The 55,917-nt window shown below is 58.3% G+C and carries 60 protein-coding genes (2 of these 60 running past the window's edge); 12 read left to right on the top strand and 48 right to left on the bottom strand.

The genetic code is table 11. The features are described 5' to 3' along the window. From SOP97_RS09075 to SOP97_RS09060, 4 genes are all read right to left on the bottom strand, one after another. On the bottom strand, nt 1-326 hold the 5' portion of the coding sequence (locus SOP97_RS09075) for a DUF4823 domain-containing protein (RefSeq protein WP_322948996.1). The gene continues 277 nt to the left of window position 1, outside the view; the window shows 326 of its 603 coding nt (coding positions 1-326); it begins with the start codon at nt 324-326; its stop codon lies beyond the left edge, outside the window. Between the two features lie 75 nt (nt 327-401). Further along, on the bottom strand, nt 402-1,292 hold the full coding sequence (locus tag SOP97_RS09070) for a radical SAM protein (RefSeq protein WP_322948995.1): 891 nt from the start codon (nt 1,290-1,292) through the stop codon (nt 402-404). A 27-nt stretch (nt 1,293-1,319) separates the two neighbouring features. Beyond that, nucleotides 1,320-2,288 carry a GTP 3',8-cyclase MoaA gene (locus SOP97_RS09065; protein WP_322948994.1) on the bottom strand — a complete coding sequence of 323 codons (969 nt, stop codon included), beginning with the start codon at nt 2,286-2,288 and terminating at the stop codon, nt 1,320-1,322. A gap of 79 nt (nt 2,289-2,367) precedes the next feature. After that, nucleotides 2,368-3,006: a TetR/AcrR family transcriptional regulator gene (locus SOP97_RS09060; protein WP_322948993.1), complete on the bottom strand. Its 639-nt coding sequence runs from the start codon at nt 3,004-3,006 to the stop codon at nt 2,368-2,370. Between the two features lie 76 nt (nt 3,007-3,082). Here SOP97_RS09060 and SOP97_RS09055 point away from each other — a divergent pair, with 76 nt between their 5' ends. After that, nucleotides 3,083-4,216, top strand: a complete 1,134-nt coding sequence (locus tag SOP97_RS09055) for an aminotransferase class V-fold PLP-dependent enzyme (RefSeq protein WP_322948992.1) — start codon at nt 3,083-3,085, stop codon at nt 4,214-4,216. Between the two features lie 270 nt (nt 4,217-4,486). Here SOP97_RS09055 and SOP97_RS09050 read toward each other — a convergent pair whose 3' ends face one another. The 13 genes from SOP97_RS09050 to SOP97_RS08990 all read right to left on the bottom strand — a co-directional run bounded on the left by SOP97_RS09050 (nt 4,487) and on the right by SOP97_RS08990 (nt 14,541). Next, on the bottom strand, nt 4,487-5,269 hold the full coding sequence (locus SOP97_RS09050) for a TatD family hydrolase (RefSeq protein ID WP_322948991.1): 783 nt from the start codon (nt 5,267-5,269) through the stop codon (nt 4,487-4,489). A gap of 66 nt (nt 5,270-5,335) precedes the next feature. After that, nucleotides 5,336-5,692 (bottom strand): PilZ domain-containing protein, encoded by a 357-nt coding sequence (locus tag SOP97_RS09045; RefSeq protein ID WP_090238100.1) that lies wholly within the window; start codon nt 5,690-5,692, stop codon nt 5,336-5,338. A 36-nt stretch (nt 5,693-5,728) separates the two neighbouring features. Next, on the bottom strand, nt 5,729-6,715 hold the full coding sequence (locus SOP97_RS09040) for a DNA polymerase III subunit delta' (RefSeq protein ID WP_322948990.1): 987 nt from the start codon (nt 6,713-6,715) through the stop codon (nt 5,729-5,731). Further along, nucleotides 6,708-7,340 (bottom strand): dTMP kinase, encoded by a 633-nt coding sequence (gene tmk / locus SOP97_RS09035; RefSeq protein WP_322948989.1) that lies wholly within the window; start codon nt 7,338-7,340, stop codon nt 6,708-6,710. Before tmk ends, SOP97_RS09040 begins: the two co-directional genes overlap by 8 nt. Nucleotides 7,341-7,349: 9 nt before the next feature. Further along, nucleotides 7,350-8,402, bottom strand: coding sequence for an endolytic transglycosylase MltG (gene mltG, locus SOP97_RS09030; RefSeq protein WP_322948988.1), 1,053 nt, complete (start codon nt 8,400-8,402; stop codon nt 7,350-7,352). 3 nt (nt 8,403-8,405) lie between these two features. Beyond that, on the bottom strand, nt 8,406-9,221 hold the full coding sequence (gene pabC / locus SOP97_RS09025; RefSeq protein WP_322948987.1) for an aminodeoxychorismate lyase: 816 nt from the start codon (nt 9,219-9,221) through the stop codon (nt 8,406-8,408). Continuing rightward, nucleotides 9,221-10,465 carry a beta-ketoacyl-ACP synthase II gene (gene fabF, locus SOP97_RS09020; protein ID WP_274089109.1) on the bottom strand — a complete coding sequence of 415 codons (1,245 nt, stop codon included), beginning with the start codon at nt 10,463-10,465 and terminating at the stop codon, nt 9,221-9,223. Before fabF ends, pabC begins: the two co-directional genes overlap by 1 nt. A 107-nt stretch (nt 10,466-10,572) precedes the next feature. Further along, the gene (gene acpP, locus SOP97_RS09015) at nt 10,573-10,806 is read right to left on the bottom strand and encodes an acyl carrier protein (RefSeq protein ID WP_058066290.1); all 234 of its coding nucleotides are present in this window, start codon (nt 10,804-10,806) and stop codon (nt 10,573-10,575) included. Between the two features lie 195 nt (nt 10,807-11,001). Continuing rightward, complete coding sequence (fabG, locus tag SOP97_RS09010; protein WP_274089110.1) at nt 11,002-11,745, bottom strand: 3-oxoacyl-ACP reductase FabG; 744 nt, start codon at nt 11,743-11,745, stop codon at nt 11,002-11,004. A gap of 15 nt (nt 11,746-11,760) precedes the next feature. Beyond that, nucleotides 11,761-12,699, bottom strand: a complete 939-nt coding sequence (gene fabD, locus SOP97_RS09005) for an ACP S-malonyltransferase (protein ID WP_322948985.1) — start codon at nt 12,697-12,699, stop codon at nt 11,761-11,763. 104 nt (nt 12,700-12,803) lie between these two features. Continuing rightward, entirely contained in the window at nt 12,804-13,814 is a 1,011-nt protein-coding gene (gene plsX / locus SOP97_RS09000) for a phosphate acyltransferase PlsX (RefSeq protein WP_322948984.1), read from the bottom strand. 3 nt (nt 13,815-13,817) lie between these two features. After that, a complete protein-coding gene (rpmF, locus tag SOP97_RS08995; RefSeq protein ID WP_090238127.1) occupies nt 13,818-14,000 on the bottom strand; it encodes a 50S ribosomal protein L32 in 183 nt (60 codons plus the stop codon). A 13-nt stretch (nt 14,001-14,013) separates the two neighbouring features. Beyond that, on the bottom strand, nt 14,014-14,541 hold the full coding sequence (locus tag SOP97_RS08990; RefSeq protein ID WP_274089113.1) for a YceD family protein: 528 nt from the start codon (nt 14,539-14,541) through the stop codon (nt 14,014-14,016). A 69-nt stretch (nt 14,542-14,610) separates the two neighbouring features. Between SOP97_RS08990 and SOP97_RS08985 the strand changes: the two genes are divergently transcribed. After that, nucleotides 14,611-15,237, top strand: coding sequence for a Maf family protein (locus SOP97_RS08985; protein WP_411912045.1), 627 nt, complete (start codon nt 14,611-14,613; stop codon nt 15,235-15,237). 49 nt (nt 15,238-15,286) lie between these two features. Here SOP97_RS08985 and SOP97_RS08980 read toward each other — a convergent pair whose 3' ends face one another. From SOP97_RS08980 to rluC, 3 genes are read right to left on the bottom strand one after another with little or no spacing between them, the layout of a single operon-like run. Then, complete coding sequence (locus SOP97_RS08980; protein WP_322948983.1) at nt 15,287-16,264, bottom strand: S49 family peptidase; 978 nt, start codon at nt 16,262-16,264, stop codon at nt 15,287-15,289. Beyond that, nucleotides 16,254-16,949, bottom strand: coding sequence for an HAD-IA family hydrolase (locus SOP97_RS08975; protein WP_322948982.1), 696 nt, complete (start codon nt 16,947-16,949; stop codon nt 16,254-16,256). Before SOP97_RS08975 ends, SOP97_RS08980 begins: the two co-directional genes overlap by 11 nt. Continuing rightward, the gene (gene rluC / locus SOP97_RS08970; RefSeq protein WP_322948981.1) at nt 16,942-17,895 is read right to left on the bottom strand and encodes a 23S rRNA pseudouridine(955/2504/2580) synthase RluC; all 954 of its coding nucleotides are present in this window, start codon (nt 17,893-17,895) and stop codon (nt 16,942-16,944) included. Before rluC ends, SOP97_RS08975 begins: the two co-directional genes overlap by 8 nt. Before the next feature lie 580 nt (nt 17,896-18,475). Between rluC and rne the strand changes: the two genes are divergently transcribed. Next, nucleotides 18,476-21,550 carry a ribonuclease E gene (rne, locus tag SOP97_RS08965; RefSeq protein WP_322948980.1) on the top strand — a complete coding sequence of 1,025 codons (3,075 nt, stop codon included), beginning with the start codon at nt 18,476-18,478 and terminating at the stop codon, nt 21,548-21,550. A gap of 92 nt (nt 21,551-21,642) precedes the next feature. On the opposite strand, the gene murB is transcribed toward rne, so the two are convergent. The 8 genes from murB to SOP97_RS08925 all read right to left on the bottom strand — a co-directional run bounded on the left by murB (nt 21,643) and on the right by SOP97_RS08925 (nt 28,502). Beyond that, complete coding sequence (gene murB / locus SOP97_RS08960) at nt 21,643-22,662, bottom strand: UDP-N-acetylmuramate dehydrogenase (protein WP_322948979.1); 1,020 nt, start codon at nt 22,660-22,662, stop codon at nt 21,643-21,645. Next, nucleotides 22,659-23,123 (bottom strand): low molecular weight protein-tyrosine-phosphatase, encoded by a 465-nt coding sequence (locus tag SOP97_RS08955; RefSeq protein WP_322948978.1) that lies wholly within the window; start codon nt 23,121-23,123, stop codon nt 22,659-22,661. Before SOP97_RS08955 ends, murB begins: the two co-directional genes overlap by 4 nt. Further along, nucleotides 23,123-23,887, bottom strand: a complete 765-nt coding sequence (gene kdsB, locus SOP97_RS08950) for a 3-deoxy-manno-octulosonate cytidylyltransferase (RefSeq protein WP_322948977.1) — start codon at nt 23,885-23,887, stop codon at nt 23,123-23,125. Before kdsB ends, SOP97_RS08955 begins: the two co-directional genes overlap by 1 nt. Continuing rightward, entirely contained in the window at nt 23,888-24,073 is a 186-nt protein-coding gene (locus SOP97_RS08945) for a Trm112 family protein (RefSeq protein ID WP_322948976.1), read from the bottom strand. A 61-nt stretch (nt 24,074-24,134) separates the two neighbouring features. After that, complete coding sequence (gene lpxK, locus SOP97_RS08940) at nt 24,135-25,136, bottom strand: tetraacyldisaccharide 4'-kinase (RefSeq protein WP_322948975.1); 1,002 nt, start codon at nt 25,134-25,136, stop codon at nt 24,135-24,137. A 13-nt stretch (nt 25,137-25,149) separates the two neighbouring features. Beyond that, nucleotides 25,150-25,578, bottom strand: a complete 429-nt coding sequence (locus tag SOP97_RS08935; protein WP_322948974.1) for an ExbD/TolR family protein — start codon at nt 25,576-25,578, stop codon at nt 25,150-25,152. Beyond that, the gene (locus SOP97_RS08930; protein ID WP_274089123.1) at nt 25,575-26,207 is read right to left on the bottom strand and encodes a MotA/TolQ/ExbB proton channel family protein; all 633 of its coding nucleotides are present in this window, start codon (nt 26,205-26,207) and stop codon (nt 25,575-25,577) included. Before SOP97_RS08930 ends, SOP97_RS08935 begins: the two co-directional genes overlap by 4 nt. Nucleotides 26,208-26,279: 72 nt before the next feature. Next, nucleotides 26,280-28,502 (bottom strand): DNA internalization-related competence protein ComEC/Rec2, encoded by a 2,223-nt coding sequence (locus SOP97_RS08925; RefSeq protein WP_322948973.1) that lies wholly within the window; start codon nt 28,500-28,502, stop codon nt 26,280-26,282. A gap of 134 nt (nt 28,503-28,636) precedes the next feature. Between SOP97_RS08925 and SOP97_RS08920 the strand changes: the two genes are divergently transcribed. Further along, entirely contained in the window at nt 28,637-29,158 is a 522-nt protein-coding gene (locus tag SOP97_RS08920) for a DUF2062 domain-containing protein (RefSeq protein WP_274089125.1), read from the top strand. Between the two features lie 51 nt (nt 29,159-29,209). Here the strand turns inward: SOP97_RS08920 and SOP97_RS08915 are convergent, their stop codons facing one another. Genes SOP97_RS08915 through SOP97_RS08905 form a run of 3 tightly spaced genes read right to left on the bottom strand, consistent with a single transcriptional unit; the run spans nt 29,210 to nt 32,410 of the window. Then, a complete protein-coding gene (locus SOP97_RS08915; protein WP_322948972.1) occupies nt 29,210-30,454 on the bottom strand; it encodes a lipoprotein-releasing ABC transporter permease subunit in 1,245 nt (414 codons plus the stop codon). Beyond that, on the bottom strand, nt 30,454-31,137 hold the full coding sequence (gene lolD, locus SOP97_RS08910) for a lipoprotein-releasing ABC transporter ATP-binding protein LolD (protein ID WP_322949002.1): 684 nt from the start codon (nt 31,135-31,137) through the stop codon (nt 30,454-30,456). The genes SOP97_RS08915 and lolD overlap by 1 nt, the downstream gene beginning before the upstream one ends. Nucleotides 31,138-31,159: 22 nt before the next feature. Then, a complete protein-coding gene (locus SOP97_RS08905; RefSeq protein ID WP_322948971.1) occupies nt 31,160-32,410 on the bottom strand; it encodes a lipoprotein-releasing ABC transporter permease subunit in 1,251 nt (416 codons plus the stop codon). 94 nt (nt 32,411-32,504) lie between these two features. Here SOP97_RS08905 and SOP97_RS08900 point away from each other — a divergent pair, with 94 nt between their 5' ends. From SOP97_RS08900 to SOP97_RS08890, 3 genes are read left to right on the top strand one after another with little or no spacing between them, the layout of a single operon-like run. Next, on the top strand, nt 32,505-33,086 hold the full coding sequence (locus SOP97_RS08900) for a PilZ domain-containing protein (protein WP_274089128.1): 582 nt from the start codon (nt 32,505-32,507) through the stop codon (nt 33,084-33,086). 12 nt (nt 33,087-33,098) lie between these two features. Beyond that, the gene (locus SOP97_RS08895; RefSeq protein ID WP_322948970.1) at nt 33,099-33,401 is read left to right on the top strand and encodes a phosphodiesterase; all 303 of its coding nucleotides are present in this window, start codon (nt 33,099-33,101) and stop codon (nt 33,399-33,401) included. Beyond that, the gene (locus tag SOP97_RS08890; RefSeq protein WP_322948969.1) at nt 33,398-34,114 is read left to right on the top strand and encodes a glycerophosphodiester phosphodiesterase; all 717 of its coding nucleotides are present in this window, start codon (nt 33,398-33,400) and stop codon (nt 34,112-34,114) included. The genes SOP97_RS08895 and SOP97_RS08890 overlap by 4 nt, the downstream gene beginning before the upstream one ends. A 154-nt stretch (nt 34,115-34,268) precedes the next feature. Here SOP97_RS08890 and sthA read toward each other — a convergent pair whose 3' ends face one another. From sthA to SOP97_RS08845, 9 genes are all read right to left on the bottom strand, one after another. Then, the gene (gene sthA / locus SOP97_RS08885) at nt 34,269-35,663 is read right to left on the bottom strand and encodes a Si-specific NAD(P)(+) transhydrogenase (RefSeq protein ID WP_274089551.1); all 1,395 of its coding nucleotides are present in this window, start codon (nt 35,661-35,663) and stop codon (nt 34,269-34,271) included. A 126-nt stretch (nt 35,664-35,789) separates the two neighbouring features. Next, a complete protein-coding gene (nqrM, locus tag SOP97_RS08880) occupies nt 35,790-36,017 on the bottom strand; it encodes a (Na+)-NQR maturation NqrM (protein ID WP_274089552.1) in 228 nt (75 codons plus the stop codon). Continuing rightward, the gene (locus SOP97_RS08875; RefSeq protein WP_322948968.1) at nt 36,014-36,937 is read right to left on the bottom strand and encodes an FAD:protein FMN transferase; all 924 of its coding nucleotides are present in this window, start codon (nt 36,935-36,937) and stop codon (nt 36,014-36,016) included. Before SOP97_RS08875 ends, nqrM begins: the two co-directional genes overlap by 4 nt. Nucleotides 36,938-37,041: 104 nt before the next feature. Further along, nucleotides 37,042-38,268: an NADH:ubiquinone reductase (Na(+)-transporting) subunit F gene (nqrF, locus tag SOP97_RS08870; RefSeq protein ID WP_322948967.1), complete on the bottom strand. Its 1,227-nt coding sequence runs from the start codon at nt 38,266-38,268 to the stop codon at nt 37,042-37,044. A gap of 15 nt (nt 38,269-38,283) precedes the next feature. Continuing rightward, nucleotides 38,284-38,892, bottom strand: a complete 609-nt coding sequence (nqrE, locus tag SOP97_RS08865) for an NADH:ubiquinone reductase (Na(+)-transporting) subunit E (protein WP_090238197.1) — start codon at nt 38,890-38,892, stop codon at nt 38,284-38,286. After that, the gene (locus SOP97_RS08860) at nt 38,892-39,560 is read right to left on the bottom strand and encodes an NADH:ubiquinone reductase (Na(+)-transporting) subunit D (RefSeq protein ID WP_274089555.1); all 669 of its coding nucleotides are present in this window, start codon (nt 39,558-39,560) and stop codon (nt 38,892-38,894) included. Before SOP97_RS08860 ends, nqrE begins: the two co-directional genes overlap by 1 nt. Before the next feature lie 2 nt (nt 39,561-39,562). After that, entirely contained in the window at nt 39,563-40,351 is a 789-nt protein-coding gene (locus SOP97_RS08855) for a Na(+)-translocating NADH-quinone reductase subunit C (protein WP_322948966.1), read from the bottom strand. Further along, the gene (locus SOP97_RS08850) at nt 40,344-41,555 is read right to left on the bottom strand and encodes an NADH:ubiquinone reductase (Na(+)-transporting) subunit B (RefSeq protein WP_274089557.1); all 1,212 of its coding nucleotides are present in this window, start codon (nt 41,553-41,555) and stop codon (nt 40,344-40,346) included. The genes SOP97_RS08855 and SOP97_RS08850 overlap by 8 nt, the downstream gene beginning before the upstream one ends. A 3-nt stretch (nt 41,556-41,558) precedes the next feature. Further along, a complete protein-coding gene (locus SOP97_RS08845) occupies nt 41,559-42,896 on the bottom strand; it encodes a Na(+)-translocating NADH-quinone reductase subunit A (RefSeq protein WP_322948965.1) in 1,338 nt (445 codons plus the stop codon). Between the two features lie 270 nt (nt 42,897-43,166). Here SOP97_RS08845 and SOP97_RS08840 point away from each other — a divergent pair, with 270 nt between their 5' ends. Continuing rightward, nucleotides 43,167-43,730, top strand: coding sequence for a chalcone isomerase family protein (locus tag SOP97_RS08840; protein ID WP_322948964.1), 564 nt, complete (start codon nt 43,167-43,169; stop codon nt 43,728-43,730). 84 nt (nt 43,731-43,814) lie between these two features. Here SOP97_RS08840 and SOP97_RS08835 read toward each other — a convergent pair whose 3' ends face one another. Beyond that, on the bottom strand, nt 43,815-45,281 hold the full coding sequence (locus SOP97_RS08835; protein ID WP_322948963.1) for a glyceraldehyde-3-phosphate dehydrogenase: 1,467 nt from the start codon (nt 45,279-45,281) through the stop codon (nt 43,815-43,817). A 131-nt stretch (nt 45,282-45,412) separates the two neighbouring features. Here SOP97_RS08835 and mfd point away from each other — a divergent pair, with 131 nt between their 5' ends. Beyond that, nucleotides 45,413-48,859: a transcription-repair coupling factor gene (gene mfd, locus SOP97_RS08830; protein ID WP_411912044.1), complete on the top strand. Its 3,447-nt coding sequence runs from the start codon at nt 45,413-45,415 to the stop codon at nt 48,857-48,859. 11 nt (nt 48,860-48,870) lie between these two features. Beyond that, nucleotides 48,871-49,410: a CsiV family protein gene (locus tag SOP97_RS08825; RefSeq protein WP_274089561.1), complete on the top strand. Its 540-nt coding sequence runs from the start codon at nt 48,871-48,873 to the stop codon at nt 49,408-49,410. 58 nt (nt 49,411-49,468) lie between these two features. On the opposite strand, the gene SOP97_RS08820 is transcribed toward SOP97_RS08825, so the two are convergent. From SOP97_RS08820 to SOP97_RS08805, 4 genes are read right to left on the bottom strand one after another with little or no spacing between them, the layout of a single operon-like run. Further along, complete coding sequence (locus SOP97_RS08820) at nt 49,469-50,206, bottom strand: S-methyl-5'-thioinosine phosphorylase (protein ID WP_274088618.1); 738 nt, start codon at nt 50,204-50,206, stop codon at nt 49,469-49,471. A gap of 10 nt (nt 50,207-50,216) precedes the next feature. Next, nucleotides 50,217-51,215: a beta-N-acetylhexosaminidase gene (gene nagZ, locus SOP97_RS08815; RefSeq protein ID WP_274088619.1), complete on the bottom strand. Its 999-nt coding sequence runs from the start codon at nt 51,213-51,215 to the stop codon at nt 50,217-50,219. 21 nt (nt 51,216-51,236) lie between these two features. After that, nucleotides 51,237-51,761 (bottom strand): L,D-transpeptidase, encoded by a 525-nt coding sequence (locus SOP97_RS08810; RefSeq protein WP_274088620.1) that lies wholly within the window; start codon nt 51,759-51,761, stop codon nt 51,237-51,239. Nucleotides 51,762-51,808: 47 nt separating this feature from the next. Next, complete coding sequence (locus tag SOP97_RS08805; RefSeq protein ID WP_274088667.1) at nt 51,809-52,516, bottom strand: TetR/AcrR family transcriptional regulator; 708 nt, start codon at nt 52,514-52,516, stop codon at nt 51,809-51,811. A 271-nt stretch (nt 52,517-52,787) separates the two neighbouring features. Between SOP97_RS08805 and lexA the strand changes: the two genes are divergently transcribed. Next, the gene (gene lexA, locus SOP97_RS08800) at nt 52,788-53,399 is read left to right on the top strand and encodes a transcriptional repressor LexA (protein ID WP_322948962.1); all 612 of its coding nucleotides are present in this window, start codon (nt 52,788-52,790) and stop codon (nt 53,397-53,399) included. Between the two features lie 74 nt (nt 53,400-53,473). Further along, a complete protein-coding gene (sulA, locus tag SOP97_RS08795) occupies nt 53,474-53,950 on the top strand; it encodes an SOS-induced cell division inhibitor SulA (RefSeq protein WP_274088622.1) in 477 nt (158 codons plus the stop codon). 111 nt (nt 53,951-54,061) lie between these two features. Here sulA and SOP97_RS08790 read toward each other — a convergent pair whose 3' ends face one another. The 3 genes from SOP97_RS08790 to topA all read right to left on the bottom strand — a co-directional run. After that, the gene (locus SOP97_RS08790) at nt 54,062-54,295 is read right to left on the bottom strand and encodes a hypothetical protein (RefSeq protein ID WP_090238248.1); all 234 of its coding nucleotides are present in this window, start codon (nt 54,293-54,295) and stop codon (nt 54,062-54,064) included. 78 nt (nt 54,296-54,373) lie between these two features. Beyond that, nucleotides 54,374-54,892 carry a DUF6586 family protein gene (locus tag SOP97_RS08785; RefSeq protein WP_274088668.1) on the bottom strand — a complete coding sequence of 173 codons (519 nt, stop codon included), beginning with the start codon at nt 54,890-54,892 and terminating at the stop codon, nt 54,374-54,376. A gap of 71 nt (nt 54,893-54,963) precedes the next feature. Beyond that, nucleotides 54,964-55,917, bottom strand: the final stretch of a protein-coding gene (gene topA, locus SOP97_RS08780) for a type I DNA topoisomerase (protein ID WP_274088623.1). The gene runs 1,656 nt beyond the window's last position; only the last 954 of its 2,610 coding nucleotides appear in the window; its start codon lies off the right edge, out of view — the gene reads right to left on this strand; its stop codon occupies nt 54,964-54,966.

Raw genomic sequence — 55,917 nt, 5'->3', positions numbered from 1 at the left:
GCCTCGCGCGCCTCGGCCATCGCCTCCTCAAGCCCACGCGGCGACTTGGCGCGACGCACCATCGGGAAATATTCAACGAAGCCTTTATAGGCCTCCTCAGCCACCACATTAGGCCGCGGATAAGCACCGCCCGGCGGCACAAAGTGGCCCTGAGCAATGTAGATGAACGAGTCCGCTTGCAAGCGCCAGGGGCTGGCACGGCGGGTCTGGCTGTGGTCGAGCACACCGACATCGCGCAGCTGATAAATCGCGCCATCGGCCAGATCACTGACCTTCATGCAACCGCCCAGCAGCAACACACCCACAATTAAGAACAGGCTACGCATCACACTTCTCCTGCAGCCGGCGACAGAAAACCAGCAGATAGGGCCTAGATGCAGGTTTCACGCCAGCCCTGCCGCTTAAAGACCGCGCTGCCACACCTGACGCAAATGGGCCTGCTGCGGCTTTTCTATGGCTTCTCGCACTTGCGCCAGCAAGCGCTGCTTATCTGCACCGAGCGCGCCCTTGAGCACCAGATAGTTAGAGGCATGGTCACTGCGAAAGACCGTATCGCGCAGTTCAAGTCCCTGCAGCAAGCGCTCCACCTCGACAAACAGCTGCTGCTGATTCAGCGCTTGGAAATCAGCAAAGTTTTCTCGGAAGCGCGCCTCACCCTGAGGGAAGCTCACCACCAGGGTCGACAGAAACTCTGGCTGAGCCTCGTTCATCAAGCGCGCCGAATTATCAGCATGCTGATCACTCAACACCGTGCCGCCCAAACCGTTGAGGATCATCACCGAGCGGGTGATACCCGCCTGGCCGAGCTTATCCAATGCACTTAGGCTGGACGCATAGGTCTCGCCTTTGTTCACCCGCGCCAGCACTTCGTCATCGCCCGACTCACAGCCGACATACGCCATACCCAGCCCGGCATCAGCCAGCTCCTTGAGCTCTTCCACCGATTTCTTGCGCAAGTTGCGCGGCAGGCAGTAGCTCGACACCCGCGAAACCTCGGGCATGTGCTCACGAATTGCCGCCAGGATGGTCAGCAAGCGGCGCGTAGGCATGACCAGCGCATCACCGTCCGCTAGGAATACCCGCCGGACGATCATTCGCTCGCCGGTCAGGCGAATTTCTTCAAGCACCTGAGCCTCGTCACGGGCGCGAAATTTCTTCTGCTCCTGGGTGTACATTTCGCAAAACGTACACTGATTCCAAGAGCAGCCATTGGTCACCGGCAAGATCAACGAATGGGCTTCGCTGGGCGGCCGGAATACCGGTTCGATGTAGCTGATGGGGAAATCTTGCATGGTCTTTACTCAATGCTGGCGGCCATTTCAGCCGCCAATAATCTTCATCACGGTGGCACCGCCGGTGAACGCGACGTCTTGTTTGTCAGCCAACGCCTTGACCAACATGCCTTGTAGCGCGGGTAACGCTTGATGGCGTGGCTTGTCGAGCAAATCCCCTACATAGTGGCGATTGCTCGATGACAGGCAACCGTGCAGCCAGCCACTCGATGACAAGCGCAGCCGCGAGCAGGTGCGACAGAACGGTACGCTTTCATTGGCGATTACGCCAAAAAAACCCAGCCCTGGGATTTCATAACGCAGTGCCGTGGCATCTAAGGGCGCGACGGCCTGACTGTAGGCATAACGCTGACCAATCATCGCCAGCAACTCAGGCATGCCGACAAACTGGCGCTGAAACGCGTTGGGGTCGCGCGCCAGATGCCCCATACGCATCAATTCGATAAAGCGCAGCTCAAAGCCATTGGCCAAGCAGTAATCGAGCATCGGTAGCACTTGGTCGAGGTTCTGCCCGCGCAGCGGCACCATGTTGATCTTGAGCTGCAACCCCGCCGCACTGGCCTGCTGCAAGCCGTCGAGCACAGTGGCCAGGTCACCACTACGGGCGATGCCGCGAAATGCCGCCGCATCCAGGGTGTCGAGGGAAATATTCAAACGGTGGATACCGCACTCAAGCAGCAACGGCAATTTACGCGTCAGCAACTGAGCGTTGCTGGTCAGGCTGATATCGGCCAAACCCAATTGGCTAACACCGCGTAAAAAGGCGTCTAGTTTGGGGCTGACCAGCGGCTCGCCACCGGTAATGCGTACACGTTCAATGCCGGCCGCCTCAATCAAATAGGCCACGCCACGCAGCATGGCATCAGCAGACAACTCGTCCTGCGCGGCCACCAAACGCTTGCCGTCGGGTACACAGTAGGTACAGGCATAGTTGCAGGCGGCGGTCAGGCTGACACGCAAATTGCGAAAACGTCTGCCCTGGCGGTCAACGATCATGCTCGACTCCAGCAAAGTGAGGCGTCGAGTATAGGGGCGCCGCCCTCGCAGCTGAGCGTTTATCGACGCGCTGAATACCTCAGCTAGCCGGCGCGTCACCCTCGCGCTTGCGCTTGTTGCCCATGCGCACGCCAATATCCATAAGGAATTGGAAGAAGCCTTCCTGATCTTCCAGCACATTGCTCCAGAACGGCGAGTGATACAGCGCCACAGCGCCATGCACCAGCGCCCAGGCGGCGCAATAATGGAAGTACGGCGGCACGTCTTCCAGCTTGCCTTCGGCGATGCGACCTTTAATCAACTGGGTCAGGCGCTCGAAGTTGGAGGCGCGAATTTTGTGCAGCTGCTCAACCATCTCTGGCACCTGATTGCCCTTGACCACCTTCTCTTCCAGGCGGTCAAACAAACGGTAGCGCTGCGGGTCACGCATGCGGAATTCAAAATAGGCACGCGAGAGGGCTTCTTTATCGCGGTCAACGTCAGCCGAATGCAGCAACTCATTCAAGTCTCGCTCGTAATCGAGCATCAGGCGCAGGTAAATTTCGGCCTTGGACTTAAAGTGCTTATAGATGGTGCCTTTACCGATACCAACCGTGTCGGCAATCATCTCCACAGTCACGCTGTCTTCGCCCTGTTCAAGGAAAAGCTTCAGTGCTGTGTCGAGAATTTCCTGTTCGCGGCGGCGAAACTCACGGACCTTGCGGGGTTCTTTATGCATAAAAGGACTAAGGGGTCAAAAAATCGAAGGCGCGTATTATGCCTAACTAACGGCAAATTGCACGGATCATCCGACCATGTACGCAGTTCATGACGAGTTTCCGCAACTTCCCGGCCTGCGCTATTTGAACCACGCAGCCGTCTCACCCTGGCCACAACGGACCGTTGATGCAGTCAGCCGTTTCGCCGTCGAGAACGCCAGAACCGGCGCCCGCGACTATGCGGCCTGGCTACAAGTTGAGCGGCGTTTGCGTGAACGCTTGCAGCGCCTGCTCAACGCACCGACCTGCGCTGATATCGCCTTGCTCAAGAACACCTCCGAGGCATTGTCCTTTGTCGCCTTCGGCATGGATTGGCGGCCAGGCGATCAGGTGGTGATCAGCGATGAAGAATTCCCCTCCAACCGGATTGTCTGGGAAGCCCTCGCCCCGCAGGGCGTCGAGGTGGTGCAGGTCAACCTGCATGCCGGTGATCCGGAGGCAGCCTTGCTGGCCGCCTGTGGCCCGCGCACCCGCCTGATGGCGATCAGCGCCGTGCAATATGCCAGCGGCTTGCGCCTAGACCTGCCACGCCTGGGTCACGGCTGCCAAATACGTGGCGTGCTGCTGTGCATCGATGCTATCCAACAACTCGGCGCCCTGCCCTTCGACGTACAGGCCAGCCAATGCGCGTTCGCCATGGCCGATGGTCACAAGTGGCTGCTTGGCCCGGAAGGGCTCGGGGTGTTCTATTGCCGCAGCGACCTGCGTACGCAGCTGAAACTGCATGAATACGGCTGGCATATGCTGGAGCATGCCGGTGACTACCAACGCCATGACTGGGAGCCGGCACGCAGCGCCCGCCGCTTTGAATGCGGCAGCCCCAACATGCTCGGTGCCATGGCACTGGAGGCCAGCCTGTCACTGCTGGAAGACGTCGGTATGGCGCAGGTCGAACAAGCTCTGCAGGAGCGCATGCAATGGTTGATCGACGACCTGCAAAAGCTCTCAGGCATACGATTTCACAGCCCATTGGCCCGCCAGCAGCGCGCCGGCATTGTGAACTTCAGTCTTGATGGTTGGCAGCAGCCAGTCTTGTTCGAGCGCTTAAAACAGCAACAGGTGATCTGCGCGCAACGCGGTGCTGGGATCCGCTTGTCGCCGCACTTCTACACCAAACCGCAAGTAATCGAGGAAACGCTGCAACTGTTACAGCAGCTGGCTACTGGTTAAGCGCTCAACAGCGCAACCTGTATTCCAAATACGTTTAAGAATGGCGGCGAACGGCCTGGACGATCGGCAATCTTCATCAATACTGATGGTTACTGGTGTGCGGCGTACCCCCCAAGCGCTCCACCAGGCAAGGTACCGTGGACCGCGTACCTTGATTTACTCCTAATGGTCTTAACCCGGCTTCCCCCCAGAGTCCGGGTTTTTTTTATTACCGCCATACATGGTTGTTACGCGACGCTAAGAATTGCTGCGGGCATTTTTACCCAGGGCTCAATTGACTCGGGCCAAAGGAAACAGGCGTTTGAAGTTTGCCGTGGTTTGTTCAGCCAGCTGCTCGAAGCTGACGCCACGCAGTACTGCCAGGTACTCGGCCACATCCCGCACATACTCAGGCAGATTCGGTTTGCCGCGGTGCGGGATGGGCGCCAGGTAAGGCGAGTCAGTTTCCACCAGCAGGCGATCAGCCGGCACCTGACGCGCCACTTCACGCAGCGCGTCAGCATTACGGAAGGTGACAATGCCAGACAGCGAGATATAGAAACCGATATCCAGCGCCGCCTTGGCCATTCCCCAATCTTCGGTAAAGCAGTGCAGCACGCCGGCTTGCGGCAGCGCCGCTTCGCGCAGCAGCGCCAGGGTGTCGGCACGCGCCTCGCGGGTATGCACAATTACCGGCTTGCCGGTAATTCGCGCCGCATCGAGGTGCAGGCGGAAAGATGTTTGCTGCAGCGCAGCGGATTCTGGCTCGTAGTGATAATCCAGTCCCGTTTCGCCAATGGCTACCACCTGCGGATGGTTCAACTCGCCGAGCAACCAGTCCAGCGCTGGCGCGGCGCCTGGCTCAAGGTCGAGCGGGTGTACACCGACCGAGCAATCGACATCGGCATAACACTCGGCCAGGCCTTTGACTGCCGCCGCATTGTCAGCACTGACGCCGATGCAGAGAAAATGACCGACACCGCGCGCACGCGCAGCATCCAGCGCCGCATCCAGTGAACCGTCATAGGCGGCCAAGTCGAGACGATCAAGGTGGCAGTGGGAATCAACTAGCATGGGGAACAATCACTTGAGCATCGGTGCCGCTAAATACGGCACAGGGAGGTACGGAGGAGAGAACACTTACATGGTGTGTGTCGGACGATCTGAGGTGAGCGCACCAGCCAGGTAGGTTTCGATTTTGTTACGCGCAGTGTTGTCACCATCATTGAACTGCACGCCCACACCGGCCGCGCGATTGCCCTGGGCGCCTTTGGGTGTGATCCAAACCACTTTGCCGGCCACCGGAATTTTCTCCGGCTCATCCATCAGGTTTAGCAGCATGAATACTTCATCGCCGAGCTTGTAGCTTTTATTGGTTGGAATAAACAGGCCGCCATTCTTGATAAAGGGCATATAAGCGGCATAAAGCACGGATTTGTCTTTGATTGTCAGCGACAAAATTCCGTTACGCGGGCCCAAGTTAGGAGGCAGACTCATGCGGCATTCCTGATTTTATTCACTTAATGGCCGATTCTAGCCCGGCCCGGGCAAGCTTGCCCACTGCACCAGCAAGGCTTCGAGAAGCAAGACACGGTTAAGGTTAGCCTTACCGATAACTTTTTGACGCTGCGCCAGCACCCAATCCTGCATATTCAGCACTTTCGGTTGCGGGGCTTTCTCCGCCAAGTATTGCACCACTTTGCGCATATCGGCCTGCCCCAGCCCGCCTTCATCGCGCGTCAGCTGGTAACGCAACATCAACTGCGACCACTGACAGAACCAATCGAACAACAACTGCAGGGATACGGTATTCCAGCTTTCGGCCAGCTGGCTGGGTGAAATCTGCTGCTTGAGTAGTTTCTTTACGCCATCCACCACCTGAGCACGCTGAGCGATGACGCCCTGCTCATGCATCTTGGCCGCCACCAGAGGTGAACCCGCAGCAAGGAACAACAACTCGTGATGCTCTTCGGCACTGCAGTCCGGCAATGCCTGCTGTAACCATGCCAAACTCATCGCCTCACTCGGCAATGGACATGCCTGCTGCACGCAGCGGCTTTTAACCGTAGGCAGAAGACGGCTGGGTTGGTGGCTGATCAGCAGCAGCACGGTGTTGCCGGAGGGTTCTTCCAGACTTTTCAGCAATGCGTTGGCGGCATTGATGTTCATCGACTCGGCCGGCTCAACCAGCACCACCTTGCGCCCAGCCAACTGTGCGGTCTGCACGACAAAGCTGACCAGCTCTCGCACCTGATCAACCTTGATCGCCTTGTCGGCTTCTTCCGGCTCAAGAATATAATTATCCGGGTGGGTACCGGCGGCTAACAGGTAACAGGACTTGCACTGACCACAGGCGTTCAACCCGCGGGGCTGCTGGCACAACAGGCTCGCCATCAAGCGCTCTGCCAGGGCGCGCTTACCAATACCGGCTGGCCCATGCAGCAAATAAGCATGGGCATGCTGACTGCGCCCAGCTAACTGCTGCCAGAGCGAGTCTTGCCAAGGATAGGCATCAGCCACGCTGCAGCTCCAACAACTGCGGCACGAGCTTATCCAACACCCGCTGAACGTCACTCAAGGATAGCCCAGCATCGAGAACGCGATAACGCTGCGGTTGCTCGGCCGCACGCCTTAGGTAGGTATGGCGTACCGCATCAAAAAACTGCCGCCCTTCCTGTTCAAAACGATCCAATCTGCCACGTGCTGCTGCGCGAGCCAGGCCCACCTCAATCGGCAAATCGAATATCAGGGTCAAATCCGGGCGTAACGAACCTTGCACAAACTCTTCCAGCAACGCGATGCGCGCTTCAGATAAGCCACGTCCACCGCCCTGGTAGGCATACGTCGCGTCGGTAAAGCGATCACACAGCACAACACAGCCACGCGCCAAGGCTGGACGAATGACCTGCGCCAGGTGCTGGGCACGCGCGGCAAACACCAATAGCAACTCGGTATCAGCGGCCATCGGCTCATCACTGGGCGCCAGCAACAACTCACGCACGCGCTCGGCCAAGGGCGTGCCACCCGGCTCACGGGTCAACAACACATCAACACCCTGCTCACGCAAGCGCTCGGCCAGGTAGTCACGATTGGTGCTTTTACCGGCACCCTCTGGGCCTTCCAAGGTGATAAACAAACCGCTCACAGGTTGTCCTTACTGATTATTGGGTGTGGCAGGCGCTGGGCTTGATCGGTAATCCGCACGGCGCTTGAGCTGATACTCGCGCACTGCGCGGTTGTGTTGCTCAAGGCTATTGGAGAACACGTGGCTGCCATCACCTCGCGCAACAAAATACAGACTTTTGCCCGCCACCGGGTTCAACGCGGCATGAATCGCCTCACGCCCGACTAGTGCGATGGGCGTCGGCGGCATGCCGTCGATGGTGTAGGTGTTGTAGGGCGTGGGCTGACGCAGATCGTTACGGGTAATGCGGCCATTGTAACGCTCACCCATACCGTAGATGACGGTCGGGTCAGTCTGCAGGCGCATACCGATACGCAAACGCCGCACGAACACCCCGGCAATTTCGCCACGCTCTTGCGGCACGCCGGTTTCCTTCTCGATCATCGAAGCCATGATCAGCGCTTCGTAGGGCTCTTTGTAAGGCAAATCCTTGGCGCGCTGCGCCCACTCTTCGGCCAGTACTTTTTCCAGCCGCGCATGCGCATGCTTGAGTAACTCAAGGTCACTCATGCCGCGAACAAAACTGTAAGTGTCAGGAAAGAAACGGCCTTCTGGATTAAGACCCGGCAAGCCAAGCTTCTTCATTAATTCGGCATCACTGAGCCCACTCAGGGTCAGCTCAAGGCGTTTCTCGCGCTCCAGCGCGGCACGCACCTGACGAAAATTCCAGCCTTCAACCAGCGTCAAGCTGTACTGCAACACCTCACCGCGACGCCAAAGGTCGAGCATATCGCTAGCAGTGCTACCCGGCACCAGGCGGTATTCACCACTGTGCAGCGGTTGATCGCGCAAGTTAAAGCGCCAGTACAGGCGCAACCAAAAGGCCTGATCGAGGACGCCATCCGCTTCAAGACGATTAAGCACGCCACCTGGCGTGGCGCCAACGGGCACATCAACCAGGTATTCATCAGTAAGTTTCAGGGGCTGGTGCAACGCGGCGTGTTGTTGCCAGGCAGCAAACGCAACCAGCAAGCCAACCAGCAGCACGCCCCCTTCTAGCAGCAGCAAAATTTTGCGTATCACAAATCAGCAGTCCAGTAGATCGCGGGTAATGGCCTGCAGTTTACGGGTGAGCGGCCCGACGGGCCAGCCGTGCGCAAGCAAAGCGCGCACAGGCCAGATGCCATAGACACTGTTACACAGCATCACTTCGTCAGCAGCCAGCAACTCGGCGTAACTGATATCACGCACCTGGCACTCGATACCCTGCGCATCAGCTTGGGCCAGCAGCTCCGCGCGCATCACCCCGGCCACACCGCAGCGCGATAGATCGGCGGTCATCAGCACACCTGCACTGACAAGCAGAAGGTTGCTGTATACCCCCTCAATCACCCGACCGCTGGTATCCAGCATCAAGCCCTCAGCATGCTCGGCGTCGTGCCACTCACTGCGCGCCAGCACTTGCTCAAGCCGATTGAGATGCTTCAAGCCCGCCAACACAGGCTGCTCGGCTAGGCGGGTAACGCAGGGAAAAAGACGCACGCCGTGCTCGGCATGAGCAGCCGGGTAAGCGGGCTTAGCGCTCGCCTGCAAAATCAACCGAGGCTTTGCAGGCTGCGGCACTGCATAGCCGCGCTGCCCGTCACCACGTGTGAGGATCAGCTTGACCACGCCCTCGCCCAGCTGCTGACTGAACGCCAGTACCTGGGCCCGCACAACAGGCAACTCGACAGGCATTCTCAGCCGCGCACAACCTTCGGCTAAACGTGCCAGATGACGCTCCAGCAAGGTCGGCTGTCCGGCCTTTACCGCGATGGTCTCAAACAGCCCATCGCCGTAGGCCAAGCCGCGATCCTTGACGGACAGCAGCTCGGCCGGCTGGCCATCGACCCAGCTCAGCATCAACCGGCGAACCGGCGGAACACCAGCGAGCCGTTGGTACCACCAAAACCAAAGGAGTTGGACAGCACGACGTCCAGGGCCATGGCCTTGGCCTGGTGCGCGACGAAGTCCAGATCACACCCTTCGTCCGGGTTATCCAGGTTGATGGTCGGCGGCGCCACCTGATCACGCAGCGCGAGGATGCTGAAGATCGCCTCCACAGCACCGGCAGCACCCAGCAGGTGACCGGTCATGGACTTGGTCGAACTGACTGCCAGCTTGTAGGCGTGGTCGCCAAACACCGATTTCACCGCCGCCACTTCGGCCTTATCGCCCGCCGAAGTCGAGGTGCCATGGGCATTGATGTATTGCACCTGCTCAGGATTCACACCCGCATCGCGTAGCGCATTGGCCATGCAACGCGCCGCGCCTGCACCGTCTTCCGGTGGCGAGGTCATGTGGTAGGCATCGCCGCTCATACCAAAGCCGATTAGCTCGGCGTGGATGGTCGCCCCACGCGCCTTAGCGTGCTCCAACTCTTCAAGCACCAACGCACCGGCACCATCGGACAACACAAAGCCATCACGGTCTTTGTCCCACGGACGACTGGCCTTGGCAGGATCATCATTTCGGGTAGACAACGCACGCGCAGCACCAAAGCCGCCCATGCCCAGGCCACAGGCGGCCATCTCGGCACCGCCGGCAACCATCACGTCGGCTTCGCCGTAGACAATATTGCGGGCCGCCATGCCGATGCAGTGAGTGCCCGTGGTACAGGCCGTGGCAATGGCGTAGTTAGGCCCCTGCAGCCCCCAGTGGATCGACAGGAAGCCGGAAATCATATTGATAATCGAGCCGGGCACGAAGAACGGCGAAATGCGCCGCGGCCCTTGCTCATGCAACGATTTACAGTTGTTCTCGATATTGGTCAGGCCGCCGATACCGGAGCCCATGGCCACACCAATGCGCTCACGGTTGGCATCGGTGACTTCCAGACCGGAGTTGCGCATCGCCTGGAAACTGGCGCCGAGGCCGTACTGGATAAACAAATCGAGTTTGCGCGCCTCTTTGGCGGACAAATACTCTTCAACATTAAAATTCTTAACCGCCCCACCAAAACGAGTGGAGTAAGCGGAAAGGTCCATATGCTCAAGCAGACCGATGCCACTGCGCCCGGCCAAAATGCCCTGCCAGCTACTCGGCACATCGTTACCCAATGGCGACAGCATGCCCATACCGGTAACCACGACGCGTCTACGCGACACAGCAATCTCCTTTTCTAGTTTTCAACGCTTGGAATGCGCTTAAAGAAAAGCCGCACGCCTGATCAAGGGCGTGCGGCTTTTCCGAGTCGGGAACCGACGATTACGTTTTACGCGTGAGCGGTAACGTAGTCGATCGCTTCCTGAACGGTGGTGATCTTCTCGGCTTGCTCGTCCGGGATCTCGGTCTCGAATTCTTCCTCGAGAGCCATCACCAGCTCAACGGTGTCAAGAGAGTCGGCACCCAGGTCTTCGACGAAGGAAGCGCTGTTGGTTACTTCCTCTTCTTTAACGCCCAGTTGCTCAGCAACGATTTTCTTGACGCGCTCTTCGATGGTGCTCATACGTTGTTCTCACTCCTAATGGGACAATCCAGGCCACTGTTCAGCAGCCAAGTGTATAGAAAGGGTTTTTAGCATTTCAAGCTGAATGCCGGGGAGCCCCACGAACACTTCAACGATCTGCCTATAAATCTATTACAGCTTTATAACGGATTTTAGACAGCATCTATGACAGTTTTCTGAAGCCATCCGTCACATTCAGCTCATGTACATTCCACCGTTCACAGGGATAGTAGCGCCTGTGACGTAAGCTGCGCCATCAGAAGCGAGGAAAGCGACCACTTTTGCGATCTCTTCAGCCTGCCCCAAACGGCCCAGCGGAATCTGAGTAAGCAGCGCATCACGCTGCGCTTCAGGCAATTCACGGGTCATATCGGTGTCGATAAAACCAGGCGCCACCGCATTCACGGTAATCGCCCGCGAGCCCACTTCACGTGCCAGCGCACGGCCAAAACCTTCAAGGCCGGCCTTGGAAGCCGCGTAGTTAACCTGCCCGCCATTGCCCATGGCACCCACCACCGAACCGATGTTGATGATGCGCCCGTAGCGTGCCTTGGTCATACCGCGCAGCACGGCCTTGGTCAGCCGATACAGGCTGCTCAAGTTCGTGTTGATCACATCAAACCATTCGTCGTCTTTCATCCGCAGCATCAGGTTATCGCGGGTGATGCCGGCGTTATTGACCAAGATCAACGGCTGACCAAGGTGTTGCTGAATATGTTCGAGGGTACTGGCAACCGACTCACTGTCACTGACATCCAGTACCAAACCGGCACCTTCAATGCCATTAGCCTTCAGGGTTTCCGCGATACGCTCAGCACCCGAGGCCGACGTAGCAGTGCCAATCACCACCGCGCCTTGACGACCCAACTCCAGGGCAATCGCCTGACCAATGCCACGGCTCGCGCCGGTGACTAATGCAACCTTACCTTGCAGGCTCATAACGTTTCTCCTTAATCAGACCAGAGCCGCAAGCGCCGCAGCGAAGGCGTCTGGGGTGTCTAGGTTGTGGGTATTGATGCCTTTAACGCAGCGCTTGTTCAAACCAGACAACACTTTGCCCGGCCCACACTCAACCAAATCAGTCACGCCCTGCGCGGACAGACAAACGATTGACTCAACCCAGCGCACTGGGCTGTAGAGCTGAGCCAGCAAATCACGCTTGAGCCCGTCCAGATCAGTCACTGCTGCAGCACTGACGTTCTGCACCAAAGCAATTTGCGGCGCCTGCCAGTCAATCGCCGCCACCGCCTCAGCAAAGCGCTCAGCCGCTGGGTGCATAAGCGCGCAGTGCGATGGCACGCTGACCGGCAATGGCATGGCGCGCTTTGCACCACGAGCCTTGCAGGCCTCAATGGCCCGCTCGACAGCAGCCTTACCGCCCGCAATCACCACCTGACCCGGCGCGTTGAAATTTACTGCGCTGACCACCTCACCCTGCGCCGCTTCGGCGCAAGCAGCCAGCACGCCAGCATCTTCCAAACCAAGAATCGCCGCCATCCCGCCCTGCCCGGCCGGAACAGCCTGCTGCATCAGCTGCCCACGATGCTCGACCAACTTGACCGCAGCGCCCAACGACAGGCTACCGGCGGCAACCAGAGCCGAATACTCACCCAGGCTATGGCCGGCGACGAACGCCGGACGCGCTGCACTCTCAGCCAGCCACGCACGCCACAACGCCACAGAGGCGGTCAGAATTGCCGGCTGGGTTTTATCGGTTTGATTGAGTTGCTCTTCAGGGCCCTGCTGAGTAAGCGCCCAGAGGTCATAGCCAAGGGCTTCGGAAGCCTCGGCGAACGTATCAAGAATCAGCGGCCGCTGTGTACCATGCTCGGCAAGCATGGACAAAGACTGGGAACCCTGACCTGGAAAGACGAATGCGAGAGATGCAGACATGGAAACCTGTTCCTAATGTTCGTGATCGTCGGTAATGCGCGCTCAGCTTAGCCAAGCGCAAGAAACTGACAGTTGGATGACAGGCTGCCCGTTGCGGTCACATTCTAAAGCAGGTGCTTGTCCAGTCGCCCCTGCAAGCGCCGCGGCAAATCTTCCTCAATCTCCCGCAAGGCTCGGCGAATGGCGCTTTTAAAGCCCTCTTGGCCGGCTGCACCATGGCTTTTCAGCACAATACCCTGCAGCCCAACCAAGCTCGCACCATTGTGTTTAGCGGGGGTCAACTCACCCCGCAAACGCCGCAACAGCGGTAACGCCAACAGCCCAACCATTCGCGCAACCAGGCTGGAGTTGAACAACGCTTCAATCCGCCCAGCAATCATCACCGCCAGGCCTTCACTCGACTTGAGCAGGACATTACCGACAAAGCCATCACACACCACCACGTCAGCCTCGCCCCGGTAAAGCCCGTCCCCCTCCACAAAGCCGATGTAATTCAAACCCTCGGCCTGCTGCAGCAAGCTGGCCGCCAACTTAACCTGCTGGTTGCCTTTGATGTCCTCGGTACCCACATTCAACAACGCCACACGCGGGCGCGCCGCACCTAACACCTCAGCCGCCACCGAACCCATCACCGCAAATTGATAGAGGTGCTCGGCACTGCAATCGACATTCGCACCCAGGTCAAGCAAATGACAAAACCCCGCCTGCGTCGGAACAGCCGCGATCATGGCCGGACGATCAATGCCGGGCAGAGTTTTCAGCACATGACGCGACAAAGCCATCAGCGCCCCGGTATTACCGGCACTGACACAGGCTTGCGCCACACCATCGCGAACCAACTCCAGACTGACACGCATCGACGAACCGGGCTTACTGCGCAAGGCCTGAGCAGGCTGATCACTCATGCCAATGATTTCATCAGCATGCTCAACACGCAGGCGCGCGCGATCCACACCAGAATGGCGTGCAATCAACGATTCAATAAGTTCAGATTGGCCGACAAGGACCAGGTGCAACGAAGGGTATTCAGCCAAGCAGGAGATGCAGGCTGGAACAATGCAGTGGGGACCGAAATCCCCACCCATTGCATCAATCGCGATGATTGGAACGGACAAGATTTACTCGTCAGCGCCCTTATCAATCACTTTGCGGCCACGGTAAACGCCTTCTGGCGATACGTGGTGACGCAGATGCATTTCACCGGTGGTTTTCTCAACCGACAAGGTGCTTGCAGTGAGAGCATCGTGCGAACGACGCATGTCACGGGCGGAACGGGATTTTTTGTTCTGCTGAACAGCCATAACTAATTAACTCCTAAACGTTTGGGTCACGCTTTAACTGCGCCAATACACTGAACGGGTTGGACCGCGTTACCTCGTCCTCGCTCGACTCGGGCTCTTCGAGGCCGGCCGGCTGCTGGCAATCTTTAGGGTCATGAGCCGGGACAATGGGCAAAGCGAGCAAGAGCTCCTCTTCAACCAGCGCCAGCAGATCCAATGGGTCTTCATCCAACTCAATAACGTCATAGCCTTGCGGCACTGACTGGGTATTCCCACCTACTTTCACCACAGCGTAATCACACTCGCTGTGGATCGGCAAAGTGACTAGTTCCAGACAACGCTGGCAAACCATCTTGACCTCAACCTCGAGCTCGCTGTGAAAAACCACAGCATTGCGCTCGTCGCGCTCGAAAGAGAACTTCGTACGCACCATGCCTTGGTTATCGGCAAGCGGGCCGCAGAGGCGCTGTAAATCTGCAAGCTGCAGCTTACCTTCAAGGGTAGCGCTGCGGTCGGCTAATTTACGCGGATCAACGTGAGGTGGAATCGGGTCATTTGACATAGGCGGCGCATTCTAGGGATGCAACCCACCCCTGTCAAAGGAAATTCGGCCTGTCCAGCATTTGAGGTGATGGATAGAATCCACCACTCACCAGACAACCCAATACAGGAAATCGCCGTGCTGCCCTTGGTGCTCGCTTCAAGCTCACCCTACCGCCGTGAACTCCTCGCCCGCCTGTGCCTGCCATTCACCTGGAGCACGCCGGATATCGACGAATCAAGGCGCGCCAATGAAGACGCAGAAGCCCTCGTACGCCGACTATCACAGGAAAAAGCTCAAGCACTGAGCGCAGCCCACCCGCAACACCTGATCATCGGATCGGACCAGGTCGCAGTACTGGGCGCACAAATCCTCGGCAAGCCTCACACCCTTGAACGCGCCTGCGAGCAGCTAATGGCCGCCAGCGGCAACAGCGTGGTTTTTCTGACCGGACTTACCCTACTTAATAGCGCAACCGGCCAGCAGCAAACCGACTGCGTACCTTTCACCGCGCACTTCCGCCCTCTCAGCGAAGCACAAATCATGCGCTACCTGACTGCCGAGCAACCCTTCGATTGCGCCGGCAGCTTCAAAGCCGAAGGCCTGGGCATCAGCCTATTTCGCAGCACAGAAGGCAGCGACAGCAACAGCCTGATCGGCCTACCACTGATCCGCCTGGTGGATATGCTGCACGCCAACGGCATCGAACTCCCCTAAAGCAAAAAGCCCGATCAATGACCGGGCTCGCTTTCATCTGACTCACGCGCTAACGCAGCACCGCACCCTGAAAGCCCATCCACAGCGCAATGCGCTCAGCCATGCTGGCGCCTATGGTTTTGGCGAAACGATCAAACGGCGACTCCTGCACAGTGAAGTCGACCAGCTCTTTCTCACCAATCACTTCGCGCGCGACATAGCTGGTATTACCCAGCGCATCAATTAAGCCCAATGGCAAAGCTTGCTCACCCGACCAAACCAGACCGGAGAACAACTCAGGGTGCTCGGCATCCTTCAAACGCTCACCACGCCCTTGCTTAACACTGGCAATAAACTGCTGATGGGTCGTTTTCAACACCCCTTGCCAAAACTCGGTTTCTTCAGCTTTTTGCGGCTGGAACGGATCCAGAAAAGCCTTGTGCTCGCCTGAGGTATAAACCCGACGATCAACCCCCAACTTCTCCATCACCCCAACAAAACCAAAGGTTGCCGCCGTTACACCAATAGACCCCACCAGACTGGCCTTATCGGCATAAATCTGATCGGCAGCACTGGCTATGTAATAGGCACCCGACGCCCCTAGATCAGTAATCACGGCATACAGTTTAATTGCCGGGTATTCGGCACGCAGGCGACGTATCTCGTCATAGATGTAACCCGACTGCACAGGGCTGCCGCCCGGGCTATTGATACGCAGAATCACGCCTTTGGTATTAGCATCCTCAAACGCTGCACGCAGACTACTGACGATATTGTCAGCGCTAGCCGCCTCTTGGTCGGCAATCATCCCGCGGACTTCAATCAGAGCAGTATGACTGCCTGTAGTCGCACCCTTTTTCATCGCCAACATCGGCGAGAAGAGCGCCAGCGCGGCAAAAATATAAATAAAGGTCAGCAACTTGAAGAAAATCCCCCAGCGCCGCGACCGGCGCTGCTCCTGCACACCGGCCAGCAGGGTTTTCTCTAACAACCTCCAGCTCTTCTCATCACCATCAGCTGCTGCCGATGCCTTCCATTCATCCGCCATGTACCACCACCTCAACTGACTGATTAGGCGCACGCTGACCCAGCCAGGTACGCAACTCGGTAAAACACTCTATAGCCAACGTCGGCTGGCACTTACGCAACGCCTGCAGCGACTGCGCACCATAACCGACCGCCACACAATCCATACCCGCGCGCTGCGCCATCAACAAATCGAAAGACGAGTCACCCACCATCAACGCTTGATCGGCCGCAACGCCACTTTGCGCAAGAATTTCGTGCAGCATAAGCGGGTCAGGCTTGCTCGCCGTCTCATCGGCGCAGCGACTGCAGTCGAAATAATCCAGCCAGCCTCGATCCGCCAACACACGCTGCAAACCATGCCGACCTTTACCAGTCGCCACAGCCAAACGATAGCCCTCTGCACGAAACGCCTCCAACCCCTCCGCCACACCATGAAACAACGGCGAAGGCTCAGACTCTAAGGCCAGATAATTTTCGCTATAGCTCTTACGCACGTGCTGCGCCAAGACCGCACTCTGCATATTGGGATAAAGGCAACGAATTGCCTCAGGCAAACCCAGACCGATAATGCCGCGCACTTGCTCATCCGTGCAGCGCGGTAACTCACAGGCATCCGCCGCCATATGCATGGCGGCAACAATGCGCCCAATGGAATCGACCAAGGTGCCATCCCAATCGAAAATCAGCAGTTGATAATCACGCACTGAGCCGCTCCAGGGTTCGCGCCCACATCTCATCAACCGGCGCCTCTAACTTGAGCTTACCCCCTTCGGGCAACGGCACGGTTAACTCATACGCATGCAAAAACAAGCGCTTACCGCCTAGGCCACGTATTTCCTTGGTGAAGTCGTCATCACCGTACTTGCTGTCACCGGCAATGCAATGCCCGGCATGCTGCGTATGTACACGGATCTGATGGGTACGCCCGGTAACAGGCTTAGCCTCGATCAACGTGGCAAACTCACCAAAGCGGCGCAGCACACGGAATACCGTCAAAGCCTCCTTACCCTCAGGATTAACCTCGACCATGCGCTCACCGGAGCGCAAATTACTTTTTAGCAGCGGCGCATTGACCTGCTTCTTGGCAGTAGCCCAATTACCGCGCACCAACGCCATGTAACGCTTATCCACACCATCACCACGCAATGCCTCGTGCAAGTGACGCAGCATGCTGCGCTTCTTGGCGATCATCAGCAGGCCCGACGTGTCGCGATCCAGGCGATGAACCAACTCAATATCCTTGGCATCCGGACGCAACTGCCGGAACGCCTCGATCACCCCGTAGTTCAATCCACTGCCGCCATGCACCGCAATGCCCGCTGGCTTATTCAGCACGATTAGCGCTTTATCTTCATAGACAATCGCCGCCTCAAGACGCTGCAGAAGCCCCTGCGCAAGCGGCTCAGGCTCATCACGTTCAGCCAAACGCAGTGGCGGCACACGAATGATATCGCCGGCTTGCAGCTTGTACTCAGGCTTGATGCGACCTTTATTTACACGCACTTCACCTTTACGCAAAATCCGGTAAATCAATGTCTTAGGGACACCCTTCAGCTGGGTGCGGAGAAAGTTATCGATACGCTGGCCGGCAAGTTCCGGCGCAACCTCGAGCAGCTGAACGCCGGAGGTTGGAGGGGAAGGATTTGTCATCGCGCAATCATAACAATTTTTATGGAATTGAAGCACTTAATCATTGCTGCTATAGTCGGGAACGCCGCCAAAAGCGGCCTAGCTTGCGGGTGCTCTTCAAAACTGCCACCTCCAACTAACGCAATTCATTTGGGACGCAAGGCCGTCCAACGGATTATTAGATTGAAAGAAAGCCGCTTAGGCTTTGAATAATCCGGAAACCAAGCCTTTAAGCCATGATGCGCAACCTGCCCCTTTGGACAGTTGCGATAATAGTTAACCCGCAGCGGATTTTCGCGAGCGGCACCCGAGTTTCAGCGATACGTGTAGGGTGGAGACGTACAACTGTTGGTCCGCGTAGCAGCTCGCTTTACCAAGACGCTTTATCTCGTCCGCTACCAACAGCTGATTCCTCCTCCTGACTTAGTGCTTTCTGTTAGTTACAGCGAGCAGGAGACGTCCGTCGCGGCCCAGCACAACAGGCTGATCGCCGCTAGACACTGGAACGCTTTACGACCGTTCCTGACGCACCCAACACCGACCCCTGAAGTCGTGTGTGCCGAACGCCGCTTCCGCCAGCACCGGAAACCGACGGTATTACATGAAAAGAATGCTGATTAACGCAACTCAACCCGAAGAGCTGCGTGTCGCCCTGGTAGATGGGCAAAAACTCTACGACCTGGACATCGAGTCCGGCGCTCGTGAGCAGAAAAAATCTAACATCTACAAAGGTAAAATCACCCGCGTAGAACCTAGCCTTGAAGCCGCTTTCGTCGATTTCGGTTCCGAGCGCCACGGTTTTCTCCCGCTCAAAGAAATCTCCCGCGAATACTTCAGCAAGGCCCCAGAAGGCCGCGTCAACATTAAAGACGTGCTTAAGGAAGGCCAGGAAGTCATCGTTCAAGTCGAGAAAGAAGAGCGTGGCAATAAGGGCGCAGCCCTGACCACCTTTATCAGCCTTGCTGGCCGCTACTTGGTATTGATGCCGAACAATCCGCGCGCCGGCGGCATCTCGCGCCGCATTGAAGGCGAAGAGCGTAACGAGCTGCGTGAAGCACTGAACGGCCTGGTCGCACCAAGCGACATGGGCCTGATCGTGCGCACCGCAGGCCTGGGTCGCTCCAGTGAAGAAATGCAGTGGGACCTCGACTACCTGCTGCAACTCTGGACCGCCATCAAGGAAGCCTCGCTCGACCGCGCCGCACCTTTCCTGATCTACCAAGAAAGCAACGTGATCATTCGCGCCATCCGCGACTACCTGCGCCAGGACATCGGCGAAGTACTGATCGACAGCATCGAAGCGCAGCAGGAAGCCCTGAGCTTTATCAATCAGGTGATGCCGCAGTACGCCAGTAAGATCAAGCTGTATGAAGACAGCGTGCCGCTATTCAACCGCTTTCAGATCGAAAGTCAGATCGAAACCGCCTTCCAGCGCGAAGTGAAACTGCCATCCGGCGGCTCATTGGTCATCGACCCGACTGAGGCCTTGGTGTCCATCGACATCAACTCGGCGCGCGCGACCAAAGGCAGCGACATCGAAGAAACCGCCCTGCAGACCAACCTGGAAGCGGCCGAAGAAATCGCCCGCCAGCTGCGCCTGCGTGATATCGGTGGCCTGATTGTTATCGACTTTATCGACATGACCCCGGCGAAGAACCAGCGCGCCGTGGAAGAAAAAGTCCGCGAAAGCCTCGAAGCTGACCGCGCCCGCGTACAAGTGGGCCGCATCTCACGCTTCGGCCTGCTGGAAATGTCGCGTCAGCGCCTGCGTCCATCACTCGGTGAAAGCAGCGGTATCGTCTGCCCACGCTGCAACGGCCAAGGCATCATCCGTGACGTCGAATCGTTGTCGCTGGCCATTTTGCGCTTGATCGAAGAAGAAGCCCTGAAAGACCGCACCGCTGAAGTGCGTGCACAGGTGCCGATTACCGTTGCGGCCTTCCTGCTCAACGAGAAACGCAATTCGATCACCAAGACCGAACTGCGCACCCGTGCGCGCATCGTGATCGTGCCAAACGACCACCTGGAAACGCCGCACTTCGAAGTTACCCGCATCCGCGACGACAGCCCGGAAGCGCAATCCACTCAATCCAGCTATGAAATGGCGACCATTGAAGTGGAAGAAGAGAAGCAGGCTGCAGCAACTCGCACCCTGGTTCGTCAAGAAGCCGCAATCAAAGCAGCCCCGCAGCGCACCGCACCAACCCCGGTTGAAGCCGTTGCCGCTCAGCCTGTTGCTGCCGCTGAACCTAGCCTATTCAAGGGTCTGGTGAAGTCGCTGGTCAGCCTGTTCGCCAGCAAGGAAGAAGAAAAGCCTGCTGTCGTCGAGAAGAAAACCAGCGAACGCCCACAGCGCGGCGATGAGCGCCGTAACGGTCGCCAGCAAAACCGCAACCGCGGTGGTCGTAACAACGAAGATCGCAAGCCGCGTGAAGAACGCGCACCACGCGAAGAACGCCAGCCCCGCGCCGCCCGTGAAGAGCGCGCGCCACGCGAAGAGCGTGCACCTCGCGAGGAACGTAGCCCACGTGATGCCGTAGAGGTTCGTGAGCCGCAGGAAGTCCGCCAATCGCGCCCGCCACGCGAAGAGCGCCAGCAGCGTGACCGCAAGCCACGTGAAGAGCGCCAGACCCGCGAACTGCGTGAACCACTAGATGCCGCAGAAAACAGCAGCACTGCCACAAGCGATGAAGCCCAGGCCGAGCGCCCACAACGTGAACCGCGCCAGCCGCGACCACCACGTGAAGAACGCAAGCCGCGTGCCGAGCAAGCGACCGCCGCAGCTGATGAAGAAGCGCTGAATACCGAAGAAGCTCTGCAAGATGACGAGCAGGACGGTAGCGAAGGTGGTGATCGTCCACGCCGCCGCTCCCGCGGCCAGCGTCGTCGCAGCAATCGTCGTGAGCGCCAGAGCGATGCCAACGGCAACCCGATTGAGGGCAGCGAAGAGGCAAGAGAAACAACCAGCGATGTAGACACTGCATTAGTTGCAACAGCGGCAGCCACTAGCGCTGTTACTGCAAGTGCAACTGCAGATGAAGCAACACCAGCGGCAGTGGAACCTGCACCGGTTGTTGTTGCCAAGCAGGAGCACGCACCTGAAGCGGCTCCAGCTGAAGCGCCAACCGCGCCAGTTGAAGCAACTGTTGAAGTAACGGCTGATGCAGTTGTTGAAGCAGCTGTTGAACAGGTCGCTGAAACTGCTGTTATTGAAGCGGTAAGCAGCCCTGTTGCAGAGACCAACGAAGCGCCAGTTGAAGCGGCTCAAACCGTTGAAGCCAGCGAAGCTGCACCAACGCCGGCTGTTGTTGAGGCACCGGCACAGGTTGTAGAAGAACCCGCCGCAGTGGTTGCTCCTGAGACAGTTGCCGAAGTGGCAGTCGCCGAGGCCGCACCTGCAGTAGTCGCCAGCAACAGCGGTCGCGCACCTAACGATCCGCGCGAAGTGCGCCGTCGTAAGCGCGAGGCTGAGCGCCTGGCCCGTGCAGCCGCAGAAGCCCCAGCTACTGCCTCGGCAGCACCTGCCGCCGAGCCGATCGCTGATGCTGCAGCTGAAGCAGAAACACCCGCCGCAGCGCCAGCAGAAGCTGAAGTAAAGCAAGAGCCGCAAAGCTCGCTATTTACTGAGGCAGATACTGAAGCACAGGATAAAGAAGCGGCCAAACCGCAAATCTAATCCGCTTCAGGCAATAAAAAAGGGGATGCTTCGGCATCCCCTTTTGCGTTGTTAGCCGCGCACATCTTCGCTCGCGACTCTATTGACCATGCCTACAGCACGTTAGGCTCAATCTCCAGCTCAACCGCAAAACGCTGCGCAACATCCACCTGAATATGCCGTGCCAACCCCAACAGCTGCGCACCGGTGGCCGCACCATAGTTGACCAGCACCAGCGCCTGCAAGCGATGCACGCCCGCATCACCCTCGCGAAAACCCTTCCAGCCCGCCCGCTCGATCAGCCAGCCAGCGGCTAATTTGACCTGCCCGTCGGCCTGCGGATAAGCCACCAGATCAGCATATTCATCGCGCAAACGCTGCGCCAATTCAGCCGATACCAAGGGGTTTTTAAAGAAGCTGCCGGCATTGCCCAGCTCAGCTGGATCAGGCAGTTTTTCACTGCGAATGGCGCATATAGCCTGACTGACATCCAGCGCCGTAGGGACACTGATGCCCTGCTCCGTCAAACGCTGGCGCACCGGGCCGTAATCCAGATGCAGTGCAGCCACGCGGCTCAAGGCAAAACGCACACGCAGGATGACCCAGCGCCCACTTTCGCGCTTGAACAGGCTATCGCGGTAGGCAAAGGCACAGTCCTGCAGAGAAAACTCGCGCAGCTCGCCAGTGTGGCGATCCAAGGCCGTTAAGCCCGCAAACAGATCCTTCAGCTCAACCCCATAAGCACCGATGTTCTGCACTGGCGCTGCACCCACAGTGCCGGGAATCAGACTGAGGTTTTCCAACCCGGCAAAGCCCTGGGCCAGGGTCCACTGCACAAAGGCATGCCACGGCTCGCCCGCCTCCGCCTCAATCAGTACGCGCTCGCCGTCATCCTCGAGCAGGCGAATACCGCGACTGGCCATACGCAACACCAACGCCTGAACATCAGCAGTGAGCAGCAAATTGCTGCCGCCGCCCAGCAACAGCAACGGCAACTGCTTCGCGTGCGCATAATTTAACGCCTCGCGCACCTGCTGATCGTTTTCAGCCTCGGCAAAATGGCTGGCCTGGGACTCGACGGCAAAGCTGTTATAGGGTTTCAGCGATACCTGAGTGCGCACCTGCAAGCTCATACACGCTCCTTAAGCTCAAGCACCAAGGCATCGCAGGCTTGCTCGATCAAGTCCAGCACTTGGGCAAAACCGGCTTCGCCACCGTAATAAGGATCAGGCACCTCATCCAGCGCCAACTGATAACGGCGCAAGAACAGATCCAACTCGGCCGAAGCGTTGCTTGGTCGGAGTTGCTGCAAGTCATGCAGATTACTGGCGTCCATCGCCAACACCAGGTCAAAGGCATGAAAATCTTCGGCCTTAACCTGCCGCCCACGCAGAGCGGACAAATCATAGCCGCGCTGCTGCGCGGCTTGACGGGTGCGCACGTCGGCAGCCTTGCCGACATGCCAATCGCCCGTGCCGGCCGAGTCGACCTCAACGCACCCAGCCAACCCGGCCTCACGCAGCTTGTGGCGCAACACGCCTTCCGCAGTCGGTGAACGGCAGATATTGCCCAGGCACACAAACAGGACGCGCATCAGGCCCCCAGCAGGCAACGAACCCGCTCCAGGTCTTCTGCGGTATCAACGCCCGCTGGCGGTGCTTCGAGTGCATCGGCAACATGAATACGCACGCCATGCCAGAGCGCGCGCAGTTGCTCCAGACACTCGGTGTCTTCCAGCCAGCAAGGGCCCCAGCTGACAAAGTCATGCAGAAACTGCGCACGATAGGCGTAAATACCGATATGCCGGCGATACGGCACACCCGCTGGCAGCTCGTCACGATTCTTGGCGAAAGCATCCCGCGCCCAGGCCAACGGCGCACGACTAAAGGTCAGGGCCAGGCCGGTTTTATCACTGACCACCTTGACCACGTTGGGATTGAACAGCGCCTGTACATCCTCAATCGGCTCGGCCAGGGTGGCGATGGCTGCTTGCGGATTAGCGGCCAGGTTGGCCGCCACCTGATCGATGATCGCCGGCGGAATCAGCGGCTCGTCGCCCTGTACATTGACCACGATTGCGTCAGCCGCCAGGCCGAGAGCCGTGGCCACCTCAGCCAAACGATCGGTACCGGAGTTGTGGTCAACGCGGGTCAGCACCACCTGCGCACCAAAACCACGGCACACCTCGACGATCCGCGCATCATCGGTCGCCACCACCACCTGCTGGGCGCTGCTTTTGCACGCCTGCTCCCAGACATGCTGAATCATCGGCTTGCCGGCAATATCCTGCAGCGGCTTGCCTGGCAGACGAGTGGAAGCGAAACGCGCCGGAATCACAACGGTAAAGGCAGTGCTCATTTACTTGTCCAGAAGTTCGTCGACGTTGAGGGTGCGCGCTTCGGTTTCCAGCATTACCGGAATGCCATCACGCACCGGAAAGGCCAGGGCGTCGGCCTTGCAGATCAGCTCGCTTTTATCAGCCGCGAGTTTCAACGGCCCCTTGCACAGTGGGCAGGCGAGAATATCGAGTAGTTTCGGGTCCATGGGAGATCCTTGAGAGGAAGCAGTTGCTGAGGCGGACGAAACCGCCGAATGATCAGAACAATCAGGTGCGCGGCACAAGACGCTGCAATTGCTGATCAAACCAGGCGACAAACGCAGCCGAGGGCTCGGCATCCACCGCCAGGTACCACCAATCGTCAGCCGCAAAGGCACGGCACTTGACCGCATCCTTTTCCGTCATCACCAGCGGCAGCACCGGACTGAAACTCAGCAGCTCGGCGCTGTACGGCGCATGGTCGGCAAAGGCGTGCGCGACAGGCCGCCAGTGTAGCCCTTCGAGGGTGTTGAAGAAACGCTGCGGGTTGCCAATACCGGCGACCGCGTGCAGGGCCTGGCCGGGTGGAAAATGGTTCAGCGGGCGTTGCTCACCATCGCACAGGTTGACCAGGGTATGCGGCCGCAACGTAAATCCATAGCCACCCTGCGGATCGCTTGAAGCGCCGTTATAGAGCAATGCATCGACGCTTTGCAGGCGTTCGGCCGGCTCGCGCAGCGGACCGGCCGGTAGGCAGTGACGGTTGCCCAGACCGCGCGCCGCATCGATCAGCACCAATTCCAGGTCACGGGCCAACCGGTAGTGTTGCAAACCGTCGTCACTGAGAATCAGGTCCAGCGGTTCCTCAGCCAGCAAGGCCGCCACTGCGCGGCTGCGGTCCGGGTCGATCATCAGTGGCACGCCACTGCGCTGCACAATCAATAGCGGCTCATCGCCAGCCACGCGGGCCGCCTGATCAGCCTGTACCCGCCAGGGTAACTGTGGCGGTTGCGCACCGTAGCCGCGGCTGACCACACCGACGCGCAGCCCCTGGCGGCGGCAATGCTCGATCAACCAGAGAATCATCGGTGTCTTGCCAGTGCCGCCAACGGTGATATTACCCACCACCACGACCGGCACCGGAGCACGGTAGATCTCACCCTCACCCGCGAGAAAGCGCGAGCGCTTGCGCTGCACGACGGTGCGATACAACCACTCCAGTGGACGCAGCAGCCCCAGCGCCGGATGACCGGCGTACCAGGCAGCCGTAATGCGGTCAGTCAGACTCATCGACGGGCAGGCCTCAAGGCGCGGCTTGCGCCTCAATGGTGGTCATGCGCAGATGGGCAAAGCCCAGCTTGCCGGCGGCATCCATGGCGGTAATCACCGCCTGATGCTGCGTCTTGGCGTCGGCACTGATGATCAACGGCAAGCTGTTATCGCCTTCCGACTCCTTCTGCAGCGCCGCCATCAGGCTGGGCAGATCACTTTTCAGCAACTGTTTGGCATTCAGCGAATAGCTGCCATCGGCGGCAATCAGGATTTCCAGCTGCTTGAGCTCGGTCTGTTCTGGCGGCGTACCCGTGGCGGCTTCCGGCAGGTCGACCTTGAGCTGGGTTTCCCGAGTGAAGGTTGTGGTCACCACGAAGAACAGCAGCAGGATAAATACCACGTCGATCAACGAGGCCAGGTTGATCTCAACGTTTTCCCGCGGTTTACGCCGGAACTTCACGCCTTGCCCTCGCCCATATCAACATCGCGGTCGCCTTGTACCACTTCAACCAGACGAATCGCTTCCTGCTCCATGCCCACCACCAGCTCATCGATCCGGCGCTGCAGGTAGCGGTGGAAGAACAGGGCCGGAATCGCCACCATCAGACCCGCGGCCGTGGTGATCAGTGCCGTGGAAATACCGCCAGCCAGCAATGCTGCATTGGCCATTCCCGAGCCCATAAACGAGCTGAAGATTTCAATCATGCCCAGCACCGTGCCCAGCAAGCCCAGTAACGGTGCGATGCCGGCGATGGTGCCCAGGGCATTTAAGTAACGCTCCAGGTCGTGAATTACCCGCGCGGCGGCTTCTTGAATACACTCTTTCATGATCTCGCGACCATGCTTGGAGTTGGCCAGCCCGGCGGCGAGGATCTGCCCGAGCGGCGAATTGGCCCGCAATTCCTTGAGCCTCTGGTTATTCAGTTTCTTTTCTTTGATCCACTTCCACACCTGACCGAGCAGATTGGGTGGGGTGATGCGGCTCGGCCGCAGTGTCCAGAGGCGCTCGGCAATGATGCCGGCCGCAGCGATAGAGCACAGAATGATCGGCAGCATCATCCAGCCGCCAGCTTTTACCAGTTCCCACACGGTGGCAGATCCCCTTCACAAAAGTGGCGCCACTCTAGCATAGGGTCGCGGCCTCGCCGACCGCTGCCGTTCTCATTTTTCCTGCCAAAAACGTGCGTAATCACGCAAACCTTGCGCCGGCTCGAATGCACCCAGGCGAATCCGTACCGCGCCATGCCGGGCGGTATCATAAGGCTGCGCCGCAATCGCCTGATAACGCGTCATAACCTCAGCATGCGGATGAGCAAAAGCATTGTGTGCACCCCGGGAAATCAACACAGCGAACGGCTTAACCTTCGCCAGTAGTGCTGCAGACGAAGAGCTGCGGCTGCCATGGTGAGGCGCCAGCAACCAGTGTGCCGGCATCGCCAAACCGCTATTGAGCAGCGCGCGCTCAGCCTGACTGTCAATATCACCGGTCAGCCATAGGCGCTCACCACTGGCCTCGATGCGCAACACACAAGACGCCTGATTACCATTGACCGCATCGACCCATTGCCAGGTGCTGAAGTGCACGCCGTCCCACTGCCAGCTCTCTGCAGCGCAGACCTGTGCTTGAAGTGAACGCGCCAACTTGTAGGGCTCACCACTGATGACGCGCCCAACCGGCAGCCCACGCTTAATGGCAACAGCACCGCCGGCATGATCGCTATCGGCATGACTGAGCAACAGCAGATCAAGGCCACGCACATCCAGCGCCCGCAGCGAGGGCAGCACTACCCGTTCGCCCGTATCGAACTCGCCAAAGCGCGGCCCGGCGTCATACAGCACCTCATGTTTCTGGGTGCGTACCAGCACCGCCAGCCCCTGCCCCACATCCAGCATCCATACCTCAGCCCGGCCGTGCTCAGGCCGCGACTGCGCGGTGAACAACAACGGCATCAGCATTAATACCCCAAGGCTGCGTACTGGCAGAGCGGCCGGCAATAACAGCACCAACGCACCCAGCGCCACCAGCAGCCAGGCCCAGAATGGCAGTGCACTGGGTAACCAGGCAGGCATCCACAGGGCCAGTTGCGCAAGCAAGCCGAATAGCCAATCCAGCAGCCAACCGGCAACGCCGAGCAACGCAGCCCCCACCCCAGGCAACGGTAGCAATAGCGTACCGAGCAGGGCCACCGGCACCACCAGCAAGCCCACTACAGGCACGGCCACCAGGTTGGCCAAGGGCCCACTGGCACTCACGGGCAAACCCAGTGCCAGCAACAAGGGCAGCAAACCAATCGCCATGGCCCACTGCGCACGCAACAGCGTGCCCCACCAAGGCCAGGCACCCAGCCTGCCGCTAAAGATCAGAATCAACAGCATCACCGCGCCAAAGGATAACCAGAATCCTGGCTGCAAGCTGACCAGCGGCTCCAACAGCAATACCGCCAGCAAAGCCAACAACACAGGCAACCCCACCCCCAGGTGGCGAAAGCGCCAACGCCACAACAGCACCAGAGCGACCATCACGCAGGCGCGCTGTACCGGCACTTCAAAACCAGTCAACGCGCCATAAGCCAGAGCGCCCGTTAAAGCCAGCACGCACGCGCAGGGCAACCAGGGCCAGCGCCGCGGCCACAACCCCAGACGCGCCAACCCAGCAACCAAGCCATACAAAAGCGTTGCTAACAGGCCTATATGCTGGCCTGAGATCACCATCAGATGCACCGTGCCGGTGGCCTGTAGCACCTGCCAATCGGCTGTCGACAGCCCTGCGCCATCACCCAGCACCAACGCGGCCAAAGCACCTGCACGGCCATGCGCTGGAGTTGCCAACAGATGTTGCCGCAAGCGATCACGCCACGCCCCGGCGCCACTGGCTGGATATATCAGCTCGCCCGTTTTCACTGTACCGGTAGCCCCAATACGCTGTGCCAACAGCCAGGCTTCATAATCAAATGCCTGCGGGTTGACCAAACCATGGGGGCGCTTAAGGCGAACCGCTAGGCGCCAGGTCTCCCCTGCATGCAGCGCAGGCCCGCCATACCAAGACAGGCGTAACCGTTCGGGCAACACCCCGCGACGCGAAACCGTTTGCTCTAACTCGAAGCGCACCACCCCGTCACTGACCTCGGGCAGGCCGACCACCCGCCCCTGCAACCACAGCGTGCGCGCATCCAATGATGGTGCCAGACGATCATCCAGCGCCCACTGCGCCGAGACGCAGGCCCACGTAAAGCCGAACAGAAACAAGGCAATGGGATAGCTACGAAACGGCAACAGCATCAACCCCACAATTGGCAAGAGAGCCAGTAACCAGAACGGCGGCAAGACTGGAAGAAAACGCAGCGTCAGTAGCCCGGCCACCAACGCTAATATGCCGCTGCGCATAGACTCACTCCTTGAGTCGGGGAGAATACTTAGCCTGAAGACCCTCGCTTGCTTATCTGCTGTCACAAAGTGTGAAAGCAGGCAGCGCGCAATGGGTGCATAATGTCGGCGCTTTTACCTGCCAGAGAGCCTTCATGCCGCGTCGTTTATTTAAGCGCTACATGCCTCACCCAGACCGCATCAAGGACAATAAATCCCTGCGTTTTCTGGGCAGCCTGATTCATGACCCCAACCTCTGGCACCTGAACCGCCATTCCGTTTCGCGCGCCATGGCTATCGGCCTGTTCTGGGCGATGATCCCCATGCCTTTGCAAATGCTGGCTGCCGCAGCAAGTGCAATAACCGGCCGGGCCAACCTGCCGATCTCGATTGGCCTGGTCTGGCTGACCAATCCTATTACCATGCCGCCGGTGTTCTACTGCAGTTATAAATTCGGCGCCTGGCTGATGAACACGCCGACCCTGCAAATGCCGGATCACATCACCATCAGCTGGGTCGGGCATGTCTTGCAAACCCACTGGCAGCCGCTTTACCTAGGTTCGCTGGTGATCGGCTTGGTGCTCGGCCTGATCGGCTATTTCGGCACCAATGCCTACTGGCGCTGGTGGGTGCAGCACAACTGGCGCAAGCGCCAAGAAAAACGCCAGCAACACTGAAACAAAAAAGCCGTTACTGAGTAACGGCTTTTTTGTTTCGATCAGCCTAGCTTATTCGTAGCGCAATGCATCGGCTGGCTGAATGCGCGCGGCACGCCAAGACGGGTAGACGGTGGCCAGGAAGCTCAGGGTAAAGGCTGCGCCACAGATCAGCAGGACATCCGACAGCAGCAGCTCTGATGGCAGGTTGCTGATGAAGTAGACATCCGAGCTCATCACCTGCTGGCCGCTCAACTGCTCGACCCAGCCCACTAACTGGCTGACATTCAGCGCAGCGAGCACACCCAGCACCGCGCCGATCACCGTACCGATCACACCAATCACCGTACCCTGGACCATAAAGATGCCCATGATCTGCCCTGGCGTCGCGCCGAGGGTACGCAGAATGGCGATGTCCGCGCCCTTATCTGCCACCACCATGATCAACGTGGCAATGATATTGAAGGCCGCCACGGCGACGATCAGCAGCAGCAACAGCCCGATCATGGTTTTTTCCATCTTCATCGCGCTGAACAGGCTGCCCTGAGTCAGGGTCCAGTCGCTGGAGGTGTAACCCTCGCCCAGGCCACGGACAATCTGCGCAGCCACCTGTGGCGCTTGATACAGATCCTGCAGTTTCAGACGCACACTTTGCACCTGGCCTGGCTGCATGCGCTGAATGTGCGCGGCATCGGCGACGTGAATCAGCGCCAGCGAGCTGTCCAGCTCGGCGCCCACCTTGAAGATACCCACCACATTCAGGCGCTGCATACGCGGGCTGATACCGCCCGGCACGCTGCTCAGCTCCGGCACAATCAGCGCCAGCTTGTCGCCCACCTGCAGCTGGAAGCGCCGCGCGGTGATCTCGCCGAGCACCACACCAAACTCACCCTCGCGTAGATCACTCAAACGCCCTTGCTGCATGTGCTTGTCGATGATCGAGACTTGTGGCTCCAGCGCTGGATCAATGCCGTGCAGCTGTATCGGCTGCATCGCCCCGCGTACTGAAAGCATGCCTTCCAACTCGGCAAAGGGCACCGCGGCTTGCACCTGCGGGTTGAGCCGCGCAGCAGCAGCCACAACGTGCCAGTCATCCAGCGGTTTAACCCCAGCAATGCTGGCGTGCGGCACCATGCCAAGGATGCGCGTACTCATTTCCTTCTGGAAACCGTTCATCACCGACAGCACCACAATCATCGCCAGCACGCCTAGCGCCAGGCCGATCATCGAGGTCATCGAGATAAAGGAAATAAAGTGATTGCGCCGCTTGGCCCCGGTATAGCGGATACCGATAAAGATACTCAGGGGACGAAACATCAGGCGGCCACCAACTTGCCGTCTTCGAGACGCAAAATACGGTCCATTTGTCGGGCCAGTTCCATGTCATGGGTGACGACCAGGAACGCGGTCTGCGAGGACGTGCTCAGTTCCTTCATCAGGTCCTGAATGCCTTGCGCGGTGTGATGGTCAAGGTTGCCGGTAGGCTCATCGAGCAATACCAGCCCAGGCTGGTTAACCAGGGCGCGGGCAATCGCCACTCGCTGACGCTCACCGCCGGAAAGCTCCGATGGCTTGTGCGCCAAGCGATGGCCCAGGCCGACTCGTTCCAGCAGCGCCGTGGCGCGCTGGCGTGCCTCGGTGATTGACGTACGGCCAATCAGCAACGGCATGCAGACGTTTTCCAACGCGGTGAATTCCGGCAGCAGATGGTGAAACTGGTACACAAAACCCAATGCGCGGTTACGCAGTAAGCCGCGCTGCTTTTCATTTAGCGCCGACAACTCCTCGCCGGCCAGCCAGACGCTGCCCGTGCTCGGTGTATCCAGGCCGCCAAGCATATTCAGCAAGGTACTCTTGCCCGAGCCGGAACTGCCAACAATCGCCACGCGCTCGCCAGGGTGCAGCTCAAGCTGCAAGTCGTGCAGCACCACCACCGATTGTGGACCCTCGTCGTAGCTTTTACCCAGGTTGCGACAACTCAACACTGCACGATCTTGCATAACCGAATCACTCATAACCTGATCATTCATAACGCAGGGCCTCCGCCGGCTGGGTACGCGCCGCACGCCAGGCCGGATACAGGGTGGCGAAAAAACTTAGAACCAGGGCCGCACCGCAGACCAGCAGCACGTCCGCCAGCATCAGCTGCGACGGTAGGTAGTCGATGAAGTACACATCGGCATTGAGGAACTTGATCCCCAACACGCCTTCCAGCGCAGCAATGGCGCTGCTGATATTCAAGGCGGCGAGACAACCCAGCACTGCACCGATGGCTGTGCCGAATACGCCGATCACCGTGCCTTGCACCATAAAGATCGCCATGATCTGCCGTGGAGTTGCGCCCAGGGTACGCAGAATGGCGATATCGCCCTTCTTGTCAGTGACCACCATCACCAGGGTGGAGATGATATTGAATGCCGCGACCGCAACGATCAGCAGCAACAGCAGGCCAATCATCGCCTTCTCCATGCGGATCGCCTGGTACAGGTTGCCGTGGGTACGCGTCCAGTCGCGGGCATAGTAATCGCCCTCGCCCAGGGTTTGCGCCAAGGCCCAGGCCGTGCGTGGGGCTTCAAACAAATCAGCGAATTTCAAGCGAATGCCTTGCACTTGATCGGGCTGCCAGCGCTGCAGACGTGCCAGATCCTGCACATGGGTCAGAGCCAGGTGGCCGTCAATTTCACCGGCACCCACATGGAAGATGCCAACCACGGTAAAACGCTTAAGCCGTGGGAACATGCCAGCCGGCGTCACGGTGACCTCAGGCGCTACGAAAGTGACCTTATCGCCCAGACCGACGCCCAGTTTGGCGGCGGCTTTGTCACCCAGCACCATGCCGAACTCGCCAGGCTGCAGCGCCTGCAAACGGCCCTGCTGAAAGAAATTGTCAATGATCGAGACCTTGGCCTCTTCAAGCGGATCAACGGCATTGATCAGCACTTTTTGCACCTTGCCGGCGTTAGTCAACAAGCCCTGCATCTGGCTGAACGGTGCCACGGCCAGCACCTGCGAGTTACTTTGCGCCTGCTCAGCCAGGCGGCGCCAATCGTTGATCGGCGTGGCACTTTCCACCGTGGCGTGCGGCACCATGCCGAGTACGCGGGTGCGCATCTCATGATCGAAACCGTTCATCACTGACAACACCAGAATCATCACCAGCACACCCAGTGCCAGCCCGATCATTGAGGTCAGGGAGATAAACGAGACGAAGTGGTTACGGCGCTTAGCCCGCGTGTAGCGCGTGCCGATAAATACGAACAGGGGTCTGTACATTTCGAGGCTGACTTGAGGGAAAAAGAAACGTCCTTGTGGCGGGGGTTGGCGAGCAGCCTTACACTCTGACCACTACTGCTGCCATGGGTTCGCCATGCCGACTCAAGATGAAAATGATCGCCGCGAATACTATCGTATCGACGATACGATCGCACTGGAATTCACCCTACTCTCGGGCGCCGAGGCCCTGGCCAGTGACGAACTTCACGACAACTCGCCGCTGTTCAACCTACTCAGCGACCTGCATTTAATGGACTTCGAGTCGCAGCATTTGCTGCGGCATATTTCCGAGCGTGATCGTACTCTGGCCAATTACCTCAAGGTCATGAACAAACGCATCGACCTGCTCGGCCAGGCCGTCGCGCAAAGTCTGCTGCGCGAAATTGGCACACCGCGCCGGGTCAGCCTCTCCGAAGGGGGCGTCAGCTTCAATAACCATCAACCAGTGGCCGAAGGGGCGCACCTGGCACTGAAGATGGTGCTGATGCCACAAGCCCTGGGTCTGCTATTACGAGCCAAGGTGGTGCATTGCCAGGCATTACCCTCGCAGCAATTTGAGATTGGTGCGGAGTTCGAAGCCCTCAGCGATGCCCAACGCCAACTCCTCGCCCGGCATATCCTGCAACGCCAGGCACTGGAACGTCGCCAGGCACGCGAGCAGCCACCACAACCCTGATAGCGAGCCAACATGCCACGCTTGTTTCTGCTTATTGCCCTGCTGTTGCCCTTTAGTGCGTTCGCCGACACCCTGCAAATCCCTCTGGGCCAGCAAGGTGCCAGCGGTCTTGCACTGCCGCAGCTGGGTGAGTCACAACGCGCCGTGCTGGAACGTTTCGGCCTGGCCGATGAAGAACACCCCAGCGTTGGCAACCCACCGATTACCCGCTGGGATTACCGCGAGTTCAGTGTCTATTTTGAGAACACGCACGTAATCAGCAGCGTCCGCCATCATCAGCCCGGCACAACCCGGCACAACAAGGAGCCACAGTGACAGTTATCTATGGACATCGCGGTGCCAAAGGCGAGGTGCCGGAAAACACCCTGGCCAGCTTCCAACAATGCCTTAAGCACGGCGTGCGCCGCTGTGAGCTGGACCTGCACCTATCGCGTGATGGCGAGCTGATGGTGATTCACGACCCCACGCTCAAGCGCACCACCGGCCGCCGCGGCAAGGTGGTCGAACATGACGCTGCTGAACTGGTGGGTTATGACGCGCGCAAAGGCGGCCCTGGCGCCGTGTCGCCCTGCCCCATCCCACGCCTGGAAGAACTGTTCCAAAAATGCGACTTCGAGCACTGGCAGCTGGAAGTCAAAAGTGCCTCTAAGGTCCGCGCCGCGCGCATGGTTGAGGCCATTAGCGAGCTGGCTGAGCGCTACAAACTGACTGACAAAGTCACTGTAACGTCCAGCTCACGCGAGGTACTCGGCGCCCTGCAACGCCTGACGCCGCATTTGCAACGCGGCTTGGTCGCCGAGTACGCCTGGCTCGACCCACTGAAAGTCGCCAAGCATTACGGCTGTCATTTACTGGCCCTTAACTGGACACTGTGCACCCCGGAGCGCCTGCTCAAAGCGCAAAAAGCTGGCCTGCATGTCTCCGTATGGACAGTCAACGAGCCGGCGCTGATGCGTCGCCTGGCCGATTTCGGGGTGGACAGCATCATCACCGACTTTCCCGGACTTGCCGTGCAGACGTTGGGTTGAGCACCTCAGTCAAACATCACGCATAAAAAAACCGGCCACTTGGGCCGGTTTTTTATTAAGCCTAATCAGAAACTTTCGCGATTTGGCCAACGCCAGTCGCAGGAGTCACTGAACGGGTTCTCCCCGGCCGGCTCAGGCCACCGGCCGGAGCCGCTCAAAAAAGCCGGTTGAGGCCGTCGAACGCCGCCACCCGGTAGGCCTCGGCCATGGTCGGGTAGTTGAACGTGGTGTTGACGAAGTACTTGATGCTGTTCGCCTCGCCCTTCTGGTTCATGATCGCCTGACCGATATGCACAATCTCCGAGGCCTGGTAACCGAAGCAGTGCACACCCAGCACTTCCAGCGTTTCGCGATGGAACAGAATTTTCAGCATGCCCACCGGCTCTTGTGAAATCTGTGCCCGCGCCATGCCCTTGAAGAATGCCTTACCGACTTCGTAAGGAATCTTGGCCTGAGTCAATTCACGCTCGTTCTTACCGATCGAACTAATCTCAGGGATGGTGTAAATGCCCGTCGGCACATCATCAACGAAACGCCAGCTGCCATTGTCAACGATGCTACCGGCAGCCGAGCGGCCTTGGTCAGCAGCGGCGCTGGCCAAGCTTGGCCAGCCGATCACATCGCCCGCCGCGTAAACATTCGGCACCTGCGTGCAGTAGGCCTGGTCGACTTCAATCTGGCCCCGGCTGTTGACCTTGATGCCAATATTCTCCAGCCCCAGCTGATCGGTGTTGCCGGTACGACCGTTGCACCAGAGAAAAGCGTCGGCCTTGATTTTCTTGCCGGACTTGAGGTGCAACACCACGCCGTTTTCTACACCCTCGACACGCTCATACTCTTCGTTATGACGGATCAGCACATTGTTATTGCGCAGGTGATAACTCAGCGCATCAGAGATTTCCGCATCGAGGAAGCTCAACAACTGATCACGGTTGTCGATCAGGTCGACCAGCACACCCAGGCCACTGAAGATCGAAGCGTACTCGGAACCGATCACTCCGGCGCCGTAGATGATGATCCGCCGTGGGGTATGGCCGAGGCTGAGGATGGTGTCACTGTCATAAATACGCGGGTGGTGGAAGTCCACGTCCACCGGACGGTAAGGCCGCGAGCCGGTGGCGATTACAATCTGCTTGGCCACAAGCTTTTCGACGACCCCATTGGAGCAGACCACTTCGACAGTGTGCTCGTCGGCGAAGCTGCCGGTGCCGAAAAACAAGTCGATGCGGTTACGCGCGTAAAAACCGGTGCGCGAAGTGACCTGCTTGGCGATCACCCGCTCAGCGCTTTTCAGCACATCAGGAAAGGAGAACCAACGCGGCTCGCCGATCTGGCGGAAAATTGGGTTGGTATTAAATTGCATGATCTGTCGCACCGAGTGGCGCAACGCTTTGGAAGGAATGGTGCCTAAGTGGGTGCAGTTACCGCCGACTTCGCGGCGACTATCCACCACTGCCACTTTGCGCCCGGCTTTGGCCGCGTTCATTGCCGCGCCCTCACCCGCAGGGCCAGAACCCAACACCACTACGTCGTAGTTGTAGACCGCCATGTTTACTCCTTCAGATCACGCCGGAGCACTTGTTCAATACTCTCGGCCGGGTCAGCGCCGCGTTGTACACAGCCTGACAATCAATACATCAGCTGCGGACCATGCCCTTGGGCGGCCGCATTGCGATTAGCGCTTTGTCGCGTCGTAGGCCAGCGCGTCAGCATCTACTGGCGAATCACTGTTGATCTCTTCACACTTCTCGCGGCTACCCCCACAGATCGAGCATTCTTTCTCGATCCCCAGGTTAGCGATGCCCCCGCAAGAACCTGCAATGGGCTTACGGCCCATGATCACCCCTACAGCCATCATGCCCACTACCAGCAGCATGACCAAAAAAACCACTACAAAAGTCATTGCTCGTCTCCTGCAGCAAATAGCTGCTCGAAAGCCTGAGTTGTCTGTGTGACGAAGGCGTCACCTTCACGGGTCACGAAAAACGCGGCGATGCCCATACGCTCAGCAAATGCCAAGCCGGGCTCAGTGCCCATTACCATCAGCACTGTAGACAAACCATCGGCGCGCAAGGTCGATTTATCGACAACGGTCACTGCTGCCAGCTTGTGCGTGATCGGCGCACCGGTCAACGGATCTAAGGTGTGCGAATAACGCTGCCCGTTTTCCTCAAAGTAATTGCGGTAATCACCCGAGGTAGAAACGCCGTAACCATCAAGCGCCAATACACGCTGAGCAACACGCTCGCCCTCTTGTGGCGCCTCAAGGCCAATGCGCCAGTGCTGGCCATCCGGCTTTCGACCCGCCGCTTTTAGCTCACCGGTTATTTCCACCAGGTAGCTGTCGACGCCCAGCTCGACGAGGCGTTGCACCACCCGATCCACCGCATAGCCGGCCGCAATGCTGTTGAAATCCACTTGAACATCGACGTCCTTGCACAACTGCTCACCGACCTGCCGCACATGCTGCATACCAATGCGCTCACGTGCGGCTGACAGTTGCTCAGGCGTAGGCACTTTCTCCGCGCGCGCCTTGGGGCCAAAGCCCCACAGGTTGAGCAATGGTTCAAGGGTCAGATCAAAAGCCCCCTGGCTTTGCGCATTGAGCACGCGCCCTTCTTCAATCAACGCCAACACAGGGCCCGGCATGCTCTGACAGCTACCGGCAGGCGCCTGGTTGAATTGTTCGATAAAGGAGTCGTCACGGTAGGTCGACATCTGCTTGTCGATCTCAGCCAGGATCGCGTCCGCCTCACGCTTGAGCAGATCCGGGCTGGGTGAATTCTGCTTGCGCACGTATTTGATGGAGTAGGTGCTGCCCATCGTCGGGCCACCGAACTCTTCTACATGCGCTGAAAACCAGCAGCCCGTTAGAGCGGCCAGCAAGCTGGCTGCAATAACGGGCCGAAGTACCGCATAGACCATGATCAGCCGCCGAAGTCGTCGAGCAGGATGTTCTCCTCCTCCACACCCAAATCGACCAGCATCTTGATCACCGCTGCGTTCATCATGGGCGGACCGCACATGTAGAACTCGCACTCTTCCGGAGCCGGGTGATCCTTCAGGTAGTTTTCATAGAGCACGTTATGGATAAAGCCCTTGAGGCCCGTCCAATTGTCTTCCGGTTGCGGGTCAGACAGTGCCAGATGCCACTTGAAGTTCGGGTTCTCGGCCTGCAGTTGATCGTATTCCTCAACGTAGAAGGCTTCACGCATGGAGCGTGCGCCGTACCAGAAGCTGATCTTGCGGGTCGACTTCAAGCGCTTGAGCTGGTCGAAGATGTGCGAACGCATTGGCGCCATACCCGCACCACCGCCAATAAACACCATCTCGGCATCGGTGTCCTTGGCGAAGAACTCACCAAATGGACCGTACACGGTAACCTTGTCGCCCGGCTTAAGGCTGAACACCCAGGAACTCATCTTGCCTGGTGGCAGATCGTCCTTGTCGGGTGGCGGCGAAGCAATACGGATATTGAACTTCACCAAGCCCACTTCTTCCGGGTAGTTAGCCATGGAGTAGGCACGGATCACGGTCTCTTCAACTTTGGACACGTACTTCCACTGGTTGAACTTGTCCCAGTCGCCACGATACTCAGGCTGAATATCGAAGTCTTTGTAATGCACTTCGTGCGGCGGGCACTCAAGCTGAACATAACCGCCTGCGCGGAAGTCAACGCTCTCGCCTTCAGGCAGTTTCAACGTCAACTCTTTAATGAAGGTCGCCACATTGGGGTTGGACTCAACGGTGCATTCCCACTTCTTCACGCCGAAGACTTCTTCCGGCACTTCGATCTTCATATCCTGCTTGACCGGAGTCTGGCAGGACAAGCGCCAGCCAGCCTTGGCTTCGCGACGGGTGAAGGCAGCCTCTTCGGTCGGCAGCATTTCACCGCCGCCGTGCTCAACCACGCACTTGCACTGGGCGCAGGTACCGCCGCCGCCGCAAGCCGAAGACAAGAAGATATTGTTGGCCGCCAAGGTCTGCAGCAACTTGCCACCCGCGGGCACCACAATGGTTTTTTCGCCGTTGATCTCGATGCTCACGTCACCGCTGGAAACCAGCTTGGCGCGCGCTGCGAGAATGATCAGCACCAACGCCAGCACGATGCCGGTGAACATGCCGATAGCGATGAAAATCTCTAAATTGATCATCTATTCATCCCTTCCTTACAACTGCACGCCGGAGAAGGACATGAAGCCCAGCGACATCAGACCGATGGTAATAAAGGTGATGCCCAGCCCCTGCAAGCCTGCCGGTACGTCGCTGTACTTGAGCTTCTCGCGAATCCCTGCCAGCGCGGCAATCGCCAAGGCCCACGACAGACCGGAACCGAAGCCATACACAGTACTTTCCGCCAGGTTGTAGTCGCGCTCGACCATAAACAGGGTGCCGCCCATGATGGCGCAGTTCACCGTGATCAGTGGCAGGAACACGCCAAGGGCGTTGTACAGGCTCGGTACGTACTTATCCAAGAGCATTTCGAGGATCTGTACGATGGCCGCGATCACCCCGATGTAGCTGAGCAAGCCCAGGAAGCTCAGGTCCACTTCTGGCAAACCGGCCCAGGCCAGCGCGCCATCTTTCAGCAGGTAGGTGTAGATCAGGTTGTTCGCCGGCACGGTGATGACCTGCACCACGATGACCGCGATACCCAGGCCAATCGCCGTCTCGACTTTCTTCGAGATGGCAATAAAGGTGCACATACCGAGGAAGAAGGCCAATGCCATGTTCTCAACGAACACCGCCTTGGCCAGCAAGCTGAGGTAATGCTCCATTAGTAAGCCTCCTTATTCGACACTTGCGAGGCCATCTTGAAGCTTGGCTTCTCCAGCTGATCTTTTTTCCAGCTGCGGATCGCCCAGATGAACAGACCAATCAGGAAGAACGCCGAAGGCGGCAGCAACAGCATGCCGTTAGGCTGGTACCAGCCACCGTCGTTGATCACCGGGATGATCTCGTAGCCCATCAGTTTGCCCGCACCGAACAGCTCACGAATGATGCCCAGCGCGACGAGGAATGCACTGTAACCAAGGCCGTTACCAATACCGTCAAAGAACGACAGCACCGGCGGGTTCTGCATGGCAAAGGCTTCAGCACGGCCCATCACGATGCAGTTGGTGATGATCAGCCCGACGAACACCGACAGCTGCTTGGACAGGCTAAAGGCATACGCCTTAAGCACCTGATCCACCACGATCACCAGGGAGGCGATGATCACCATCTGCACGATCATGCGAATCGAGCTGGGAATCTGGCTGCGGATCATCGAGATAAACAGGTTGGAAAACCCGGTTACCAGGGTCAGCGCGATGGACATCACCAGCGCGGTTTTCAGGTTCGAGGTCACTGCCAGAGCAGAGCAAATACCCAGAATCTGCAAACCAATCGGGTTGTTGTTGAAGATGGGGTTGAGCAGGACTTCTTTAATAGTCGGCTGCGACATGATTAAGCCTCCCCTGCGCGCAGGTTAGCGATAAACGGACCAAAACCGTTCTGACCCAGCCAGAAATTCAGCAGGTTATCGACGCCTTTGCTGGTCAGTGTGGCCCCAGCCAATGCATCGACCTGATGGACAGCGCTGGGGCTCTGCGGATCGACACCACCCTTGACCACCGCAACTGACAGCTTGCCGTTTTCATCAAACAGGGTTTTGCCCAGCCACTGCGCTTTCCATTTTGGATTATCGACCTCACCGCCCAAGCCCGGAGTCTCGGCGTGCTGGTAAAAGCCCATGCCCGCGACCGTATTGAGATCGCCCTTGATGGCGATAAAGCCATACAGGGTGGACCACAAGCCGTAGCCGCGCACCGGCATGATCAAGGTATCCATCTGACCGTCTTTCTCCACGACATAAACCGTGGTGTAACGCTCAAGACGCTTGATCGAGGCAATATCGTCATCACCGCTAAGCACGCTCGACAGCTTCGGATCTTTTGCAGCCTTCAACGGATCGAAGGTCATCGGGTCCTTGGCATCGGAGAACGTGCCCGTTTGCAGATCAACCAGCTTGGCAGTAATGGTGCCGTTGAACATGTCTTTAACTTGCGCGGCAGACATATTCGGCTCACCAAGCCCGGCAATTGCCAGAATGCTGCGCTGCTTATCCAGCTGACGGTTTTCAACCTGAGTCGGCTTCAACGCAATGGCCGCTCCGGCCACAAAAACCGAGCACACCAGGCACACCAACAGGGCCACCACCAAGGTGCGGACGGTGGATTCTTTTTGACTAGACATTGCGTGCCAGCCTCCGCTTGATATTGGCTTGAACGACGAAGTGGTCGATCAGCGGTGCGAACAGGTTGGCGAACAGGATCGCCAGCATCATGCCTTCCGGGAACGCCGGGTTGACCACACGGATCAACACCACCATCACACCGATCAGCGCACCGAAAATCCACTTGCCCGTGTTGGTCATGGACGAGGACACCGGGTCGGTGGCCATAAAGAACATACCAAAGGCAAAACCGCCCACCACCAAGTGCCAATACCACGGCATGGCGAACATCGGATTGGTGTCAGAGCCCAACATATTCAACAGCAGGCTGAAACCGATCATGCCCAGCATCACGCCCGACACAATGCGCCACGCCGCAATCTTGGTAATCAGCAACACACCGCCACCGATCAGGATCGCCAGGGTGCTGGTCTCACCAATTGAACCCTGGATGGTGCCAACAAACGCGCTGGACCAGGTAATACCGTTACCGATGATGTTTTCCACACCACCGGCAGCGGCCAAGCTCAATGAGGTTGCGCCGGCAAAACCGTCAACTGCCGTCCACACCGCATCACCGGACATCTGCGCCGGGTAGGCGAAGAACAGGAAAGCGCGACCGGCCAACGCTGGGTTGAGGAAGTTCTTGCCGGTACCGCCAAACACTTCCTTGCCGATTACCACGCCGAAGCTGATACCCAGCGCTACCTGCCACAGTGGGATGCTGGGCGGCAGAATCAGGGCAAACAGCACCGAGGTCACGAAGAAACCTTCGTTAACTTCGTGCTTGCGGATCGAGGCAAAGAGTACTTCCCAGAAGCCGCCGACGATAAAGGCTGTCGCATACACCGGCAGGAAATACGCCGCGCCCTGGATGAAGTTATCCCACAGGCTGCTTGGGTCAAACCCGGCCAGTGAGCCAATCAAGGCGAAGCGCCAGCCTTCCTGAGCTGCCAGTAGTTCAGGGCTGTTAGCAAAGATCAGGTTGGCCTGGTAACCGGTGTTCCACATGCCGAAAAACATCATCGGGAAGGTACACAACCACACGGTGATCATCATGCGTTTGAGGTCAATGCCGTCACGCACGTGAGCAGTGGTCTTGGTTACGCTACCGGGGCGGTAAAAGAACGTGTCGATGGCCTCATAGAGGGCATACCAGTTCTCGTACTTGCCGCCTTTTTCAAAGTTGTGCTCGATTTTATCGAGGAATGCACGGATACCCATGACTTAACCCTCCTTCTCAATGCGCGCGAGGTTGTCGCGCAGGATCGGGCCGTATTCGTACTTGCCAGCACACACGTAGGTGCACAGCGCCAGGTCTTCTTCGTCGAGTTCCAGGCAGCCCAATTTCTGCGCCATCTCGGTGTCACCAACGATCAGGTAGCGCAGCAGTTGCGTCGGCAGGATATCCAGCGGCATCACGGCTTCGTAGTTACCGACCGGCACCATGGCGCGCGGGCTGCCATTGGTGGAGGTGGAGAAGGCAAACTTCTTCGCCGCCATTAACTTGGAAACGAAGATATTCATCACCGAATGCTTGTTTACCCCAGCACGCAGGTAATGCATCAGCTCACGCTCGTTACCCTCAGTCAGGCAAGACACCTGCAGGTGGTAACGGCCGAGGAAAGCAAAAGCGCCCTGCGCAGTACGGCCACCCAACACCGAACCAGAAACAACCCGATTGGTACCCGGCTGCAGTTCACCAGCGGTCAGCTCGCTGAGGCTTGCGCCCAAACGGGTGCGCACCAGACGCGGCTGCTCAACCACAGGGCCAGCCAGCGCCACAACGCGCTCGGTCCACAGTTGGCCAGTGGTGAACAGTTTGCCGACGGCAATCACGTCCTGATAGTTGATCGACCAAACGCTCTTGGTGGCATTGACCGGATCGAGGAAGTGGATATGCGTACCTGGCAAGCCTGCAGGGTGCGGACCGGCAAAGGCCTCAGTCTGCACGTTGCTCAGCTGCTCACCGGGTAGCGACGCGCCCTCGGCTTTACAGAGGAACACCTTGGCCAGATTGCCCAACACCTGCAGACCGTTTTCAAAGTCGGCGGCGTACTCGGCAATTACCACAGTCGGGTCGGCTGCGAGCGGCTGCGTATCCATTGCGGTGACGAAAATCGAGCTAGGCTGCGCATCTGCCGCCGGTACCTTACTGAACGGACGGGCGCGCAATGCGGTCCACAGGCCCGATTGCAGCAGGACCTCACGCACTTTCGCGTCGCCGACAGTCGCCAGCTGGTTCACTGCTACCTGATCAAAGGTAACCTGCTCATCGCCTTCAACATCGATCACCACGGACTGCAGCACACGCTTTTCACCACGGTGAATCGCGCTGATTACGCCTGCGGCCGGAGCGGTGAATTGCACGCCTGGGGACTTTTTGTCCGAGAACAGTACCTGGCCAAGCTTGACCCGATCACCGACCTGAACCTCCATCGAAGGCTTCATACCGTGATAATCGAAGCCTATGACAGCGACGCTACGCACGGGCCTTGCAGCCTCAATGCGCTGCGCCGGCACGCCTGCTATGGGCAAATCAAGCCCATGTTTTATTTTGATCATAGGTTTGTCTAACCACTGATTTATAAGCTTTTTAGAATACGGGCGACACCAACGCAGAAAGATGCGGCGCAGCACCAAAACAAATCAGGCACTGGGCGGGATGTCGGTCGCGGGAAAAAATCTGGCTGATTATAAAGCGCCCGCTCCGCCACTGACCACCCAAGCGCTTGCTTTTATCCGGTTAAACGTAACAGAAGGCAACAGATCGCGACTTGACTGCACGCGCTCGGCGCGAGACATAGCATTAACTCGACCAACTGGAGCCTTGCCATGCGCTTATTCCTGCTGCTTACCACCCTACTGCTGATAAGCGGCGAGCTATTGGCCAATGATCGCGAACGCCTGCAAGAAGCCAGATTCACCACCAGCCACGAGCTTGCGCAGAGCAATCTCGCGCGCAAGAGCCAGAGCGTGCTGACGTACCTCTGGATCGATGTCTACGCTGCCGCCTTCTACGCCCCAGTCGAGGCTAGCGCTCGCCAGGCGGTCACCACACCACTCACGCAACGCCTGGAGCTTTATTACTTCCGCGATATCGACAGGCAAGACGTAATCAAAGCGGCCTGGGTAGCCTTAGAACGCCAGCACGATGCCGCCGCCCTAGCGCGCCTGCGCCCGGGTATAGACGCCCTACACGCAACCTTTCGCGACATCACCCCCGGGGACCGCTACGCCCTGAATTTCATCGCAGGCAGCGGCCTGACCTTAGAGCTGAATGGCAAGACCACCTTCACCAGCCAAGACCCAGAACTGGCCAAGGCTTACTTGGGGATCTGGCTCGCGCCCAACGGCCTGTCGGACAAGCTACGCAGCAACCTGCTGACGGATGAATGAGGGCAGAACAACGCCTGGCAAACCACCTAATCCGCACAATAAAAAACGGGAGCCGAAGCTCCCGTTTTCATTGCAACCCGACGCTTAGCGCGGGAAAGCAGGCGGGTTAACCCCGGCCATGTCTTCCATCACGCGGATCACCTGGCAGCTGTAACCAAACTCGTTGTCGTACCAGACGTAAAGGATCACGCGGTTTTCGTTGCAGATAGTGGCTTCAGCATCGACCACACCGGCATGGCGCGAGCCTACGAAGTCCGTCGATACCACTTCCTGCGACTGCACGAAGTCGATCTGCTTCTGCAGGTCGGAGTGCATGGCCATCTGGCGCAGGTACTCGTTGACTTCATCACGGCTGGTGGCTTTCTCAAGGTTTAGGTTGAGAATGGCCATCGACACGTTAGGCGTCGGTACGCGAATGGCGTTACCCGTCAGCTTGCCTTTCAACACGGGCAATGCTTTGGCCGCTGCAGTGGCTGCACCGGTTTCACTGATCACCATGTTCAACGGCGCCGAACGACCACGGCGATCGCCCTTGTGGAAGTTATCGATCAGGTTCTGGTCGTTGGTGTACGAGTGCACAGTCTCAACGTGACCGTTGGCAATGCCGTACTGATCATTGATTGCCTTGAGAATCGGCACGATGGCGTTGGTGGTGCAGGACGCTGCCGAGATGATCTGGTCATCAGCGGTGATCTCGCCATGGTTAACACCATGCACGATGTTCTTCAGCGCACCTTTGCCCGGCGCGGTCAGAACAACGCGATCAATACCAGGGCACGCCAGGTGCTGACCCAAGCCTTCAGCGTCACGCCATACACCGGTGTTATCCACCAGCAGCGCGTTCTTGATGCCGTATTGGGTGTAGTCGACTTCTTTCGGGTCTTTGGCGTAAATCACCTGAATCAGGTTGCCATTGGCGGTGATGGTATTGCTGGCCTCATCAATAGTGATGGTGCCGTCGAACGAACCATGTACCGAGTCGCGACGCAGCAGGCTGGCGCGCTTGGACAGGTCATTGGTCGCACCCTTGCGCACAACAATGGCGCGCAGACGCAGGCCATCACCACCGCCGGTTTTCTCGATCAGGATGCGCGCCAACAGGCGGCCAATACGACCAAAACCATACAGCACTACATCGGTGCCCTCGCGGGCTTCGCCGTTCTGCTTGCCAGCCACTTCAACCAGCTCGTCTTTGACGAACTGCTCGATGCTACGGCCCTGACCGTCAGCCTTAAACTTGCTGACCATCTTGCCCAGGTCCACCGAGGCGGCGCCCAGTTTCAGCTCGCTCATGACCTTGAGAATTGGGAAGGTCTCGTGCACCGACAATTCGCAGCCGTCAGCCAGACGGTGACGCGCGAAGCGGTGGGCTTTGAGAATGTCGATAACCGAACGGTTGATCAAACCACGGCCGTAGATCGAGGTGACCACGTTGTTGTTACGGTAGAGTTGGCCAATCATCGGAATCATCGCTTCCGCAAGGGCTTCTCGATCGATCCACTCACCGAGACACTGGTCGGGCTTCTGAGTCACGGGCAGTACCTTCCACATGTAGGGGCTAAAAAAAGGGGCTACATTATGACGGTGCACGCTAGCATGAGCAATGCACGACTGTCTTAACTGACACCACAGGTAAACGCCCGTTACAATCGACGACCTTGTGATTTGACCGTGAGCTGCCTGTGCCGACTGCGTCCGTACTTCGCCTACCGTCCCTGCCGGCCACTGCTGGCAAACAACACTGGGGCAACCTGCCCGGTGCCGCGCTGAGCTTGGCAATTGCCGAAGCCGCCAGCAATGCTAAACGTTTCACCCTGCTACTGACCGCCGACAGTCAGAGCGCTGAACGCCTGCAGGAGGAGCTGAGTTTCTTTACGCCGGACTTGCCGGTGCTGCATTTCCCCGACTGGGAAACCCTGCCCTACGACCTGTTTTCGCCGCACCAGGACATCATCTCCCAGCGTATTGCCGCACTTTATCGCCTGCCTGAGCTGAAACATGGGGTATTGGTAGTCCCGATCACCACCGCCCTACACCGCCTGGCACCCAAGCGCTTTCTGCTGGGCAGCAGCCTGGTCATGCAAGTGGGCCAGCAGCTCGACGTCAATCAGCTGCGCGGCAACCTGGAAGCCGCCGGCTACCGCTGCGTTGACACGGTGTATGAACATGGCGAGTTCGCCGTGCGCGGCGCATTGATCGACCTGTTTCCGATGGGCAGCAGCCAGCCGTATCGCATCGACTTGTTCGATGACGAGATCGAAACCCTGCGTACCTTCGACCCGGAAACTCAGCGCTCCATCGACAAAGTCGAGTCGATCAAGCTACTACCGGCCCGTGAATTTCCGCTGGAAAAGAAAGCCGTTACTGATTTCCGCGGGCGCTTTCGCGAACGTTTCGACGTGGATTTCCGCCGCTGCCCGATTTATCAGGACCTCAGCACGGGTATCACACCAGCGGGGATTGAGTACTACCTGCCGCTGTTCTTTGAAGAAACCGCCACCCTCTTCGACTACCTGCCCGCCGACACCCAGGTATTTTCCCTGCCGGGCATCGAAAAAGCCGCTGAGCAATTTTGGGTGGATGCACGCAGCCGCTACGAAGATCGCCGTGTTGACCCGGAACGCCCACTGCTACCACCCGCCGATATCTTCCTGCCGGTAGAAGACTGCTTCGCCCGCCTGAAAAACTGGCCGCGCGTGGTGGTCAGCCAGGACGACATCGAGGAAGGCGTCGGCCGCCTGCGCTTTAACGCCAAACCCCTGCCCGACTTGGCGATCCAGGCCAAAGCTGGCGAGCCGCTGGCGGCACTGCGACGCTTTCTTGAGGAATACCCCGGCCGCGTGCTGTTCTGCGCGGAATCCGCCGGGCGCCGCGAAGTGCTACTGGAGCTGCTCGCCCGCCTCAAGCTCAAACCTAAGGAGTTCGACAGCTGGCCGGCCTTTACCGCCAGCAAGCAACGCTTGGGCATCTGCATCGCCCCACTGGATGACGGCCTGCTGCTCGAAGACCTCGCCCTAGTGGCGGAAAGCCCGCTGTTCGGCCAGCGCGTCATGCAGCGTCGACGCCGTGAGAAATCCCGCGACGGTGGCGACAATGCCATCAAGAACCTTACCGAGCTACGCGAAGGCGCGCCGGTGGTGCACATCGACCATGGCGTGGGCCGCTACCTGGGCCTGGTGACCATGGAGTTCGACGGCCAGGCCGCTGAATTCCTCGCCCTGATGTACGCCGAAGAAGCCAAGCTCTATGTGCCGGTGGCCAGCCTGCACCTGATCGCCCGCTACACCGGCAGCGACGATGCCCTGGCGCCGCTGCACCGCCTCGGCTCCGAGGTCTGGCAGAAGGCTAAACGCAAGGCCGCCGAACAGGTGCGCGATGTCGCCGCCGAACTGCTCGACGTCTACGCACGGCGCGCCGCTCGCGAAGGCTATGCGTTTGCCGATCCCAAGGCGGACTACGCCACCTTCAGCGCCGGCTTCCCGTTCGAGGAAACCCCGGACCAGCAAGCCGCCATCGAAGCGGTGTACAGCGACATGCTCTCCGCCAAACCGATGGACCGCCTGGTCTGTGGCGATGTCGGCTTCGGCAAGACCGAAGTGGCCATGCGCGCCGCCTTTATCGCCGTGCATGGCGGCAAGCAGGTGGCGGTATTGGTGCCCACCACCCTGCTCGCCCAACAGCACTACAACAGCTTCCGCGACCGCTTCGCCGATTGGCCGGTAAAGGTCGAGGTGATGAGCCGCTTCAAGAGCAACAAGGAAGTCAGCGAGGCCATGCAACAACTGGCCGAAGGCAAGGTGGATATCGTCATCGGTACTCACAAGCTGCTGCAGGACGACGTTAAATTCAACAACCTGGGCCTGGTGATCATCGACGAAGAACACCGCTTCGGTGTGCGTCAGAAAGAACAGCTAAAGACCCTGCGCAGCGAAGTCGACATCCTTACCCTGACCGCCACACCGATCCCGCGCACCCTGAATATGGCCGTTGCTGGCATGCGCGATTTGTCGATCATCGCCACGCCACCGGCGCGGCGCTTGTCGGTGCGCACCTTTGTGATGGAGCAAAACAATCCAACCATCAAGGAAGCCCTGCTGCGCGAACTGCTGCGCGGCGGCCAGGTGTATTACCTGCACAACGATGTGAAAACCATCGAGAAGTGCGCCGCCGACCTCGCTGAACTGGTGCCGGAAGCGCGTATCGGCATCGGTCACGGGCAAATGCACGAGCGCGAACTGGAACAGGTGATGGGCGATTTCTATCACAAGCGCTTCAACGTGCTGATTGCCTCGACCATCATCGAAACCGGTATCGACGTACCGAGCGCCAACACCATCATCATCGAACGCGCCGACAAGTTCGGCCTGGCGCAATTGCACCAGCTACGTGGCCGAGTCGGCCGCAGCCACCACCAAGCCTACGCCTACCTGCTGACGCCACCGCGCAAGCAGATGACCGACGATGCACAAAAGCGCCTCGAAGCCATCTCCAATGCCCAGGACTTGGGGGCCGGCTTTTTGCTCGCCACCCACGACCTGGAAATCCGTGGCGCCGGAGAGTTGCTTGGCGACGGCCAGAGCGGGCAAATTCAGGCAGTCGGCTTCACCTTGTACATGGAGATGCTCGAACGCGCGGTGAAATCGATTCGCAAGGGCGAGCAACCCAACCTCGACCAGCCGTTGGGTGGCGGCCCGGAGATCAATCTGCGCGTGCCGGCACTGATCCCCGACGATTACCTGCCAGACGTGCACGCACGCCTGATCATGTACAAACGCATCGCCAACGCCAGCGACGAGGAAGGCCTAAAAGACCTACAAGTAGAAATGATCGACCGCTTCGGACTGCTCCCTGAGCCAAGCAAGAATCTGGTGCGCATCACCCTACTGAAACTGCAGGCAGAAAAGCTCGGGATCAAAAAAGTCGACGCTGGCCCGCAAGGTGGCCGCATCGAGTTTGCTGCCGACACCTGCGTCGACCCACTAACCCTGATCAAGCTAATCCAAGGCGCACCCAACCGTTACAAGTTCGAAGGTGCAACGCTGTTTAAATTCCAGGTGCCCATGGAGCGCCCGGAAGAGCGATTCAACACCTTGGAAGCTCTGTTTGAGCGCCTGACTCCCTCTACTTAAAGGACCGACCCATGCGCACCCTCCACACCCTCGCCCTGCTGCCGCTCGTACTGCTGTGCATACTCAGCAGCACGAGCGCCTTAGCCGAAAGTCTTTACCAGGTTGAGGTGATCGTATTCCGCCAAGCAGGCGAAGCGATCTCTGCCGGCCAACTGCCGCCCGACAACTGGGCGCAGAACGCGCTGCCGGTGGATGGCAGCAACAGCCGCAACACCGCACTGAATGCCGAAGCAGCCAAGCTCAACCCATCCAGCGGTTATCAGGTATTGCTGCACCAAGCCTGGTCGATGAGCCTGGGCGACTCAAGCAGCCGCGTAGCCATCAGCACTGGCAACGAGCAGTTCGGCCACTACCCCGTCGAAGGCATCCTCGAGCTTAAGGCCGGTCGCCTGATTGAATTGCAGAGCGACATCTGGATCAACCAGCTCGATGCCAACGGCAGCCTCATCGACAGCGAGCGCATCAAACAAAACAGCCGCCTAAAAAGTGGTGAACTGACATTTGTCGATAACGGCAGCACGGGCCTGCTGATTCGTGTCAGCTCGCTGTAAAAACCCAACATAAAAAAGGGCCGCATTGCGCGACCCTTTTCTGCCTATCAACACGGACTCAACTGCTCAGCACGCGCGCCAATACGGCCTTAACCGTATCCATGCCTTCGTCCAGCGCACGCTCAATTTCAGCCATAGTGATCAGGGCGCGAGACTTGCCAGCAGCCGGGTTCACCACCAGCGCCAAACAGGCATAGGGCAACGCCAACTCACGCGCCAATACGGCTTCTGGCATCCCAGTCATACCGACAATATCGCAGCCATCACGCTCCATCCGTGCAATTTCAGCTACCGTTTCCAGACGCGGCCCCTGAGTACAGCCGTAAACACCATGACTGCTGAATGCGCAGTGCTCGGCGGTCAACGCATTGCTCAGCTTACTGCGCAGCCCTGCATCGTAGGGATGGCTGAAATCGACGTGGGTAACATGCTCCAGTTCACCCTCAAAATAGGTGTGCTCACGGCCGTAGCTGTAATCGATGATTTGATGCGGCAAGCAGAAGTGCCCGGTCCCCATGGCCGTATGAATCCCCCCCACCGCGTTCACTGCAATCACCGCCTTGGCACCCGCCTCACGCAACGCCCAGAGGTTGGCGCGGTAATTCACCTGATGCGGCGGGATACGATGCGGGTGCCCGTGACGCGCCAGGAATAACACCTCACGCCCAGCATAATCGCCCCTCAGCACCGCAGCAGAAGGCGCGCCATAAGGCGTATCAATGTGCAGCGCGGCCTTGATGGTCAAACCGCCCAACTTGGTCAGGCCGGTGCCACCGATAATCGCGTAAACCGTCATCCATTCGTCCTCAGTCGATTAATTGCGCATCACGCAAACTGCCAAGCGCAGCAAGCCAACGCGGATCCTGCCGATATTCAACACCTGGGAAAGCCCTACGACGCATGCGCGCAAGCCCCATGGGCGGTAGAACATTGAGCCGCTGCAAGGCAGCCAAAGCCAGCTCTGCTGCTGCCCGGTCATTGCACACCAAACCCATGTCACATCCCGCCGACAGCGCTGCCTCGATACGGCACGCCGCGTCACCCACTACATGGGCGCCGGCCATGGAAAGATCGTCACTGAAGATCACGCCCTCAAAACCTAACTCACCGCGCAGAATGTCCTGCAACCAGCGCCGCGAGAAACCAGCCGGGCTGTCATCCACCTGCGGGTAGATGACATGAGCGGGCATTACCGCTGCCAACTGCTGACTTAACTGACGAAACGGCAGCAGGTCCTTGGCTCGAATGTCATCCAGGCTGCGCTCATCGACCGGAATGGCCACGTGAGAATCCGCCTCAGCCCAACCATGCCCCGGGAAATGCTTACCGCAAGCAGCCATACCGGCAGCATTCATGCCGCGGATAAAGGCGCCGGCCAGCTGGGTTGCGCGCTGCGCATCGCCTTCAAAAGCACGACTACCAACCACCGCACTGCGCTGATGATCGAGATCCAGCACCGGCGCAAAACTCAGGTCCAAGCCAGCAGCCAGCACTTCAGTGGCCATCACCCAGCCACACTGCTCAGCCAAATGTTCGGCATTGGCGTTATCGGCCAGCGCACGCATGGCCGGCAGACGCAAAAAACCCTGACGCAGACGCTGCACACGGCCGCCTTCTTGATCGACCGCCAACAGCAAATCGGGCCGCACAGCGCGAATGGCCGCAGACAGTTCGCGTACCTGGCGCGGGTCTTCGATATTGCGTGCAAACAGAATCAACCCGGCTACCTGCGGCTGGCGCAGAAGCTGTCGATCCTCCGCCGTCAGCCAGGTACCGGCGATATCCAGCATTAATGAACCGTGCATGGGTGAACTCACAAGTCATCCTTAAATAAGAGGCGCGGCCGCCCAATCGGGACAGGCGGCCTCGTCAATCTGAACCGCACAGCGGGCCGGCACCCGCGCAAACAGCGTCAGCAAATCACTGTTGCGCATGCGCACACAGCCATGGGACAACGCTACGCCCATGGGCTCGCTGTCCGGCGTACCGTGTATGTAGATATAGCGGCGAAAGGTATCGACAGCGCCCAAACGATTGCGCCCTAGCTCACAACCGCTGAGCCAGAGAATACGCGTAAGAATCCAGTCACGACCGGGGAATTGAGCATGCAACGCTGACGACCAGACCTCGCCCGTCCAACGTCGCCCGCGCAACACGGCACCACTGGGCAAGCCAGCACCAATCTTCGCCCGCACCTGGTGCAAGCCGCGCGGCGTACAGCCGGAGCCATTGCGCTCACCTGCACCATTGAGCGCGGTGGAAACACGCAGGCGAAGGTGCAGCTGCCCATTGGCAAAGCCATACAGGCACTGATCGGCGAGGGAAATATGCAGAAAATCGAGAGCAATCATGGGCGGCTAGCTTAGCGGATAGCATCCACCAAGCCCACCCGCCGAGGTCAAACTTTGCTGGGGACCGCGGGAGTCTTGGTGCGCGGTTTAAGCTGGGCGCTGGCCAGGGCTTCATCGGTCAGGCCGGTTTCCGAACGCATGCCGGCAGCCAGAAATGGCACCATCAAACGCATCACCTGCTCAATCGAGGTATTAACCCCAAAATCAGTTTCCGACATAGCCCGTAGGGCCTTGATCCCGGACATGCTGAACGCTGCAGCGCCGAGCATAAAGTGCACCCGCCAAAACAGCTCCAATGGCGGAATGCGTGGAGCGGCTTCATGCACCAACTGCATGTAGCGACGGAAGACCTTGCCGTACACCTCTTCCAGATATTTACGCAAATGCCCCTGGCTTTGACTAAACGCCAAACCAAGCAAACGCATGAATATTGAAAGATCGTTACCGCTGCGCGGCTTTACTGCCAGCGCCTGCTCGACCAACAGCTCAAGCAGCTCTTCTAGACTGACCTTGGCATCGGGCTTAGCCTGACGACGATCCAGCTCGCGCTCCAGGCTTGCGCAGAAAGGCCCAAGGAAGCGTGAAAAAACCGCCTGAATCAGGGCTTTCTTCGAGCCAAAGTGATAGTTCACCGCGGCCAAGTTCACCCCAGCCTTACTGGTGATCAAACGCAGAGACGTTTCTGCGAAACCCTTCTCCGCAAAAAGCTGCTCTGCCGCATCGAGAATGCGTTCAACGGTTTCCGACTGCGCCATGACTTTTTTCATCTGAACAAACACTTGTTTGAAACATACGTTTCAGCTACCTGCCTTGTCAAGCGGGGCCGACCATCTTGTGGCCGACTGGTCACACATCGCCCAGCAACCCCGAATCCCGACCCTGGCTAGCCACCCTGCAACACCTGAATAGTAGCGCCACGCGAGTGACTATATAGAGATGAATAAAGTACAGATCAGAACGTAAGGATTGCCAACCTGCAATCACTGTATATAATCCCAGTCACTGTACAAAAAGACAGAGTCGATCATGCTTAAACTGACGCCGCGCCAAGCTGAAATTCTCGCCTTCATCAAGCAATGTCTTGAAGACAACGGCTATCCGCCTACCCGCGCAGAAATTGCCTTAAAACTGGGTTTCAAATCACCCAATGCAGCGGAAGAACACCTCAAGGCGCTTGCCCGCAAAGGCGCCATCGAAATGACCCCCGGAGCTTCGCGCGGCATTCGCATCCCAGGCTTTGAGCCCAATGCCGAGGAAGAGCCAGGCTTGCCGGTAATCGGCCGTGTAGCCGCCGGCGCACCCATCCTCGCGCAGCAACACATTGAAGAATCGTGCCGCATTAACCCAGAATTTTTCCATCCCAAAGCCGATTATCTGCTGCGCGTACGCGGCATGAGCATGAAGGATATCGGCATCCTCGATGGTGACCTACTGGCCGTACACACGACCCGTGAAGTGCGTAATGGCCAGGTAGTCGTGGCACGCCTCGATGATGAAGTTACGGTCAAACGCTTCAAGCGTGAAGGCAACAAAGTCTGGCTGATTGCCGAAAACCCGGAGTTCGCGCCAATCGAAGTGGATCTGGCAGAACAGGATCTGATTATTGAAGGCCTGAGCGTCGGCGTTATCCGCCGGTGAAGCGACAAGTGAGGCCTTTCTAACGCAGTACCGACAATGCAGGCAATTTGCTAACACCTGCGAGTGGAGGATCTATGCAGTTCCCACAATCACTGAACCGTACACAACTACCGCTGTTCGATGCTTTTCTAGCCTCAACCACGCCACCCTTGTTTGCCGAGAGCGGCGAACTGCCTTGGCAGGATGATGAGGGCGAAGCATTCAGTGAACTGTCGTTGCGCGGCGCAGCAGGACACTGCCTAAATTTACTCGCACCGGTATTGCGCCAACTCAGCGAGAACCATGACGAACGCTGGTTGACCCTGATCGCCCCACCATCAAGCTTGACCCAAGCGTGGCTACGCGAGGCAGGCCTTAACCGCGAACGTATCCTGCTGCTCCACCCACGCGGAGAGCAAAGTCCATTAGAGCTGGCCCAACAGGCCTTGAAGCTAGGCCGGAGCCATACCGTCGTCAGTTGGCTTCACCCTCTTGAGCGCCAGGCACGCCAACGCCTTGTTCAAGCGGCCCACCAAGGTAAGGCACAAAGCCTAAATATCAGCCTGGGATGATCGACCAGTGCAACGCACAAGGAATGTGCATTTTTAGCCACTAGGTCCTTGCTAAAAGGGCCACCTGCAACTAACAGAGCACGCTAAGCCAGCGCTGAAAAAGCCCTACTTTCAATGCAGTACACGCGGCCCTTCTTCATGCTGAAAGTTATTTTCAGCTAAGCGCCCAGCCATTTGCACACCGACATTGAGCATGGCTTTGGCCACTTCAACATGCTGCCCCTGCAGAAACGCTTTGGCGTCGGCAGAAAAATCCAGCACGACCAACGACTCTTCATCCTCTGCACGGCGCAGGGCAATGCGTCCGTCAGGCAGTTCGACAATTTCCAGGAAGGATGTAGGCATTGCGTTAGCTCTCCACGAAAGACCGGCATTGTAACAGCCGACCTGAGCCCGCCCTAGCCCACCGGTCAAATCAGCCTGTCACCATTCGCTCAATGTTTCGCGAAAGCGCTGCGCCAGAGCCTTCAATTGTTGCCGCCACGCCTCCAGCGCCTGATGAGTCAGGGGCTCGACTTCATCATCCAAGCTAACCGCAGTTATCAGCGGCGTACTAGGGTCAACTTTGACCTTCTTACCCGCTTGAGGCGGCTGAAATAGCGCGGCATACGCTTTCAGCAACTCAGCAACCCAGCTATCAGCTGATTGCGCCAACTCAACCAACTCGCCCAGCTCCTGGCTCGGCGCGGCTTGCAACACAGCCGGAGTGAGAAAGCGCTCAGCCTGCGGAGCGGAACTATCAGGCAAGCGGTAATAGCCAGCAATCTCATGGCACAGCCCTAGCAGGGCCCCATAAAGATGAAACAGCGCCGCCTCACGCTCAGCCTGAATCAAAGCCAGCGCATTCATGTTCTGTGCTTTCTCGGCGTTACGCCAGGAGTCTAGCGCCAGGCCTGCATAGAAGATTTTCTGATTAGTACGGGTATAGAGCTCATTGGCCATTGCGGCGCCCTCCATTACGGATTGGATAAGCATACGCGCACTCGCCCACGGCAAGCGCGCGTACAGCTAGATCAGCTCTTATCTTCGACTTTCCACTTACCGCCATCGAAGAATGCACGCCAGCCGGTCGGCTTGCCATCGACCTCAGTCTGCACGTACTGCTCCTTGGTTTTGCGACTGAAACGAATCACCGCAGCACGACCTTGAGGGTCCTTCTTCGGCGCATCACAAAGGAAGTGATACTTGGGATCGATTTCATCGCGGTGTGGAATCAACTCCAACACCAGCGGAGCGCGGGTTTCACGGTTCTTCGGAAACTGGCTAGCGGCCAAGAATAAACCCGAGGCACCGTCACGCAAGATGTAAGTGTCGTTGACCTTCTCGCACTTGAGCTCCGGCATTTTCACCGGGTCCATTTTCGGCGGTGCCGCTTCACCGCTTTTCAGCAGTTTGCGGGTGTTCTTACATTCGCTGTTGGTACAGCCGAAGAACTTGCCAAAGCGCCCGGTCTTGAGCTGCATCTGGCTGCCACACTTGTCGCAGTCCAGGCTCGGACCTTCATAGCCCTTAATACGGTACTGGCCCTGTTCAACCTCATAACCCACGCAATCTGGGTTATTACCGCAGATATGCAGTTTGCGGGTTTCATCGAGCAGATAGGCATCCATAGCCGTCGAACAGATCGGACAACGGTGCTTACCGAGCAACACGCGCGACTCAGACTCACCTTCATCGTCAGCGGCGATTTCATCACCCGGTACCAGATTGACGGTGGCCTTGCAACGCTCTTTAGGCGGCAACGCATAGCCCGAACAACCAAGGAACACACCGGTAGACGCCGTGCGAATGGTCATTGGTCGCGCACAGTCGCGGCAGGCGATATCCGTCAGCGTAGGTGTGTTGGCACGCATGCCGTTAACGCTGTCGCTTGCAACTTCAAGCTTCTTCTTGAAGTCACCGTAGAACTCGTCTAGTACATTTTTCCACTCGCGCTCGCCGTGAGCCACATCGTCCAGATTTTCTTC

It is taken from the genome of Pseudomonas spirodelae (assembly GCF_034653255.1).
GTDB lineage: Bacteria > Pseudomonadota > Gammaproteobacteria > Pseudomonadales > Pseudomonadaceae > Aquipseudomonas > Aquipseudomonas spirodelae.
This window is presented reverse-complemented; position numbering and strand designations above follow the sequence as displayed.

Excerpts from the sequence above, each read along its gene's own strand:
- SOP97_RS09070 (WP_322948995.1), bottom strand. The coding sequence starts at position 1,292 with ATGCAAGATTTCCCCATCAGCTACATCGAACCGGTATTCCGGCCGCCC.
- SOP97_RS09065 (WP_322948994.1), bottom strand. The coding sequence starts at position 2,288 with ATGATCGTTGACCGCCAGGGCAGACGTTTTCGCAATTTGCGTGTCAGC.
- SOP97_RS09060 (WP_322948993.1), bottom strand. The coding sequence starts at position 3,006 with ATGCATAAAGAACCCCGCAAGGTCCGTGAGTTTCGCCGCCGCGAACAG.
- SOP97_RS09055 (WP_322948992.1), top strand. The coding sequence starts at position 3,083 with ATGTACGCAGTTCATGACGAGTTTCCGCAACTTCCCGGCCTGCGCTAT.
- SOP97_RS09050 (WP_322948991.1), bottom strand. The coding sequence starts at position 5,269 with ATGCTAGTTGATTCCCACTGCCACCTTGATCGTCTCGACTTGGCCGCC.
- SOP97_RS09045 (WP_090238100.1), bottom strand. The coding sequence starts at position 5,692 with ATGAGTCTGCCTCCTAACTTGGGCCCGCGTAACGGAATTTTGTCGCTG.
- pabC (WP_322948987.1), bottom strand. The coding sequence starts at position 9,221 with ATGCTGAGCTGGGTCGATGGCCAGCCGGCCGAGCTGCTGTCCGTCAAG.
- acpP (WP_058066290.1), bottom strand. The coding sequence starts at position 10,806 with ATGAGCACCATCGAAGAGCGCGTCAAGAAAATCGTTGCTGAGCAACTG.
- fabG (WP_274089110.1), bottom strand. The coding sequence starts at position 11,745 with ATGAGCCTGCAAGGTAAGGTTGCATTAGTCACCGGCGCGAGCCGTGGC.
- fabD (WP_322948985.1), bottom strand. The coding sequence starts at position 12,699 with ATGTCTGCATCTCTCGCATTCGTCTTTCCAGGTCAGGGTTCCCAGTCT.
- rpmF (WP_090238127.1), bottom strand. The coding sequence starts at position 14,000 with ATGGCTGTTCAGCAGAACAAAAAATCCCGTTCCGCCCGTGACATGCGT.
- SOP97_RS08990 (WP_274089113.1), bottom strand. The coding sequence starts at position 14,541 with ATGTCAAATGACCCGATTCCACCTCACGTTGATCCGCGTAAATTAGCC.
- SOP97_RS08985 (WP_411912045.1), top strand. The coding sequence starts at position 14,611 with ATGGATAGAATCCACCACTCACCAGACAACCCAATACAGGAAATCGCC.
- SOP97_RS08980 (WP_322948983.1), bottom strand. The coding sequence starts at position 16,264 with ATGGCGGATGAATGGAAGGCATCGGCAGCAGCTGATGGTGATGAGAAG.
- rluC (WP_322948981.1), bottom strand. The coding sequence starts at position 17,895 with ATGACAAATCCTTCCCCTCCAACCTCCGGCGTTCAGCTGCTCGAGGTT.
- rne (WP_322948980.1), top strand. The coding sequence starts at position 18,476 with ATGAAAAGAATGCTGATTAACGCAACTCAACCCGAAGAGCTGCGTGTC.
- murB (WP_322948979.1), bottom strand. The coding sequence starts at position 22,662 with ATGAGCTTGCAGGTGCGCACTCAGGTATCGCTGAAACCCTATAACAGC.
- SOP97_RS08955 (WP_322948978.1), bottom strand. The coding sequence starts at position 23,123 with ATGCGCGTCCTGTTTGTGTGCCTGGGCAATATCTGCCGTTCACCGACT.
- kdsB (WP_322948977.1), bottom strand. The coding sequence starts at position 23,887 with ATGAGCACTGCCTTTACCGTTGTGATTCCGGCGCGTTTCGCTTCCACT.
- SOP97_RS08945 (WP_322948976.1), bottom strand. The coding sequence starts at position 24,073 with ATGGACCCGAAACTACTCGATATTCTCGCCTGCCCACTGTGCAAGGGG.
- lpxK (WP_322948975.1), bottom strand. The coding sequence starts at position 25,136 with ATGAGTCTGACTGACCGCATTACGGCTGCCTGGTACGCCGGTCATCCG.
- SOP97_RS08925 (WP_322948973.1), bottom strand. The coding sequence starts at position 28,502 with ATGCGCAGCGGCATATTAGCGTTGGTGGCCGGGCTACTGACGCTGCGT.
- SOP97_RS08920 (WP_274089125.1), top strand. The coding sequence starts at position 28,637 with ATGCCGCGTCGTTTATTTAAGCGCTACATGCCTCACCCAGACCGCATC.
- SOP97_RS08915 (WP_322948972.1), bottom strand. The coding sequence starts at position 30,454 with ATGTTTCGTCCCCTGAGTATCTTTATCGGTATCCGCTATACCGGGGCC.
- lolD (WP_322949002.1), bottom strand. The coding sequence starts at position 31,137 with ATGCAAGATCGTGCAGTGTTGAGTTGTCGCAACCTGGGTAAAAGCTAC.
- SOP97_RS08905 (WP_322948971.1), bottom strand. The coding sequence starts at position 32,410 with ATGTACAGACCCCTGTTCGTATTTATCGGCACGCGCTACACGCGGGCT.
- SOP97_RS08900 (WP_274089128.1), top strand. The coding sequence starts at position 32,505 with ATGCCGACTCAAGATGAAAATGATCGCCGCGAATACTATCGTATCGAC.
- SOP97_RS08895 (WP_322948970.1), top strand. The coding sequence starts at position 33,099 with ATGCCACGCTTGTTTCTGCTTATTGCCCTGCTGTTGCCCTTTAGTGCG.
- sthA (WP_274089551.1), bottom strand. The coding sequence starts at position 35,663 with ATGGCGGTCTACAACTACGACGTAGTGGTGTTGGGTTCTGGCCCTGCG.
- nqrM (WP_274089552.1), bottom strand. The coding sequence starts at position 36,017 with ATGACTTTTGTAGTGGTTTTTTTGGTCATGCTGCTGGTAGTGGGCATG.
- SOP97_RS08875 (WP_322948968.1), bottom strand. The coding sequence starts at position 36,937 with ATGGGCAGCACCTACTCCATCAAATACGTGCGCAAGCAGAATTCACCC.
- nqrF (WP_322948967.1), bottom strand. The coding sequence starts at position 38,268 with ATGATCAATTTAGAGATTTTCATCGCTATCGGCATGTTCACCGGCATC.
- nqrE (WP_090238197.1), bottom strand. The coding sequence starts at position 38,892 with ATGGAGCATTACCTCAGCTTGCTGGCCAAGGCGGTGTTCGTTGAGAAC.
- SOP97_RS08860 (WP_274089555.1), bottom strand. The coding sequence starts at position 39,560 with ATGTCGCAGCCGACTATTAAAGAAGTCCTGCTCAACCCCATCTTCAAC.
- SOP97_RS08855 (WP_322948966.1), bottom strand. The coding sequence starts at position 40,351 with ATGTCTAGTCAAAAAGAATCCACCGTCCGCACCTTGGTGGTGGCCCTG.
- SOP97_RS08850 (WP_274089557.1), bottom strand. The coding sequence starts at position 41,555 with ATGGGTATCCGTGCATTCCTCGATAAAATCGAGCACAACTTTGAAAAA.
- SOP97_RS08845 (WP_322948965.1), bottom strand. The coding sequence starts at position 42,896 with ATGATCAAAATAAAACATGGGCTTGATTTGCCCATAGCAGGCGTGCCG.
- SOP97_RS08840 (WP_322948964.1), top strand. The coding sequence starts at position 43,167 with ATGCGCTTATTCCTGCTGCTTACCACCCTACTGCTGATAAGCGGCGAG.
- SOP97_RS08835 (WP_322948963.1), bottom strand. The coding sequence starts at position 45,281 with ATGTGGAAGGTACTGCCCGTGACTCAGAAGCCCGACCAGTGTCTCGGT.
- SOP97_RS08825 (WP_274089561.1), top strand. The coding sequence starts at position 48,871 with ATGCGCACCCTCCACACCCTCGCCCTGCTGCCGCTCGTACTGCTGTGC.
- SOP97_RS08820 (WP_274088618.1), bottom strand. The coding sequence starts at position 50,206 with ATGACGGTTTACGCGATTATCGGTGGCACCGGCCTGACCAAGTTGGGC.
- nagZ (WP_274088619.1), bottom strand. The coding sequence starts at position 51,215 with ATGCACGGTTCATTAATGCTGGATATCGCCGGTACCTGGCTGACGGCG.
- SOP97_RS08810 (WP_274088620.1), bottom strand. The coding sequence starts at position 51,761 with ATGATTGCTCTCGATTTTCTGCATATTTCCCTCGCCGATCAGTGCCTG.
- SOP97_RS08805 (WP_274088667.1), bottom strand. The coding sequence starts at position 52,516 with ATGGCGCAGTCGGAAACCGTTGAACGCATTCTCGATGCGGCAGAGCAG.
- lexA (WP_322948962.1), top strand. The coding sequence starts at position 52,788 with ATGCTTAAACTGACGCCGCGCCAAGCTGAAATTCTCGCCTTCATCAAG.
- sulA (WP_274088622.1), top strand. The coding sequence starts at position 53,474 with ATGCAGTTCCCACAATCACTGAACCGTACACAACTACCGCTGTTCGAT.
- SOP97_RS08790 (WP_090238248.1), bottom strand. The coding sequence starts at position 54,295 with ATGCCTACATCCTTCCTGGAAATTGTCGAACTGCCTGACGGACGCATT.
- SOP97_RS08785 (WP_274088668.1), bottom strand. The coding sequence starts at position 54,892 with ATGGCCAATGAGCTCTATACCCGTACTAATCAGAAAATCTTCTATGCA.